We start from the raw sequence: 46,500 nt of genomic DNA, 5'->3' as shown, positions 1-46,500 counted from the left end.
CTCGTCCGCCGACAGGATGCCGGCCGGCTTGCCGCAGGCGCGGATGCGGGCGATGGCGTCCTCGATCGCCGCCTGCACCTCCGGGTGCTTCGGGTTGCCGACATGGCCCAGCGCCGCCGCGAGGTCGCCGGGGCCGATGAACACGCCCGTCACGCCGTCGACCGCCGCGATCGCCTCGATGTTGTCCAGGCCCTTGCGGCTTTCCACCTGAACCAGCACCGCAAGCTCCGCCTCGCACAGCTGCGGATAGTCCTTGATCCGGCCGAAGCCGCTCGCCCGCGGCGCCGCCGAATAGCCGCGCACCCCATGCGGCGGATAGCGGGTGTAGGACACCGCGTTGGCCGCCTCCTCCGCGCTCTCCACATAAGGGATCAGGAAGGACTGCACCCCGATGTCCAGGTAGCGCTTCAGCGTCACCATGTCGTTCCACGGCACCCGCACCACCGGATGCGCCCGCCCGCCGGCGGCCGCCGCCTGCAGCTGGCTGTAGACCATCGGCAGCTCGTTGGGCGAATGCTCGGTGTCGAGCACCAGCCAGTCGAAGCCGGAGCCGGCGATGATCTCCACCGTCACATGGCTCGACAGGATCGACCACAGGCCGATCTGCAGGCGGCCGGCGTCCAGCGCGCGCTTGAAGGAATTCTGGGGAATGGTCATGGCTTTACCTCGTGGCTCTACATGCGTCGATCGGGCGCGCCGATCAGGATCGCGCGGAAATCGTTGACGTTGGTCAGGGTCGGGCCGGTCACCACGCCGTCGCCCAACGCCTCGAAGAAGCCGTGGCCGTCGTTGTCGGCCAGGCTGTCGCGCGGCTTCAGCCCCAGGCTCCAGGCCCGCGCCAGCGTGTCGGGGGTGATGATGGCGCCGGCGATCTCCTCCTGCCCGTCCACCCCGTCGGTGTCGCCGGCGATGGCGTGGATGGCGGGATGGCCGTCCAGCGCGATGGCGAGCGACAGCAGGAACTCGACATTGCGGCCGCCGCGGCCCGAGCCGCGCACCGTCACCGTGGTCTCGCCGCCCGACAGCAGGATGCACGGGGCGGTGAAGGGCTGGGCGCGGTCGGCCACCTGCAGGGCGAGCCCGCCCAGCACCCTGCCGACGTCGCGCGCCTCGCCTTCGATGCGGTCGCTCAGGATGTGGACCGGGTAGCCGGCCTCGCGCCCTACCGCCGCGGCGGCTTCCAGCGCCATCTGCGGGGTGGCGATCAGGCGGGTTTCGCAGCCCGCCAGCCGCGGGTCGTCCGGCTTGACGCTTTCGCCGCGCCCGCTTTCCAGCACGTCGCGCACCGCGGGCGGCACCGTGATGCCGTAGCGGCGGAGGATGGCAAGCGCGTCGGCGCAGCCGGTGGGATCGCCGACGGTGGGGCCCGACGCGATGTCCATCGGGTTGTCGCCGGGCACGTCGGACAGCAGCAGGGTCAGCACCCGGGCCGGGGCGCAGGCGGCGGCGAGCCGTCCGCCCTTCACCGCGGAGAGGTGGCGGCGCACGCAGTTCATCTCGGCGATCGTGGCGCCGGAGGCGAGCAGGGCGCGGTTGACCGCCTGCTTGTCCGCCAGCGTCACGCCGTCCAGCGGCAGTGCCAGCAGCGCCGAGCCGCCGCCGGAGATCAGGCACAGCACCAGATCGTCCGCCCCGAGGCCGGAGACCAGCGCCCGGATGCGCTCGGCGGCGGCCAGCCCGGCGGCGTCGGGCACCGGGTGGGCGGCCTCGACGATCTCGATGCGCCGGCACGGCACGGCGTAGGCGTAGCGGGTGACCACCAGCCCGGAGAGCTCTCCCGGCCAATGCTCCTCGACCGCCCGCGCCATCGCCGCCGAGGCCTTGCCGGCGCCGATCACCACCAGCCGGCCTTTCGGCGGGTCCGGCAGGTTGGCCGGCACGCACAGCGCCGGCTGGGCGGCGGCGATTGCGGCATCGAACATCTGGCGCAGCAGGTCGCGCGGAGCGGTCGACATGGGCGGAGCCTCCCTTTACGCTTTTTGGCCGATCTCGAAGTTCGCGAGCATCTCCAGGGCGCGGACCATGCCGGAATGGTCCCAGGCCTTGCCGCCGTTGGCGGCGCAGGCGTTGAACAGCTCCTGAGCGGTGGCGGTGTTGGGCAGGCTGACGCCGAGCGAGCGGGCGGTGGCGAGCGCGAGGTTGAGGTCCTTCTGGTGCAGTTCGATGCGGAAGCCGGGATCGAAGGTCCGCTTGACCATGCGGTCGCCATGGACCTCCAGGATGCGGGAGTTGGCGAAGCCGCCCATCAGGGCCTGGCGGACCTTGGCGGGATCGGCGCCGGCCTTGGCGGCGAGCAGCAGGGCCTCGCCGACCGCCTCGATGGTGAGCGCGACGATGATCTGGTTGGCGACCTTGGTGGTCTGGCCGTCGCCGTTGCCGCCGACCAGGGTGATGTTCTTGCCCATCAGCTCGAACAGCGGGCGGACGGTGCCGAAGGCCTTTTCCGGGCCGCCGACCATGATGGTGAGCGAGGCGGCCTTGGCGCCGACCTCGCCGCCCGACACCGGCGCGTCTAGATAGTCGCAGCCGAGTTCGTTGACGCGGCGGGCGAAGTCCTTGGTGGCGACCGGGGAGATGGAGGACATGTCCACCACGATCTTGCCGGCGCTGAGCCCCTCGGCGACGCCGCCGGCGCCGAACAGGACCTTTTCGACGTCGGGGGTGTCGGGGACCATGATGAAGACGATCTCGGCCTGTTCCGCCACCTCCTTGCCGGAGCCGCAGGTCACGGCACCGCCGGCGGTCAGGGCGTCGGGCACCGGGCCGACGGTGTGGACGAACAGCGCGTGGCCCGCCGCCTGAAGGTGGCCCGCCATCGGCGCGCCCATGATTCCCAAACCGATAAAGCCGATCTTGCTCATCTCTTTTCCTTCCAAAGCAATCTTGTCGTCGCGGGGCGGGAGTCAGCGCACGAGGCAGGGGCGCTTGTTGTCGAAGGTCCAGCCGGAGATCAGGTATTGCATGGCGATGGCGTCGTCGCGGGCACCCAGGCCGTGTTCCTTGTAGAGCTCATGCGCCTTGGCCAGTTGGTCCATGTCGATCTCGACGCCCAGGCCCGGCTTCTGCGGGACGGCGACCAGACCGCCCTTGATCTGGAACGGCTCCTTGGTCAGGCGCTGGCCGTCCTGCCAGATCCAGTGGGTGTCGATCGCGGTGATCTTGCCCGGCGCCGCGGCGGCGACGTGGGTGAACATCGCCAGCGAGATGTCGAAGTGGTTGTTGGAGTGCGAACCCCAGGTCAGGCCCCAGTCATGGCACATCTGGGCGACGCGGACGGAGCCCTGCATGGTCCAGAAATGCGGGTCGGCCAGCGGGATGTCGACCGACTGCAGCTGGATGGCATGGCCCATCTGGCGCCAGTCGGTGGCGATCATGTTGGTCGCCGTCGGCAGCCCGGTGGCGCGGCGGAACTCCGCCATCACCTCGCGGCCCGAATAGCCCTTCTCGGCGCCGCAGGGATCCTCGGCATAGGCCAGCACGTCGCCCTTGCCCTTGCACAGGCGGATCGCCTCCTCCAGCGACCAAGCGCCGTTGGGGTCGAGCGTGATGCGCGCCTGGGGGAAGCGCCTGGCGAGCGCGGTCACCGCCTCGATCTCCTGCTCGCCGGGCAGCACGCCGCCCTTCAGCTTGAAGTCGTTGAAACCGTAGCGGTCGTGGGCGGCTTCTGCCAAGCGGACCACCGCATCGGCCGTCAGGGCCTCCTCGTGGCGCAGGCGGAACCAGTCGTTCCTGGCATCGGGTTCGCAGCGATAGGGCAGGTCGGTCTTGTTGCGGTCGCCGACATAGAACAGGTAGCCCAGCATCTCCACCGCGTCGCGCTGCTGGCCCTCGCCGAGCAGGGCCGCGACCGGAACCTCCAGGAACTGGCCGAGCAGGTCGAGCAGGGCCGCTTCCAGGGCGGTGACGGCATGGATGGCGATGCGCAGGTCGAAGGTCTGCAGACCGCGGCCACCGGAGTCACGGTCGGCGAAGGCCTTGCGGGCGGCATTCAGGATGTTGTTGAAGGCGCCGATGGGCTGGCCGACCACCAGGGCGCGGGCATCCTCCAGGGTCTGGCGGATCTTCTCGCCGCCGGGGACCTCGCCGACGCCGGTGTGACCGGCGCTGTCCTTCAGGATGACCACGTTGCGGGTGAAGAAGGGGGCGTGGGCGCCCGACAGGTTCAGCAGCATCGAGTCATGGCCGGCGACCGGCACGACCAGCATTTCGGTGACTTTGGGGGAGGATTGGGTGGCCATGGCGGGAACTCCAGGGAAGGGGCGCGGGATTGGAGCCGCGCTCCGCTTTCGGATGATCGTGTGACGAGGGGGGCGGATCGGGGTGCGGCGCGGACGGGTCAGAGCGTCTTCAGTTCCACGCGCTTGATCTCGCCGACGATGAACAGGTAGCTGAGGATTGCGACTGCGGCATTGGCGGCGACGAAGATCAGCGCGCCGTCGAAGGACCCGGAACCGGCGACCAGATAGCCGATGACGATCGGGGTGGTGATGCCGGCGGTGTTGCCGAAGGTGTTGAACAGGCCGCCCGACAGGCCGCCGATCTCCTTCGGCGAGGTGTCGGCCACGACGGCCCAGCCCAGCGCCCCGACGCCCTTGCCGAAGAAGGCGAGCGCCATGATGGCGACGACCAGCCATTCGGCATCGACGTAGTTGCAGGCGATCATGCTCATCGACATCAGCATGCCGAGCACGATCGGCGTCTTGCGGGCAACGGACAGCGAGTAGCCCTTCTTGATCAGCCAGTCGGAGATCACGCCGCCCAGCACGCCGCCGATGAAGCCGGCGATGGCTGGAACCGAGGCGATCAGGCCGGCCTTCAGGATGGTCATGCCGCGGCCCTGGACGAGGTAGACCGGGAACCAGGTCAGGAAGAAGTAGGTCAGCGTGGTGATGGCGTATTGGCCGATGTAGATGCCCAGCAGCATGCGGTTGGACAGCAGCTGCTTCAGGTAGCCGAGCTTCGGACCGCCGCCGGTCTTGGCCTTCTTGGCATTGTCCATGTCGACCAGACCGCCGCCCTGCTCGATGTGGTCGAGCTCGGCCTTGTTGATGAGCGGGTGTTCCTTCGGGCTGTACAGCACCTTCATCCAGACGAAGCCGAGCACGATGCCCAGCCCGCCCATGACGTAGAAGACGTACTGCCAGCCGTAGGTCGCAGTGATCCACGCCATCAGCGGGGCGAAGATCACGGTGGCGAAATACTGCGCCGAATTGAAGACGGCCGAGGCGGTGCCGCGTTCCGCCGTCGGGAACCAGGCGGAAACGATGCGCGAGTTGGCTGGGAAGGACGGCGCTTCCGTCAGGCCGACCATGAAGCGCAGGGCGAACAGCGTGAGGATCGCCGTGCCGGCGCCGAGAAATCCGACGAAGCCCTGCATCAGGGTGAAGAACGACCAGGTGATCAGGCTGAAGAAATAGATGGTCTTGGAGCCGAACCGGTCGAGCAGCCAGCCGCCGGGAAGCTGGGCCATCACATAGGCCCAGCCGAAAGCGGAGAAGACGTACCCCATCGCCACGGCGTCGAGACCGAGCTGCTTGGCGGCGGCGGGACCGGCAATCGACAGCGTGGCGCGGTCGGCATAGTTCACGGCGGTCAGGATGAACAGCATGAGCACGATCAGGTAGCGCACATGCGTCGGTTTCGCCTGGGCGGCTGCTGCCTGTGTTGCTGTTGGCGGCGTGGCCATTCCGTCAACCACCGCGTCGGTTGGTATGGAGGCTTCAGCGGACATGGACATTGCTCCCTATGATACCGCCCGGCTCCAGCCCGATTCTTGCTTTTTGGGGGGGCTTTGGCGTGTGCCTTGCGGAAGGTCACGGTTTGGCGCTTCTGCGGGTCCCGCCACTGGGCGGCCCTTGGTTTCGCAGCGCTATCAGTGACAAATTGATAGCGCTGCCATTCCGGAGATCCAAGGAGAAATTTCGCCTCTCGCGCGGCCTCTATGACAACGCTGTCAGAGGAAAAAGGATGTGATCCGCCTAACGCACTGAAAACAAAAAGCTCTTCTCACGACCTGCGGCAGGGCGCCGCATCGTTTGCCTAGGTCAGGCTATACTTCAGGGGAGAGGGCATATTCATGATCATGGTCCGGGTTCTTCTATGAAGTCCGCAAGTCATGGCTAAATAATAGCGCTGCGACCGGCAAGGAGCGGAGGGGCCGGGACTCATAATAGCGCTGCGCTGCGCTGCGGCATCGTAAAGCCAGTCATGCGGCGCAGGCGATTGTGTCAAGTGACAGCGCTGTCAATAATGTCGGGCATCGGCGGGGAAGGCCCTGCCACTCTTTCACCCGATGCCTGCGCATCGTGATCAGGAGATTAGAATGTCAGAACAGTCGGCGGAATTTCAACGTTTCGCCTTGAAGTTCATGGTCATGGCGATACTCGCGGCGGCGGTGGAGCTCGCCGTGCTGCACGGGTTCGATTCAGGCGAGGCCGAAGCCGGTCATGCGGAGTGGGTCCGGAATGTTCCGGTGCTCGGCATTGACCTTCCCTTCACCTGATCGGGGGGGCAGACCGGGCTCAGGTGCTTTCCCGCTCCACGATCTCGAAGCCGATGTCGACGATCTTCTCGACGGGCTTGTCTTCGAACCGCGCGAGCATCGCTTCGGCCGACAGCCGGCCGATCGCCTGCCGGTCGATCCGCACGGTGGAGAGGGCGGGATAGGTATAGGGGGCGAATTCCAGGTCGCCGAAGCCCATGATCGCGAGATCGCCCGGCACCGACAGGCCACGGGCCTGGGCTTCCGTCAGGACGCCTTGCGCAAGCGCATCGGAGCTGCAGAAGACGGCATCCGGACGCTGCGGCCCCTCCAGCAGCTTCGCCAGCCCTTCACGCCCGAGCTTCAGGTTGCCGGGCGCCGGCAGGATCGCGACCTGGATGTCGGTGACGCCGCGTTCGGCCGCGGCTTCCTCGAAGCCCCGGCGGCGGACGGCGGCGCGTTCGTCGCTTGCCCAGACCAGCCCGAGGCGGCGGTATCCCTTGCCGATCAGATAGGCGGCCACCGCGCGCCCGAGCTTCTCATGCGAGAAGCCGACGAGCATGTCGATGGGAGTCGGCGTGAGATCCCAGGTCTCCACGACCGGAATCTTCGCGGCCAGAAGCCGCTGCCGGCTCTGGGGCGAATGGGTGATGCCGGTGAGGAACACCGCGTCGGGGCGGCGGCTCAGCACCGTGGCGAGCAGTTCGTCCTCCCGCGAGGCCGGATAGCCCGACAGGCCCAGCAGCACCTTGTAGCCGGCCTCGCCCAGCCGATCGGTCAGGCATTCGACCGCTTCGGCGAAGATCGAGTTGCCGATGGTCGGGACGATCGCCGCCACCAGCCGGCTGCGCTTGGAGGCGAGGCCGCCGGCCAGCAGGTTCGGAACATAGCCGCTGCGGGCGATCACCTCCCGCACATGGTCCAGCGTGTCCTTGGTCACCAGTTCCGGCCGGTTGATCGCCCGTGAAACGGTGATCGGCGCCACCCCGGCCATCCGCGCCACTTCTTCGAGCGTGACGCTGCCGGAAGACCGGCTTGAAGTACGGGGTGCCGCTTTTTTTTGATCCGGCTGGGGCGCCTTCTTGCCCGGCTTCCGTTTGCTATGGGTGGGCAGGGGATCAGACACGAGTGTCCCTTCGGTAAGCCGGTTCAAGAGTTCAGGACAACATAGGGCTGTCGAACGCCGTTTGCCAAGTTCCGGAGGTTCCGTTCCAGGCCCCTTCGGCAAGATGAACGAGAGGATGGGCGACTTGTCGCAGGAAACGACGAAGAAAATCCTTCTCAAGCTATGGGCGCAGCGATACGGTGCCCGATGACAGCGCTGTCATAAACCGGCGTGGCCGGGATCGGATGCGATCCGCCGCCGGCCGGGAGCGCGGTCCCCAATCCTCTGCCCGCTGCGCCAGCCCCGGTTCCGGGCGGCGCCGGTGCTCCGCCGTCCCGGCAATGCCGCAGCCCACACGCCGTGCCGCATTCCGCCGCGCCTCATCTTCAGGAGTAACCAGCCCATGGCCCTTCTCCGCAGCAGTCCGTCAGGTCTTCCGCCGCGCCAGCGCAAGACCAAGATCGTGGCGACCATCGGACCATCCAGTTCGACGCCGGAGCGGATCCGCGAGCTGTTCGTCGCCGGGGTCGACGTCTTTCGCCTGAATTTCAGCCACGGCAGCCACGCCGACCATGGCGAGCGGCTGCGGGCGATCCGCGAGATGGAGCAGGAATTCGGCCGCCCCATCGCGATCATGGCCGATTTGCAGGGACCGAAGCTGCGGCTCGCCACCTTCCGCGACGGGTCGATCTCCCTCAGCCAGGGGCAGATGCTGCGGCTGGACCTGTCGTCCGAACCGGGTGACGGGACGCGCGTCGGCATGCCGCATCCGGAAATCTTCGCGGCCCTTCAGCCGGGGGCCGAGCTTCTGCTCGACGACGGACGGGTCCGGCTCAGCGTCACCGCCTGCGGGTCGGACCATGCCGATACGGTCGTGGTCAGCGGCACCCGCCTGTCGGACCGCAAGGGCGTGAACGTGCCGGGCGTCGTGCTGCCGCTGTCGCCGCTGACCGCCAAGGACCGCCTGGATCTGAATTTCGCGCTGGAGCAGCGCGTGGATTGGGTCGCGCTCAGCTTCGTGCAGCGGCCCGAGGACGTGGCGGAGGCGCGCCGGCTGATCGGCGGGCGTGCCGCGCTGCTGTCGAAGATGGAGAAGCCGCAGGCGATCGAGCATCTCGAACTGATCGTCGAACTGTCGGACGGCGTGATGGTCGCGCGCGGCGATCTCGGTGTCGAGCTGCCGCCGGAGGATGTCCCGGCGCTTCAGAAGCGGATCGTGCGCGAGGCCCGTCTGGCCGGCAAGCCGGTGATCGTCGCCACCCAGATGCTGGAATCGATGGTGACCGCCCCGGCGCCGACGCGTGCCGAAGCGTCGGACGTCGCGACGGCCGTCTATGACGGAGCCGACGCCGTCATGCTGTCGGCCGAAACGGCGTCGGGCGAGTATCCGGTGGAAGCGGTGTCCATCATGGACCGCATCGCGCAGCGCGTCGAAGCCGACCCGCTTTACCGCAAGATCGTCGAATCCCAGCACCCGAGCCTGCAGGAAACCTCCGCCGACGCCATCACCGCGGCAGCCGGGCAGGTTGCCAGGACGATCCATGCGGCGGCGATCGTGACCTACACCACCTCCGGCTCGACGACCTTGCGCGCCAGCCGGGAACGGCCGGACGTGCCGGTCCTTTGCCTGACGTCGAGCATGGCCACGGCGCGCCGCCTGCAGCTTGCCTATGGCGTGCACAGCCTCCACACGCGCGACATCGGCAGCTTCTCCGAGATGGTGCAGAAGGCCGTCCGCTATGCCCATGCCAGCGGGCTTGCCCAGGAAGGCCAGCGCGTCGTCATCACCGCCGGCGTGCCCTTCGGCGTTCCGGGCAACACCAACATCCTGCGGATCGCGTGGGTCGATCGGCCGTCACAGGGCTCCACGATGCAGCGCGAGACCGCGGCGTGCTTTCCGTGAGCGGCGCCTGTTGTGACGATCGGCCGCATGGTTCAAGCTGATCCCCGGACATGAGGCCTGTCGATAGAGGCCCGATGGGAAGGGGAGGACGCAGCATGGCCCTGCCGGATCGCGACGACACCGAACCCGCCGAAGGGAAAGGCCCGCTGGCCGGGGTGGACCGCCGGCTGCTGGTGGCGGCGCTGGCCCTGGCGCTGCTGACCGTGCTGGCGGTGCTGGACCGGTATCGGCCGACGCCGGGATCGGCACCGCCGGTCGATTGGCGGCTGCCCACGGTGGAGCTGCCGCTGACGGTGCCGATGGCGAAGGCGCCCGGCCCGCGCCGGGATGAGCTGCTGGGGGCGGATTGATCGGGGCGGATTGAGCCGGGTCAGCCGACCGGCAGCCCGTCGCTCCCCTCGCCCAGCGGGCGTTCCATCAGAACGCTGTCCAGCCAGCGGCCGAACTTGAAGCCGACCGCCGGCAGCACTCCGACGGGACGGAAGCCGCAGGCGGCATGCAGGCCGATGGAACCGTGGTTGGCGCTGTCGCCGATCACCGCGATCATCCGGCGGTATCCCGCCGCCTCGCAGATCTCGATCAGCGGCTCCATCAGCGCCCGGCCGATGCCGCGCCGGCCCATGCCGTCGGCGACGTAGACGGAGTTCTCCAGCGTGAAGCGGTAGGCGCTGCGCGTGCGGTAGAGCCCGGCATAGGCGTAGCCGGCAAGCCGCCCCTCGCACTCCGCCACCAGATAGGGCAGGCCGCGGGCCAGGATGTCGGCGCGGCGCCGCGCCATTTCCGCCTCGTCCGGCGGAACCTCCTCGAACGACGCGGTGCCGTGCAGGACATGACGGGCATAGATCGCGGCGATGGCGGGGATGTCGGCGTCGGTGGACGCCCGCACGGTGATGGCAGGCATAAGGATCAACTCCGGTGAGGACGGTCGGCGGGAAGAAGAAGGGCGCAGACGGTCGCCAACCCGCCGCCGACGCCGAGAAGCGCGAAACCCCAGCCCCAGGGGGAGCCCCCCATCGTGCCAGCCATTCCGCCAGTCTGGTCCAGCACCAGCCCTACCGCCAGCGGTGCGGCGCCGCCGGCGCCGAAGCCGAGGATGGAGCGCACGGCCAGCGCCGCCCCCAGGCTGCCGGGCTCGACCGATTCCGTCATCGCCGTGGACAGGACGGGAGAGTCGCCCAGCGCCGAGAAGCCGTAGAGGGCGGCCACCGCCAGCACCAGGACCAGCGGCATCCCGTCCATCCAGCCGATGGTGAAGGAACAGGCCGCACCCAGCAGCCCCATCGCCACCAGAACGGCCCGCCGGCCCAGCCGGTCCGACGCCCGGCCCATCAGCAGCGACGACAGGAAGCCCGAGAGATGGATGGCTGCGGCGATCCACAGGCCGCGAACGCCGGCCCCGCCCGAGTTGGCGAGGCTGGCCGTCAGGAAGGCCGGAAGCCAAGCCCACATGCCCAGCAGTTCCCAGCAATGGGTGGTGTAGCCGGCGGTCAGCAGGAAGGACCGGCGGTCGGCCAGGAAGCGGAAGGCGCCGCGCAGCCGCCGTGACGCGCCGCCGGCAACCAGATTGGCGCGCCCGCGCAGTCCCGGCGTGGCGAGCAGCGCCGCCAGCAGCGGTCCCAACCCGCAGGCGATGAAGGCGGCCTCGTAGCCGAACCGCTCCGCCAGCCATGCTGCGAGAGCGATGGAGGCGAAATAGCCGAGCGACCCCGCCCCCAGCAGCCAGCCGACCGCCGCACCCCGCCGCGCCGTCGGCACCCCCTGCGCCACCAGCATGATGGAGGGGGCGTAGGTTCCGCCCTGCGTCAGCCCCATCAGCGAGAACAGCAGCAGGCCGCTTTCCGCCGAGCGGGCGAAGAAGGCGAAGGCAAGGCCGGTCAGGGCCGTCGCCCAACTCGCCCACAGGAAGACGCGCTTGGCGCCCAGGCTGTCGGCGAACCAGGAGGAGCCCACCAGCGACAGGGCGTAGCCGATGTTGAAGGCGGTCTGGATCGACCCGGCTTCCCCCGCCGACATGCCCCAGGCCTGCATCGCGGGCACGAGCGCGCCGGCATAGACCATGAAGGACAACGACGTGGCGAAGCGGCTGGCGCACAGCAGCACGAGCCATGTGGAGGAGGGGGCGGAGGAGGGAATGGCTGCGGTCGTCATGGCCCCACCGTCGCGGACCGCCGTTGAAAAGGCAAATTTATTGATTTGATCGGAATCATAAGGAAGGCTGTGGGTATGCGCGGCCTGAATCTCGACCAACTCATCACCTTCGCCACCGTCGTCGAACATGGCGGCTTCACCGAGGCGGCAAGCCGGCTCGGCCTGACCCAGCCGGCGGTCAGCATGCAGATCCGCAATCTGGAGGAACGCTTCGGCGTGCGTCTGGTTGAGCGGGTCGGCAAGCGCGCCCTGCCGACGGCGGCCGGCCGCGATTTGCTGCCCTTCATCCGCCGCATGCGCGACGAGGTGGAGGCGGCATCCGCCGCCATGGGACGTCACCGCGCCGGACAGGCGGGGCGCGTGCGCATCGGCACCGGCGCCACCGCCTGCATCTACCGCCTGCCGCCGATCCTGACCGCACTGCGTGCCGCCCATCCGGGGCTGGAGATCATCGTCGTCACCGGCAATACGCCCGACATCCTGGACGCGGTGGAAGCCGGGGCGCTTGACCTCGCGCTGGTCACGCTGCCGGCCGTCCGCGCCGGCCTGTCCATCGAACCGGTGTGCAGCGAGGAGCTGGTCTGCGTCGGGCCGCGGATCGGGGATGGGCCGGGGCCGGACGGCATCGCCCCGGCGGCGCTGGCGGACGGGGCGCTGATCCTCTACGAGCGCGGCGGCACCATGCGGGCGGTGATCGACGGCTGGTTTATGGCCGGCGGCGTGCAGCCGCGTCCGTCGATGGAACTGGGCAATGTCGAGGCGATCAAGAACCTCGTCGCCGCCGGGCTCGGCCGGTCGATCCTGCCGTCGGTCACCGTCCAGGGACCAAGCGATTGCGACCGCTTCGCAGTCCAATCTCTGTCTCCACCGCTGGTTCGCACGCTAGGGTTGGTTTTGCGGCGTGACAAAGTGCCTGAACCCGGAGTGCGGGCAATGGTGAGGGCGATCAAAGATATGCGGTATTGATAAACATAAATCCTCTGTTTCTGTAATCATCAGTCCTATTTCCTTTGGAGGGTTTACAGGGGCTTTCGGTCTTGCGCACTCTCGTCTACTGAGACTTTCGTTTTTCTTGAGCGCCTATGACCAAGCCGCAGTCTCTCCCGGATGAGCCCGCGACCAGCCGGATGGGGGGCGGGGCGGGTCCGGATGCCCAACCGAACGCTTCCCCGAACACTCGGCCGACCGCCCAACCGGGTACCGCTCCCGATGCGCAGCTGGCGGCGCGGGTGGAAGAGCTGGAGCGGGAAAACGCGCGGCTGAGCGCCGCCCTCGCCACCGCCTGCACCGGCTGCGACGACCTGCTGACGGTCAATGCGCTCAACGAGGATCTGCGCACCGCCTTCGATGCCCTGGAGCACAGCCGCGCCGCCCATGCCGACAGCGAAAGGCGGCTGCGCGCCATCCTGGACAGCGCCGTCGGCCACGCCATCCTGACCTTATCGCCGGACGGCCGGGTGACCAGCTGGAATCCCGGATCCGTCCGCATCCTGGGCTGGACGGAGGAAGAGGCGCAGGGCCGCCCGGTCGCCTTTCTCTTTCCGCCGGAGGATGTCGTGGCCGGCGTGCCCGATGCGCTGAGGCTGCGGGCGCTGGCCGAAGGTCGCATGCAGGAGGAACGGGCCTTCCGCCGGCGCGACGGCTCCGTGGTCTGGGGGGCGCTGACCATCCTGCCGCTGCAGGGCGACGAGGAGGGGTTCCTGTGGATCCTGCACGACCGCACCGACGAGCGGCGGATGGAAGAGGCCATCGCCGACGCGCGCAAGCGTGCCAGCGACATCCTGGATAGCATCGACGAGGCGCTGGTGGCGCTCGACCGCGATTACCGGGTGATCTACCAGAACCGGCGGGCCGAGCAGCTCGACCATCAGCCCCTGTCGGCGATCCGTGGGCGCCGCCTGTGGGAGATCTGGCCGCAGCTCGCCGGCTCCGATCTGGAGGTGCTGTGCCGCAAGACCATGACGGAGCGGGTGCCGACCAGCATGGAGAAACGCCTGGACGGCGAGGACACCACGTTGTGGCTGGAGATCCGCATCCTGCCGACGGCGGAGGGGGTCGGCTGCTTCTCCCGCGACATCACCATGCGCAAGCGGGCGGAGGAGGAGGCGCGCGCCTCGCACGAGCGGGCGGTCTTGATCCTGGAGAGCATCAGCGACGCCTTCTATGCCGTCGATCACGACTGGCGCTTCACCTACATCAACCGCAAGGCGGAACAGCTGTGGGGCCGGTCACGCGATACCCTGCTTGGCCGGCACTTTTGGGACGCCTTCCCCAATGTGCTGGGCAGCGAAGCGTTCGAGGCGCAGAAGCAGGCGGTGCGCGAAGGGCGGGAGATGACCGTCGAGGTGAAGTCGCCCATCCTCGGCGACTGGATCGAGATCAGCATGTATCCCAGCCCGGACGGGCTGTCGGTCTATTTCCGCGACATCACCGCCCGGCGGCAGGCGCAGCAGGCGCTGATGCAGGCGAAGGAGACGGCGGAGGCGGCCGACCAGGCCAAGGGCAAGTTCCTGGCCGCCGCCAGCCACGACCTGCGCCAGCCGCTGCAGGCGCTGCTGCTGTTCGTCGACGTGCTGAAGCCCCATGTGCAGGGCAGCCAGGGCGCCAACGCGCTGATGCATCTCGGCCGCGGGCTGGACGCGCTGAAGGAGCTGCTCGACAGCCTTTTGGACATGTCGCGGCTGGATGCCGGGGTGGTGCAGCCGAACATCGAGATCGTGCCCATGGTCCCGCTGTTCGACCACATCGCCGCCTCCTACCGGCCGGTCGCGGCGGCCAAGGGGCTGGAGCTGCATGTCCTGTCCTGCAACGCCGCCGCCTGCACCGACCGCACGCTGCTGACCCGCATGGTGCGCAATCTGGTGGAGAACGCGCTGCGTTACACAGAGAACGGCCGGATCGACATCGAATGCCGGCAGACCGGCGGCCGCCTGCTGATCGAGGTGCGCGACACCGGCATCGGCATCCCGCCCGACCATCTGGAACGCATCTGGGAGGAATTCCATCAGGTCGGCAATTCGGAACGCGACCGCAACCGCGGCCTCGGCCTCGGACTTGCCATCGTGCGGCGGCTGTCGCAGCTGCTGAACCATCCCGTGGACGTCCAGTCGAAGCCGGGGGAGGGGACCAGCTTCGTCATCGCCCTGCCGCTCGGCCGGACCATCGAGCGTCCGCTCGGTCCGGCGGAAGCGGCGACGACCGGCCACGGCCGCTTCGCCGTGGTGGTGGATGACGACGCCATCGTGCTTCTGGGGCTGGAGACGATCTTCCGCGAATGGGGCTATGAGGTGCTGGTCGCCGGTTCCGCCGAAAAGGCGGTGGAGGCGCTGCGCCGCAGCGGCCGCCGTCCCGATCTGATCGTCGCCGACTACCGCCTGCGCGAAGGCCGCTTCGGGACGGACGCCGTCGCCAGCATCCGCGCGCTGTTCGAAGAGGCGGGCGGACCACCGGTTCCGGGCCTGATCCTGACCGGCGAGACCGGCCCCGAGTGCGAACGCGACGCCTCCGCCCATGGGCTGGGCATCATCCACAAGCCGGTGACCCCGCGCCAGCTCAGCCATGCGCTCGGCGAACTGCTGGGGTTGCAGTGACCGGGCCTGCGCCCTGCCTCGCCATCCGGAAGAAAGGCGCAAATGTCGCGGCTCGGGCTCCGGCCCGGACTTTGTTCGACCGCGGCGCGGCCCTAAGCTGGACCGCCGGCCGGCATGGGCGGGATCGCGGGAGGGATCGTGAATATTCTCGGATGGCTCGCCATGCTCTGCGGAGGAGCCTGGGCATTGCTGGCGGTGGTGTTCATGGGCCTGGACGCGCCGGAGAGCACCCTGACGCTGCTGATCGCTACGCCCGGTGCACTGCTGGCGCTGCTTGGGCTGGGGCTGGTCGTTCTTGGAAGTGCTTTGGGAGCGTCGCGGCGGTCGCGTTAGGTGCGGGCGCCCCGACGGCCGGGGGCGGCCTGCCGTTCGGCGGGGCGATGCGTGTTGTGCACCGGTGAAGCCCCGCCGGAACGCAAGGGCGTCAGCCCTGCTCGATCAGGTCGGCGCAGGCGTTCACCGCGGCGGCGGCGTAGGGGCGGATGCGTGGCGGGATCTGAGACGGGTTGATGCCCGGCCCGAGGATGCCGACGCCGACCGGCTTCATGAACTGAAGCTGCAGGTCGATCAGGCTGCGGATCACCGCATGGCCCATGACGTTGCCATGTTCGGTCTCGCCCCGCTCGATGATGCCCAGCGCCACCGCGCCGGCCACGTCGTCGCGCATCAGCAGGCGCTTGATCGCCAAGGGCTTTTCCATCGAGCCGGGAACCCAAACCTCCGCGACGATGCCGAGGCCGCGGCGGGCGGCGACCGCGCGCGCCTCGTCCAGCATCTCTTCCCCCTCCTTGCGGTGGAACCGTCCGAGCACGATGCCGATGTTGCTCACCCTCTGTCTCTCCCCTGATTGGCGGCCCGAAGTCCGGCGGTCTGAAGTGTCACGGTCTGAACCTGCGCCCAAACTGTCGCGTCGCCGCGCAAAGCGCAAGGGCCGTCACTTGTTCGAAAATTTCTGCCGACCCTTCAAAGGTTTCGCGCCCCATTTTCATGGGCGGCCCGCCTTCCGCCGCACTGCATCAAGGCTTCGGCGAAGGATAACCGTTCGCGGTCAAGGTCTGGCTTAGCATACGGTTCGCTCCCAACTGCGGCAGGCCGTCGCAGCGTGCTACAAATCGGTACAAATTGCTCGCCGCCGCTTGTGTTGCGACCATGTAGTAATGGGTGGGTATGGCGCGCGCCGGTCCTGGCCTGAAGGGCGGCGCGGCCGTAACAGATCGGTCAGGCGAATCCGGAACGGCAATCATGTTGAAGGGTGCGATCGAATACGCGCCGTCGACCTTCGAGGAACGGGGGGCCGCGGTGGCCTTCACCACGCCGCTGCTGTCGCAGACCCGCGTGCGCCGCGGCGAACGGTCCAAGCTGGAGGTGCTGATCCCCAGCCTGTCGCAGGGGATGGGCATCTATGTGGTCGCCTGGAAATCGGTTCCCGACATGGTGTCGATGACCATGCACGACCGCTATCTCCATGACCTGATCGTGAAGGAGGACGCCTGTTCCCCCCATGAGATCCGCCGGGCGACGCTGAAGGCGGCGCGGCGCGGGCTGGCCGGGCCGAAGGCGGCGCAGGCCGCCCGCCACGCGCTGGAGGAGGACGAGGAGCAGAGCACCCTCACCCATTACCTGCTGATCCTGGCGATCCTGAAGGCGGTCGGGCTGGAATCGCCGGAGATGCTGAAGGCCGGCATCGACACCGACGAAGGCCAGCGGCTGACCCGCCAACTGATGACCCGCGCGGCGGAAAGCCTGCGGATGGACGCGACGCTGCTCTATTCCCGGCTGGCCGACGTCGCCGCGGTCGCCGCCCCGGTCGGGCTGGCGCGCTCGCCCAAGCCCGGCCGGCTGGTGCGCGGACTGATGGATTTGAAGGGCTTCCGCGACAGCCTGACCGACTGGGCGCGCGAGGTGCCGAGCGAGGCCGCCCCGGTCGCCGCCTTCTGCGCGGAGGTGGCGCAGCACACCATCGCCATCGGCGACAAGGTTCTGGGCGACTTTCATCGCCGCATCGAAGCGATCGGCCCGCTGATGCGCGACTGGGACGTCGAGATCGTCCGCGTGCGCGCCCAGGCGGCGCGGATGGCGTGGCTGCTCGACGGCTGGAGCCACATCACCGGGGCCTGGGAGGTGGTGCAGACCGAGGACCACCACCAGCAGGCCGCGACCGTCAACGATCTGTTCCGCATCCTGCCCCTGCTGCCGAGGAAGGAGTCCAGCCGTGACTTCGTGGAGGATGCCAAGCAGGTGAGGCAGGCCCAGCGCCGTTCCGTCCGCATGCTGGAGGATTGGCGCACGGGCCAGATGGACATGGACGCCATCCGCCGGATCGAGGCGGTGAAAGCGCGCGCGCCATGACTGAAGCGGCGGACGGATCGGGACGGGGCAAGATCGACCACCTGCCGGGGCTGGAAAGCCGGCTGTTCGACATCCCCGAGGACAAGTTCATCGAGGTCGTCCGCCTGCTGGAGCGGGTGCGCGACCATCCCGACGTGCGCCAGACCTTCGCCGCCATCCGCCCGCGGCTGGTCCAGGTGCGGCCCGATCGCCGGCCGACGATGAAGCGCGTCCTGTGCATGCCATTCGAGGATGTGCTGGAGAGCCTCAGCGGCGTCGACGTGCCGCTGGGCCGCATCGAGCGGCGGGTGATCGAACCGGTCTGGCGGCTGGTGACGGAGTGCGGCGACACCGCCCTGATCGACCAGCTCGACCGGCAGGTGCAGGAGACGGCGCCCGGCAATCTCAACGCGCTGCGCAACATCGGGCGCCGGCTGTGGCCGATGGCGGCGCAAGCCATTCGGGGGGCGGTGGAGCAGGACGGATCGCGCCAGATGGTGTGGCGGCTGCTTCACGGCGACGAGGAGCTGCGGCGGCAGGTTCTGGACGTCGCCGCCTTCCTGGACATCGGGCTGACGGTGGAGGCGCTGAAGGACGCGCTGGCGCCCAAGCCGCTGCCGGCGCTGGACGACCACCATGTCGAGGCCATCGAGCAGGCGGCCCAGGCGGCGGCGCGCCAATCACCGACGCTGGTCTATTACCTGCTGCTGGTCGCCGCCTCCCGCATGGCGAACCCGGCCGACCTGCTGGCCGTGCTGAACGACATCGACCTCGGCAAGGCGCGGCGGGAGCAGCCGGTGATCTTCGCCCAACTGAGCGGGCTGGTCGTCACCAACCTGGAGGAGCGGAGCGCCCGCCTGGACGGGAAGCGGGACGGGGCCGGCGGGGCTGCCGTCGCCATCGCTCCGGAGGAGGCCATCGCCATCGCCGAACGGCTGGTCGCCAGCGTCAACACCACCTCTGCCGTCATGGATTTCCTGGCCGAGCCGGTCTATCGCGAGCGGCTGGACGCGGTGAAGGCGGCGGTGCGGACCATGGTGACCGGCAGCGTTCTCGACACCGCGCCCCAGGGCATCCTGACCGTGGTGGCGGCCCCCGCTGCCAGTGGCCGGCCGGTTGCCGTGGACGACGACGCCCAGACCGCGGCGGAGGATCATGCCCGCGCCTTGCGCCGGTGCGAGGGGCTGGCCGACGCGCTCGGCCTGCACCAGCCGCTGAAAGACGCCATGGCGTCGATGGAAAAGGGCCTGCTGGAGCGGGCTCAGGCCCTGCTGGCGCAGTATCCCAAGGCCGCCGGCGACCCCGACGATGCGGAGACGGCGGAGATGAACCTGTTCTATGCCCTGCGCCTGCTGGAAATGGTTGCCGGCCCCGCCAAGGCTGACCGGCTCCGCACCGCCATCATGGCGGCTACGGGAGAGTTCGGAGAGGAGTAGGGGTGCCTGCTTCCTCCTCTCCCCGGGGGGAGAGGGGACTCTGTCCGGGAGAGGACACACCCTCACGACGTCGCCGGCAGGGCGTCGCGTGCTTCCTCTTCCTCGGCGTAGCGGCGGGCCAGCACGGCGCCGACCATCAGCTGGATCTGGTGGAACACCATCACCGGCAGCAGCACCAGACCGGCGGTGGCCGGGGCGAACAGCACGCCGGCCATCGGCACGCCGCTGACCAGCGACTTCTTCGATCCGCAGAAGACGATCACCGCCTCGTCGGCGCGGGAGAAGCCCAGGCGGCGGCTGAGCAGAGTCGTGCCGACCAGGAAAAGCGCCAGGATCGCGCAGTCGATCAGCACCACCATGCCCAGCGCCGCCGGGGGCACCTGATGCCACAGCCCGTTCACCACCGCCTCGCTGAAGGCGATGTAGACGACCAGCAGGATCGATCCGCGGTCGGTGAACTTCAGCATCTCCTTGTGCCGGGCCGCCCAGGCGCCGACCCAGCGCCGCAGCAGCTGTCCGGCGACGAAGGGCAGCAGAAGCTGTGCCGCGATGGTCTGCAGCGTGTCCAGCGACAGCGCACCCCCCTGCACCTTCAGGAACAGCGCCACCAGCAGCGGCGTCATCAGGATGCCGGAGATGTTGGACAGGGTGGAACTGCACACCGCCGCCGCGACGTTGCCCCGCGCCATTGACGTGAAGGCGATGGAGGACTGGACGGTGGACGGCAGCAGGCAGAGGAACTGCACCCCTACCGCCAGGGCCGGCGGCAGCAGGCTGTGCGGCAGCGTCGCCACCACCGCCCAGCCGATCAGCGGGAAGGCGACGAAGGTCAGGCTGAAGATCAGCAGGTGCAGGCGCCAGTGCGACATGCCCGCCACCACCTCTTCCCGCGGCAGACGGGCGCCGTGCAGGAAGAACAGCAGCGCGATGGCCGCCTCCGCCAGATAATGCACCCCCTGGGCGATCTGGCCCTGCACCGGCAACACGGTCGCCAGACCGACGGTCGCCACCAGGGCGATGGTGAAGCCGTCCATGTTCGGGCGCGGTACGCGGATCATCGTTGCAGGCTCCCCCTAATGCAGCGTCCCAGGTATACGGTATCCAAACTACCCCCGCACCGCAGCAATATGAAAGCGCGACCACGCCGCACCCAGTCCGGAGGCGCGCATGGCAGCCTTGAAACGATTGCCTTTTTCGCCGTGTTTCCACGATGCGGCAGTGTATACGCAGCGGCGGATGGGCCTTAATCCCTTGAGGAAATGCTGGTTTTCACAGCCTTCAGCTACCCCTTGCCACCCGCCGCGCCATACGGTAACGTATGGTCAAAGAACGGATGATTTCCCAGGGGAGCGATACGCCATGCTGTCCAACCAGTACCCCAGCCTGAATTTCGACCTCGGTGAATCGGCCGACATGCTGCGCGATTCGGTGCGCAGCTTCGCCGCCAACGAGATCGCCCCCCGCGCTGCCGAGATCGACCATACCAACGAGTTCCCGAACGAGCTGTGGCGCAAGATGGGCGACCTCGGCATCCTCGGCGTGACGGTCGAGGAGGAATATGGCGGCGCCGGCATGGGCTATCTGGAGCATGTCGTGGCGATGGAGGAGGTGTCCCGCGCCTCGGCCTCGGTGGGGCTCAGCTACGGCGCCCATTCGAACCTCTGCGTCAACCAGATCCGCAAGAACGGCACCGAGGAGCAGAAGCGCCGCTACCTACCCAAGCTGATCTCCGGCGAGCATATCGGCGCGCTGGCGATGTCGGAACCGAACGCCGGGTCCGACGTGGTGTCGATGAAGCTGCGGGCCGAGAAGAAGGGCGACCGTTACGTCCTGAACGGCACCAAGATGTGGATCACCAACGGCCCCGACGCCGACGCGCTGGTGATCTACGCCAAGACCGACATCAACGCCGGCCCGCGCGGCATCACCGCCTTCCTGGTGGAAAAGGGCTTCAAGGGCTTCTCGGTGGCGCAGAAGCTGGACAAGCTGGGCATGCGCGGCTCCAACACCGGCGAGCTGGTGTTCGAGGACTGCGAGGTGCCGGAGGAGAACATCCTGGGCGGCGTCGGCCGCGGCGTGAACGTGCTGATGTCCGGCCTGGACTACGAGCGCGCGGTGCTGTCCGGTGGTCCGCTCGGCATCATGCAGGCCTGCATGGACGTGGTGATCCCCTATGTCCACGACCGCAAGCAGTTCGGCCAGTCCATCGGCGAGTTCCAGCTGATGCAGGGCAAGCTGGCCGACATGTACACGATCATGAACGCCGCCAAGGCCTATGTGTACGCCGTGTGCAAGGCGTGCGACCGCGGCGAGACCACCCGCAAGGACGCCGCCGCCGCCATCCTGTTCTCCGCCGAAAAGGCGACCTGGATGGCGTTGGAGGCCATTCAAACCCTGGGGGGCAACGGCTACATCAATGAATACCCGACCGGCCGCCTGCTGCGCGACGCCAAGCTCTACGAGATCGGCGCCGGGACCAGCGAGATCCGCCGCATGCTGATCGGGCGCGAACTGTTCAAGGAAACCGCGTAAAGCGGATCGGCTACAAGGCACAGAGGGAAAGGGACCGACCACCATGACCGACAGCATCGTCATCGCCGCCGCCGTCCGCACGCCGATGGGCGGCTTCCAGGGCGACCTCATGGGCCTGACCGGGCCGCAGCTTGGTGCCGTCGCCATCCAGGCGGCGCTCGAACGCTCGGGCCTTGCCGCGGACGCGGTGGACGAGGTGTTCATGGGCAACGTGCTGTCGGCCGGTCTGGGCCAGGCCCCGGCACGTCAGGCGGCGCTGGGCGCCGGGCTGCCGAAGGGCGTCGGCTGCACCACCATCTCCAAGGTCTGCGGGTCGGGCATGCGGGCGGTGATGTTCGCCCATGACGTCATCAAGGCCGGCTCGGCCAAGGTGGTGGTCGCCGGCGGCATGGAGAGCATGTCGAACGCCCCCTACCTGCTGGACCGCGCCCGCGCCGGCTACCGCATGGGTCACGGCAAGGTGCTGGACCACATGTTCTTCGACGGTCTGGAGGACGCCTACGAGAAGGGCCGCCTGATGGGCACCTTCGCCGAGGAATGCGCCAGCAGTTACAACTTCACCCGCGAGGCGCAGGACAACTACGCCATCGAAAGCCTGACCCGCGCCCGCAAGGCGGTGGAGGACGGCTCCTTCAAGGCGGAGATCGCGCCGGTGCTGGTCAAGGGCCGCAAGGGCGATACGCTGGTCGACACCGACGAGCAGCCGGGCAAGGGCGATCCGAAGAAGATCCCGACGCTGAAGCCCGCCTTCGCCAAGGACGGCACGGTGACGGCGGCGAACGCGTCGTCGATTTCCGACGGTGGTGCTGCGCTGGTCGTCACCACCCGCAGCGAGGCGGACCGCCGCGGCCTGCGCGTGATCGCCGAGATCAAGGGCCATTCCAACCACGCCCAGCAGCCGGCGCTGTTCACCACCGCTCCGGTTGGTGCGATGCAGAAGCTGTTCGAGAAAGTGGGTTGGTCGGCCCGCGATGTCGACCTGTTCGAGATCAACGAGGCGTTCGCCGTGGTGACCATGGCGGCGATGCGGGATCTGGACCTGCCGCACGACAAGGTGAACGTCCATGGCGGCGCCTGCGCGCTGGGGCATCCCATCGGGGCGTCGGGGGCGCGGATCATCGTGACGCTGCTGGCGGCGCTGGAGAAGTACGACCTGAAGCGGGGCGTGGCGTCGCTGTGTATCGGTGGCGGTGAGGCTACGGCGATTGCGGTGGAGCGGGTGTAAGGGGCAGTTAGACCCCCACCCTAACCCTCCCCCGCTGGGCGGGGGAGGGACTGCCACCCCTCTCCCGCATCAGCACCAGTCCCCTCCCCCGCCCAGCGGGGGAGGGTTAGGGTGGGGGTAAACGCCACCAACAAAGAACCATCGCCCGAGGAAACGCCCGATGCACCTGACCGAAGAACAGACCATGGTCCGCGACATGGCCCGCGCCTTCGCGCAGGACCGGCTCGCCCCGACCGCCGCCGAGCGCGACCGCAGCGGCGCCTTTCCCAAGGCGGAACTCGCCGAGATGGGCGAACTCGGCCTGATGGGCATGCTGGTGCCGGAGGAATATGGCGGGGCCGCCACCGACCATGTCGCCTACGCGCTCGCCATCGAGGAGATCGCCGCCGGCGACGGGGCGGTGTCCACCATCATGAGCGTGCACAACTCGGTCGGCTGCATGCCGATCCTGAAATTCGGAACGGACGCTCAGAAGGACCGTTTCCTGAAGCCGATGGCGCGCGGCGAGATGCTGGGCGCCTTCTGCCTGACCGAACCCCAGGCGGGGTCCGACGCCTCGGCGATCAAGACCCGCGCCCGGCGCGACGGCGAGCATTGGGTGCTGAACGGCACCAAGCAGTTCATCACCTCCGGCTCGCAGGCGGATGTCGCCATCGTCTTCGCCGTGACCGATCCGGCGGCAGGGAAGAAGGGGCTCAGCGCCTTCATCGTGCCGACCGACACGCCGGGCTATCAGGTCGCGCGGACGGAGGAGAAGCTGGGCCAGCACTGCTCCGACACCTGCCAGATCGTCTTCGAGGAGTGCCGGGTTCCCGCCGACCTGATGCTCGGGGCCGAAGGCGCCGGCTACAAGGTGGCGCTGGCGAACCTGGAGGGCGGGCGCATCGGCATCGCCTCGCAGTCGGTCGGCATGGCCCGTTCGGCGCTGGACCATGCCATCCGTTACGCCCAGGAGCGCCAGAGCATGGGCGTGCCGATCATCCAGCATCAGGCTGTCGCCTTCCGCCTCGCCGACATGGCGACCCGCGTGGAAGCCGCGCGCCAGATGGTGCTGCATGCGGCATCCTTGCGCGATGCCGGGGTGCCCTGCATGAAGGAAGCGGCGATGGCCAAGCTGTTCGCCTCCGAGATCGCCGAGAAGGTCTGTTCCGACGCCATCCAGATCCATGGCGGCTATGGCTATCTCAACGATTTCCCGGTCGAGCGCATCTACCGCGACGTCCGGGTCTGCCAGATCTATGAGGGCACCAGCGACATTCAGCGGTTGGTCATCAGCCGCGCTCTCACCCAATAACCAAGACCGCCAAACCGGGAGGAAGACGGCATGACCGTCCTGAAGAGCGCCCTGAACGCGCGCTCCGCCGAGTTCCAGGCCAACGCCGACGCCATGCAGGCGCTGGTCGACGATCTGCGCCGGAAGGTCGCCGCCATCCAGCAGGGCGGCGGCGCCAAGGCGCGTGAAAAGCACCTCGCCCGCGGCAAGCTGCTGCCGCGCGAGCGCATCCGCCAGTTGCTCGACGTCGGCTCGCCGTTTCTGGAGCTGTCGCAGCTGGCTGCCGACGGCGTCTATGCCGAGGACATCCCGTCCGCCGGCATCATCGCCGGCATCGGCAGCGTCGCCGGGCAGGAGTGCATGATCGTCGCCAATGACGCGACGGTGAAGGGCGGCACCTATTACCCGCTGACGGTCAAGAAGCACCTGCGCGCGCAGGAGATCGCCCAGCAGAACAACCTGCCCTGCATCTATCTGGTCGACAGCGGCGGCGCCAACCTGCCGAACCAGGACGAGGTCTTCCCCGACCGCGACCATTTCGGCCGCATCTTCTACAACCAGGCCAACATGTCGGCCGAGGGCATCCCGCAGATCGCCGTGGTGATGGGCAGCTGCACCGCCGGCGGCGCCTATGTCCCGGCAATGTCGGACGAGGCGATCATCGTCCGCAACCAGGGCACCATCTTCCTGGGCGGCCCGCCGCTGGTGAAGGCCGCGACCGGCGAGGTGGTGTCGGCCGAGGATCTCGGCGGCGCCGACGTCCATTCCCGCACGTCCGGCGTCACCGACCATTACGCGATGAACGACGCCCACGCTCTGGCGATGGCGCGCCGCGTGGTGTCGAACCTGAACCGCGCCAAGCACATCGACCTGGATCTCCGCGAGCCGGAGGAACCGGCTTTCGACCCGCGCGAGCTCTACGGCGTCATCCCCAGCGACGCCCGCAAGCCCTTCGACGTGCGCGAGGTGATCGCGAGGGTGGTCGACGGGTCGCGCTTCGACGAGTTCAAGCCGCTCTACGGCACGACGCTGGTGACCGGCTTCGCCCACATCTTCGGCTATCCGGTCGGCATCATCGCCAACAACGGAATCCTGTTCAGCGAATCCGCCCTGAAGGGCGCCCATTTCGTCGAGCTGTGCTGCCAGCGCCGCATCCCACTGGTGTTCCTGCAGAACATCACCGGCTTCATGGTGGGCCGCAAGTACGAGGCCGGCGGCATCGCCAAGGACGGCGCCAAGCTGGTCACCGCGGTCGCCTGCGCCAAGGTGCCGAAATTCACTGTCATCATCGGCGGCAGCTATGGCGCCGGCAATTACGGCATGTGCGGCCGCGCCTACAGCCCGCGCTTCATGTGGATGTGGCCGAACGCCCGCATCTCCGTCATGGGCGGCGAGCAGGCGGCCGGCGTGCTAGCCCAGGTCAAGCGCGACGCCATGGAAGCCCAGGGCAAGCCGTGGTCGGCCGAGGACGAGGAGGCGCTGAAGGCGCCGATCCGCGCCCAGTTCGAGCGCGAGAGCCATGCCTATTACGCCAGTGCCCGGCTGTGGGACGACGGCATCATCGACCCGGCCGACACCCGCATGGTGCTGGGCCTCGGCCTGTCGGCCTCGCTGAACGCCCCGGTGCCGAAGACGCCCTTCGGCGTCTTCCGGATGTGATGGAGACGGGCATGAGCGACATTCTGATCGACATCGCCGACACCGGCGTCGCCACCGTCACCATGAACCGCGGCGACGTCCACAACGCCTTCAACGAACAGGTCATCGCCGACCTCACATCGGCCTTCCGGCAGGTGGGCGAGGATCCGGCGGTGCGCGTCGTCCTGTTGCGCGGGGTGGGCAAGAGCTTCTCGGCCGGGGCCGATCTGTCCTGGATGAAGAAGATGGCCGGCTACTCCCATCAGGAGAATCTGGCCGACGCCATGGGCCTCGCCACCATGCTGCGCACGCTGGACGAATGCCCGAAGTCGACGGTCGCCGTGGTGCAGGGTCCGGCCTTCGGCGGCGGCGTGGGCCTCGTCTCGGCCTGCGACATCGCCATCGGCGTCGAGACGGCGACCTTCGCCCTGTCGGAGGTGCGGCTGGGCATCATCCCCGCCGCCATCAGCCCCTATGTCATCGCCGCCATCGGCGAGCGCGCCTGCCGCCGCTATTTCCTGACCGGCGAGCGCTTCAGCGCGGCGGAGGCCCACCGCATCGGCCTGCTGCATGAGCTGACCAGCGCCGACGCGCTGGAGGAGACGGTGGCGAAGACGGTCAGAAACCTGATGGACAGCGCGCCGACGGCGGTCACCGCCGCCAAGGAGCTGATCCGCGCCGTCGCCCGCCGGCCGCTGACCGAAGAGGTGATGCGCGACACGGCGGAGCGCATTGCCCGCCAGCGCGCCAGCGCCGAAGGCAAGGAGGGCGTCGGCGCCTTCCTCGACAAACGCACCCCGTCCTGGCGGAGCTGATCCACATGTTCGACAAGATCCTCATCGCCAACCGTGGCGAAATCGCCTGCCGGGTCATCCGCACCGCCCGCCGCCTCGGCATCAAGACCGTCGCCGTCCATTCGGAGGCGGACGCCAAGGCCATGCATGTCCAGATGGCCGACGAGGCCGTCTGCATCGGCCCGGCCCCGGTCGGCGAAAGCTATCTGCGCGGCGACGTCATCCTCGACGTGGCGAAGCGCACGGGCGCCCAGGCCATCCATCCCGGTTACGGCTTCCTGTCGGAGAATGCCGGCTTCGCGGCGGCCTGTGCGGAGGCCGGCGTCGTCTTCATCGGCCCGCCGATCGAGGCGATCCGCGTCATGGGCTCCAAGGCGGAATCCAAGCGGCTGATGGCGAATGCCGACGTGCCGCTGGTGCCGGGCTATCACGGCACCGACCAGGACTTCGCCACCCTGTCGGCAGAGGCCGAGCGCATCGGCTATCCGGTGCTGGTCAAGGCGTCGGCCGGCGGCGGCGGCAAGGGCATGCGCGTGGTGCGCGCCGCTGGGGAGCTGGCCGATGCGGTGGCCGGCGCCCAGCGTGAAGCCAAGGCGGCCTTCGGCGACGACAGCCTGCTGCTGGAGAAGTATCTCGGCCGGCCGCGCCATGTCGAAATCCAGGTCTTCTGCGACACCCACGGCAACGGCGTCTATCTGTTCGAGCGCGACTGCTCGGTCCAGCGCCGCCACCAGAAGGTGATCGAGGAGGCGCCGGCCCCCAACCTTCCCGACGACATCCGCCGCCGCATGGGCGAGGCCGCGGTCGCCGCCGCCAAGGCGGTGAACTATGTCGGTGCCGGCACCGTCGAGTTCCTCTATGAGGATGGCGGCTTCTACTTCATCGAGATGAACACCCGCCTGCAGGTGGAACATCCGGTGACGGAGAAGATCACCGGCCTGGATCTGGTCGAGTGGCAACTGCGCGTGGCGGCCGGGGCGGAGCTGCCGCTGCGCCAGGAGCAGTTGACCCGCCGCGGCCACGCCTTCGAGGCGCGGCTCTATGCCGAGGATCCGCAACGCGACTTCCTGCCGGCCATCGGCAAGCTGGTGCGGTTGCGCCCGCCGGCCGAGAACGATCACGTCCGCGTCGACACCGGTGTGCGCGAAGGCGATTCGGTGACGATGTATTACGACCCGATGATCGCCAAGCTGATCGTCTGGGACGAGGACCGCGATTCTGCGCTGCGCCGCCTGCGGGTGGCTCTGGCCGAGTATGAGGTGGTCGGCGTCACCACCAATGTCGGCTTCCTCGGCGCCATCGCCGGCCATCCGGCCTTCAAGGCGGTGGAGATCGACACCGGCTTCATCGAGCGCCACCGCGCCGACCTGCTGCCGCCGCCGGCCCCGGTGCCGGACAGGGCGCTGGCCGCGGCATCCCTGTCGGTGCTGCTGAAGCGCCGGGAGGAGGCCCAGGCGGCATTGCGCGCCCGGTCGGACCGCTACTCGCCCTGGCTGCTCGCCAATGGCTGGCGGCTGAACGAGGAGAACCATTACGACCTGCGCCTGATGGACGGCGACACGGCGCGCGAGGTGACGCTGCACTTCCGCGCCGATGGCTATGAGGTTGCGGTGGATGGCGGCAAGCCGATGCCGGTGACCGGCGTCAGCCTGACAGACGGCCTGCTGACCGCGACACTGGGCGGCATGCGAACCCGCGCCACCGTGGTGCAGCAAGGGCTCGACATCACCGTGCTGATCGACGGCGCGGTGTCCCGCCTGACGCTGGACGATCCCAGCGCCCGCGCGGCGGAGCAGGAGGGCGGCTCCGGCCGTCTGACCGCGCCGATGCCGGGCACCGTGGTCCGCGTGCTGGTCGAAGCGGGCCAGAGCGTCGAGGCCGGCGCGCCGCTGATGCTGCTGGAGGCCATGAAGATGGAGCACACCATCAAGGCCCCGGCGGCGGGCACCGTCAGCGCCGTGAATTTCGCGGCGGGCGATCAGGTGTCGGAAGGCGTCGACCTGCTGGTTCTCGACATCGCGGAGGCCTGACGATGCAACTGCCGAAATTCGTCCGCATGGTGGAGGTCGGCCCGCGCGACGGCCTCCAGAACGAAAAGTCCATGGTGCCGACGGCGGTCAAGGTGGATCTGGTCGACCGCCTGTCCGACGCCGGGTTGAGCGTGGTGGAGGCGGCCAGCTTCGTCTCGCCCAAATGGGTGCCGCAGATGGGCGACAGCGCCGAGGTGCTGGCCGGCATCGCCCGCAAGCCCGGCGTGCGCTACGCCGCCCTCACCCCCAACCTGAAGGGGCTGGAGGGCGCGCTGGCGGCCAAGGCCGACGAGGTAGCGGTGTTTGGTGCCGCCTCGGAAAGCTTCAGCCGGAAGAACATCAACTGCTCCATCGCCGAAAGTCTGGACCGCTTCGCCCCCGTGATGGAGCAGGCCAAGGCGGCGGGCGTGCCGGTGCGGGGCTATGTCTCCTGCGTGCTCGGTTGCCCTTATGAGGGGGAGATCGCGCCACGGGCGGTGGCGGAGGTGGCGGAACGGCTGTTCGCCATGGGCTGCTACGAGATCTCGCTGGGCGACACCATCGGCACCGGCACGCCGACCAAGGCGCAGCTGATGATCGCCGCGGTGGCGGAGCGGGTGCCGGTGGAGAAGATCGCCGTCCATTTCCACGACACCTATGGGCAGGCGCTCGCCAACATTCTGGCGGCGTTGCAGATGGGGGTGGCGGTGGTGGACAGCTCGGTCGCGGGCCTCGGCGGCTGCCCCTATGCCAAGGGGGCCAGCGGAAACGTGGCGAGCGAGGACGTGCTGTACATGCTGAACGGCCTCGGCATCGAGACCGGGGTGGATCTGGACAAGCTGATCGCGGCGGGGGCGTTCATCAGCGACGCCATCGGCCGCCCGACCGCATCGAAGGTGGCCCGCGCTCGTGGTTGTGCGTGAGGGACTCTTCGGCAACGAAGGGCCGCGCCTCCGGAAGGGGGTGCGGCCCTTTCGTATCCGGGGGAATGGCCCCTTCGCATCTTGCGCGGTCCACCCCATATAGGGGCGGTCATCGGCCAGACGTGAACGACCGCCCGTGCGTATCCCTCACCTGAACGACCTGTACGATGCCGGCAGCCGGCTTCTTTTGGAATCGACGGTGCGCGTCGGCGTCACCGGGCTGCGGCGGGCGGGCAAGACCGTCTTCGTCACCGCGCTCGTCGACAATCTGCTGAAGGCCGGGCGGCTTCCCTTCCTCGACGTCATGTCGTCGGGCCGCTTCCAGGCGGCACGGCTGCGGCCGCAGCCCGATCCGGACGTGCCGCGCTTCGATTTCGAAGGCCATCTCGCTGCCTTGACCGGTCCCGATCCCCATTGGCCGGAGCCGACGCGCGGCATCGGCCAGATGCGCGTCTCCCTGCGCTACCGCCCGGAGTCTGCGCTGAAGCGGGCGGTGCAGCCGGTGGCGACGCTGAACCTCGACCTCGTCGATTATCCCGGCGAATGGCTGCTCGACCTGCCGCTGCTGCGCCAGAGCTTCGCGGAATGGAGCGCGCTGACGCTGGAGCTTGCCGCCCGGCCGCCGCGCGACGAGCTGTCCGCCTCCTGGCGCGGCTGGCTCGCCACCATCGACCCGATGGCAGCGGCGGAGGAGGAGACGGCGCGGCGGGGTGCGGCGCTCTACACCGACTATCTCCACGCCTGCCGGCGGGCCGACACGCTGCTCAGCCTGATCCAGCCGGGCCGCTTCGTGGAGCCGGGCGACATGAAGGACGCGCCGCTGCTGACCTTCTGTCCGCTGCCCCCGCCCCAGGCCGGCGGGGCGCGGGGGCGCGGCAGCTTGTGGGCGCTGATGGAGGAGCGCTACGAGGCCTACAAGACCAACGTCGTCCGCCGCTTCTTCTCCGAGCATTTCGCCAAGCTCGACCGCCAGATCGTGCTGATCGACGTGCTGGGGGCGCTGAACGCCGGGCCGGCCGGGATGGCCGACATGAAGCGGGCGCTGGAGTTGAGCCTGGAGCCCTTCCGCCACGGCTCGTCGGGCTGGCTCGACTGGTTGCTGGGCACGAAGATCGACCGGGTGCTGTTCGCCGCGACCAAGGCCGATCACATCGCCGCACACCAGCATGCCCAGCTGCGCGCGCTGCTCGACCGGCTGGTCGGCGATGCCCGCAACGCCATCCGGTTCGAGGGCGCCCAGGTCGATACGATGGCCATCGCCGCGCTGAAATGCACCGACAGCGTGGTGACGGAGCATGAGGGGCGGCAGCTGCGCTGTGTGCGCGGCGTGCCCGTGGGGCGCGACCGTCCGACCGTGCTGTTCCCCGGCGAGATCCCGGAGGATGCCGAAGCCTTTCCGCCCGGCCGCGACCGCCCCTACAATTTCCTGGCCTTCCGTCCGCCCGACGATCTCGGCCGCGACCCGCGCGGCCTGCCGCACATCCGCGTTGATCAGGCCCTGCAATTCCTGCTGGGGGATTACCTGCTGTGACGGAGCGCGACAGCGACACCCGCAAGGCCGCGAAGGGCTGGGTACCGCCGATGGAGCTGGAGCTTGACCGCGCCGCTCCGGTCTCGGCGGAGGAGGAGACGGCGCTGCTGACCGGATCGGGCGACCCGGCGGAACTATTGCCCGCCCCGGCTGCCCCGGTGCGGACGACCCGCCGGCTGGGACGCTGGCTGTTCGGGGCGCTGGCGGCGCTGGTGGTGGTGGCGCTGGGGTTCGACACTGCCGACCTGCTGAACCGCGCCTTCGCCACCAGCCTTGTGCTGGGCGTGCTGGTGGCGCTGCTGGCGGCGACGGCGGGCATCGCCGCCGTGGCGATGCTGGTGAACGAACTGCTGTCGCTGCGCCGCCTGCGGCGGATCGAGGAATTGCGGGCGGAGGCCGGGCGACTGGAAATCGAGGCGCCGGGCGGCCGGGCCGACCGCTTCGCCGGGTCGCTGGTGGCGCTCTATGCCGACCGGCGGGAATTGGCCCCGGCGCTGGCCCGTGTGCGCGACCATGTCACCGATGCCCATGACGAGCATGAGGTGGTGCGGCTGCTGGACCGCGAGGTACTGGCCCCGCTGGACCGCGCCGCCTATCAGCGGGTCCTGCTGGCGTCGCGCGACACCGCCGTCGCCACCGCGCTGAGCCCGGCGGCGCTCTTGGATTTCGCGGTGGTGCTTTGGCGGAACCTGAAGCTGGTGCGGGAGATCGCATCGCTCTACGGCGCCCGGCCCGGCTATGTCGGCTCGCTGCGGCTGCTGCGCCGGATGCTCGCCAACATCGCCGTTGCCGGGGTGACCGAAAGCGCCCATCACGTGGCGGTGGAGGCTTTGGGCGGTTCGCTCGCCGCCGCGATCTCCACCCGGATGGGGCAGGGGGTGATCAACGGCCTGCTGACCGCGCGGGTCGGGCTGACCGCCATGCATCTGTGCCGCCCCATCGCCTTCGGCACCGACAACCGCCCCAGCCTGAACCGCATCAGGAAGGAACTGCTGTCGGTGCCCAAGCAGGTGCTGTGACGCGTCAGGCGAGGTCGAAGACCAGCACTTCGGCGTCGTCGGCGCGGTCGAGCGTCACCGCCTCCTCATCCGTCAGCGCGGCGCCGTCGCCGGCCTTCAGCAGGGTGCCGTTCAGATGGACCCGGCCGCGGGCGACCTGGACCCAGGCATGGCGGCCGGGGCGCAGGGGCAGGGTGGCGCTCTCCTCCCCGTCCAGCAGGGCGGCGTACAGATCCACATCCTGGTGGATGGTGACGCTGCCGTCGCGCCCGTCACGCGAACCGACCAGCTTCAGCTTGCCCTGCTTCTCCGCAGCCGGGAAATCCGCCTGCTGGTAGCCGGGGGCCAGGTTGTTGGCTTCCGGCAGGATCCAGATCTGGAGGAAATGCACCGGCTCGGTGTCGGACGCATTGTACTCGCTGTGGCGGATGCCGCGGCCGGCGCTCATCACCTGGACCTCGCCCGGACGGATCACCGACCCGGTGCCGATGGAGTCCTTGTGCTCCAGCGCGCCGTTCAGCACGTAGGAGACGATCTCCATGTTGGCGTGCCCATGGGTGGGAAAGCCGGCGCCGGGGATCACGCGGTCCTCGTTGATGACCCGCAGGGCGCGGAAGCCCATATGGCCGGGGTCGAAGTAATGGCCGAACGAAAAGCTGTGGTTGCTGTTCAGCCAACCCATGTTGGCAACCCCGCGCTCGTCGCGATGGCGAATGGTGATCATGGAACCCTCCGTGCTCGTTGGGGTGTGTGCCGTTGTCTGGAGGGGAATTTGGCACCGGACGGCTTGGGGAACAATCTGGCGGGTTCGCACCAGATCGTTGCGACTGAAGCTACAATCTCACCCCGCCAACGGCACTCCGACCGCGAACACCGTGCCGCGCCCTTCCACCGAGCGCACCGTCACCGGATGTTCCAGCAGCCGCGCCAGCCGTTCGACGATGGCGAGCCCCAGGCCGATGCCCTCGCTGCGGTCGCGGTCGGGGCGGTCGAGCTGGACGAATTCCTCGAAGATGCGTTGCCGGTCGGGTTCGGCGATGCCACGTCCGGTGTCGTAGACCTCGATCCACAGCCTGTCGCCGCGGGTGCGGCAGCCGATCAGCACGCCGCCGGTCTCGGTGTAACGGATTGCATTGGCGATCAGGTTGCGGACGATGCGCTCCAGCAGCGCCGGGTCGCTGCACACCACGGCATTGGTCGGGACGGCGCGCAGCCGCAGGCCCTTGGCCTCCGCCAGCCCGGCGAACTCCGCCTCCAGCTGGTCGAGCAGCGGAGAGAGCGGCAGGTCGGCCGGCTTCGGCGTCACCGCGCCGGATTCCAGCTTCGAGATGTCGAGGATCGCGTTCAGCAGGTCGCGCATCGACCGCTGCGCCGCCTTCAGGTCGGTCAACAGGGCCGCCGCCTTGGCGCTTTGCGGCTGGCGTTCCAGCATGCCGGTGAACATGCCGATGGCCTGGAGCGGCTGCTGCAGGTCGTGGCTGGCATGGGCCAGGAAGCGGGATTTGGCGCGGTGGGCCTGCTCCGCCGCGGATTTGGCGGCATGCAGTTCGGCCGTGCGTTCGCGAACCTGCTGTTCCAAAGTGGCGTTGGCCCGCTCGATCGTCTCGGCCATGCGCAGGATTTCGGTGAACTGGCGGCGCACCTGCCGGGTCATCGGCCGGAAGATCGCCAGCGCCTCCACCGCCAGGATCAGTAGGGTGACCAGCAGAGCGGCCAACCCCAGTTGATGCAGGGTGTGGAATCCGGCCTCGCCCTCCTCCTGGTAGAGGGCGACCATCTCCTCCAGCCGATCCAGCAGCGGGCCGAGCGCCTGTGAGGTGATGCGGTCGGCTTCGGCCGGATCGGGGGGCTGGCCGGCGGCTGCGGCGGCGATCACCCGGCGCAGGGCGGCGATGTGCCCGGTCACCAGCGGGTCCAGCGGGTCGGCGCCGCCATGGAAAAGGTCGTTGGGGGGCGGCCCCAGCGGCGGGCCTTCCTCCGGCCCGGCCCGGCCGCTCAGCCGGCGGTGGGCGGCTTCGAACATGTCGGTGGTCTCGGCCAGCTGGCGGGCGAGGTCGGTGCGCACCGCCGGATCAGTGGCGGTCTTCAACCGCTCGACCAGAAGGGCTGTCCGCTGCGACAGCATGCGCTGGCGGCCGGAGACGTTGACGACCTCCAGCATGCGTTCATGCTGGCCGATCACCCCTTCGGTCATCACGAAGCCGGCCAGCGTGCCGAGCGCGATCAGCGTCAGCGCCAGGGCATAGCGCACGGTCATCCAGCGGGCCGTGGTGGTGCCGGTCGGTATCATGCGATTTTCCCTTCGGCCGTGACGCCCATCGCCATTTTCAGGCAGCAACATTGGGTCATCTGCCGCATTGCGGCAATGGCCGAGGGTAGCGTCGAGGCTATGAAGCCTCGGTAAATCCGCAAGCCTCCAGCGCCTCCCGCATGTGCGGTGGGACCGGCGCCACCGCACCCACCGGGTCGCGCTTCGGATAGAGCGGCAGCGAGATGGCGCGGGAGTGCAGGTGCAGGGGCTTGCCCTCCGGCCCGCCATATTGCGGGTCGCCGACCAACGGGCAGCCGATGGAGGCGCAATGGACGCGGATCTGGTGGGTGCGGCCGGTGTGCGGCGTCAGCTCCAGCCAGGTCAGCCCGTCTGCCTGCCCGCGCACGACATAGTCGGTCACCGCGGTCTGCCCATCGGGCGAGCCGACGATGCGCCAGCCGCCGGTCTTGTTGGAAACCTTGGCGAGCGGCAGCTCGATCCGCCCGGACTCCTGCGGCGGCGTCCCGGCGACCACCGCCCAATAGGTTTTGTCGACCTTGCCGTTCTGGAACAGGATGCCGATCTTGCGCAGCGCCTTGGCATGGCGGCCGAGGATCAGGCAACCCGACGTGTCGCGGTCCAGCCGGTGGGCGAGGGACGGCGGCTTGGGAAAGCCGAAGCGCAGCGCGTCGAAATGCCGCTCCAGGTTCGGCCCGCCGGCGGGGCCGGCATGGACCGGCAGCCCGGCGGGCTTGTCGAGGATCAGCATCAGCCCGTCGCGGTACAGGATGCGGTCTTGGATTTGGGCGGGTGTCACGGGCTACTCATCCCCAGGCACGGGAAATCAGGAGGTCGATGGCGGCGATGATGCGGTCGCTGTCGTCGGCGAGGGAGCAGACTTTTTCGCCGATTTGGTCCGTCGGAACAGAGGCGAGCTGAAGTGGATTCAGAATGACGTTACGGCCTTCAACCACGAATCTCGGGGTCAAGGAAGGTTCCGTGCTCGGGAGCTTGTCAGCGGGCAGCAGCGGTGCGATCACCCTGCGCGCCGATGCGTCGAAACGTTGTGATTGCACGATCACCAGATACGGAATGCCCGAGCGTGCCGCCGTTCGGTTCCGATGGACATCGAATTGAGCCATCACAGGTGATCGAGATGTTCGTCGGCGAAAGAGCCATACTTGGCGTCGAAGTCGTTCAGCGCCGCAATCGTGGCATCCAGGCGACGTTCGCGGTCCGCTTTCGCCACCTCGTCGGCCAGCAGCTTCTCGACCCGCTCGGACAGGTCGCCGGGGAGGGACTGCGCGCGCTGAAGGATGTCCTCGTCCAGCGACAGGGTGACGTCCCGCTTCGGTGCGCGCCGGTCATAGACACCGTCCATTGGAAAGCCCTCCCCCCGATACTGATGCATTGAAGATAGGCGCCCCCGGTGCCGTCCGGCAAGCAGGCAGCAAAAAAAGGCGCGGCCACCGCAAGGCACCGCGCCCCCTCTCACAGGCCCGAATCAGGCGAGCTTCAACTCCTTGAAGAAGTCGTTGCCCTTGTCATCGACGATGATGAAGGCCGGGAAGTCCTCGACCTCGATGCGCCAGATGGCTTCCATGCCGAGTTCGGGATACTCGACGCACTCCACCTTCTTGATGCAGTCCTGGGCCAGACGGGCGGCGGCGCCGCCGATCGAGCCGAGATAGAAGCCGCCATGCTGCTTGCAGGCCGCCGTCACCTCGGGGCTGCGGTTGCCCTTGGCCAGCATGACCATGGAGCCGCCGGCCGCCTGGAACTGGTCGACGAAGCTGTCCATGCGGCCCGCCGTGGTCGGCCCGAAGGAGCCCGAGGCGTAGCCTTCCGGCGTCTTGGCCGGGCCGGCATAGTAGATCGGGTGGTTCTTGAAATAGTCCGGCAGCGGCTCGCCGGCGTCCAGGCGGGCGCGCAGCTTGGCGTGGGCCAGATCGCGGGCGACGATCAGCGGGCCGGTCAGCGACAGGCGGGTGCGGATCGGGTACTGGGAGAGCGTGGCGCGGATCTGCTCCATCGGCTGGTTCAGATCGATCTTCACGACCTCGTCCGACAGATGCTCGCCGCCGATCTCCGGCAGATACTGGGCCGGATCGGTCTCCAGCTGCTCCAGGAAGATGCCGTCCTTGGTGATCTTGCCCACCGCCTGACGGTCGGCCGAGCAGGACACGCCGATGCCGATCGGCATGGAGGCGCCGTGGCGCGGCAGGCGGATGACGCGGACGTCGTGGCAGAAATACTTGCCGCCGAACTGGGCGCCGATGCCCATGTTCTGGGTCAGCTTGTGGACCTCGGCCTCCATCGCCAGATCGCGGAAGGCGTGCGCGTCCTCGCCGCCCTCGGTCGGCAGGTTGTCGAGATAACGGGCGGAGGCCAGCTTGACCGTCTTCAGGTTCTGCTCGGCCGACAGGCCGCCGATGACGATGGCGAGGTGGTAGGGCGGGCAAGCCGAGGTGCCGAGATAGCGGATCTTGTCTTCCAGGAACTTCAGCAGCCGGTCGGGCGCCAGCACCGACGGCGTGGCCTGATGCAGGAAGGTCTTGTTGGCCGACCCGCCGCCCTTGGCCATGAACAGGAACTTGTAGTAGTCCTCGCCCTCGGAATAGATGTCGATCTGCGCCGGCAGGTTGTTGCGGGTGTTCTTCTCCTCATACATGGAGATCGGCGCCAGCTGGCTGTAGCGCAGGTTGCGCTTCAGATAGGCGTCGCGCGCACCTTCGGACAGGGCGGTCTCGTCGCCGCCCTTGGTCCAGACGCGGCGGCCCTTCTTGCCCATGATGATGGCGGTGCCGGTGTCCTGGCACATCGGCAGGGTGCCGGCGGCGGCGATGTTGGCGTTCTTCAGCAGGTCGAGCGCCACGAAGCGGTCGTTGGCCGACGCCTCCGCATCGTCCAGGATCTTGGCGAGTTGGGCGAGATGGCCCGGACGCAGCAGATGGTTGATGTCGGAGAAGGCAGCCTCGGCCAGCAGGCGCAGACCCTCCGGCTCGATCTTCAGGATCTGCTCGCCGTCGAACTCGACGACCGAGACATGATCCGAGGTCAGCTTGCGGTAGGTCGTGTCGTCCTTGGCGAGCGGAAACAGGCCGCGGGCTGAGGCGATGTCGTCGGGCATTGGGGCGTTCCTTCGTGACGATCCAACGGCCTCCGCGAAACCGCGCCCGGCCGGGCGCGCGAAGGGGGCAGGCCGCGCTCGGCCCCCCTTATACACCGCTGCGGGGCGGAGACAACCATCGGCAGGACGGAAGGCGGCGCGGCGGTTTGTCGTGGGGGAGATGGTGGGGAAGTGGTCGTACCGGTGCAGGGTTAGACCCCCACCTATCCTCCCCCGCTGGGCGGGGGAGGGACTGCCGCCGCTCTCCCACACAAGCACTTGTCCCCTCCCCCGCCCAGCGGGGGAGGGTCAGGGTGGGGGCAAAACTGTACTTACGCCGCCGCCTTCACATGCCCGTCCACCGCCTCATGGCCGTGGACGGCCGGCTCGGCCGGGGCGCCGACCCATTCGCCGTGGGCGGGGATTTCCTCGCCCTTCATCACCAGGGTCAGCGGACCCAGGCGGGCGAAGTCGCCGACATGGGTGTCGTACAGCACGGTGGCGCCGGCGCCGATGGTGACGCCGGTGCCCACGCTCACCCGGCCGACCTTCATCACGCGGTCCTCGTACAGGTGGGTCTGCAGGGCCGACAGGGCGTTGATGGCGCAATGGTCGCCGACCGACACGCAGTCGAACTCGGTGATGTCGGTGGTGTCCATATAGACGCCCTTGCCGAACTTCGTGCCGAAGATGCGCAGCACCCAGGGCAGCATCGGCGTGCCGCGCAGATGGTCGAGCAGGACCTTGCCGGCCAGACCCCAGTAGAGCACGGCCACCGCCTCCGTCCGCATGGCCCACCAGGACCACATCGGCTTCATAGTGGGGGCGTAACGGCCCATCAGCAGCCACTTCACCAGCGCCACCACCAGCACCATCGCCGAGGGAATGGCGACGCTGACCGCCAGGAACTGCCAAAGGAAGGTGCCCCAGCGCCCGTCGAGGATGGCGGGGGCGAAGAACTCCACCGCGAAGGTGCCGAAGGTGATGAACAGCATCGTCGGCATCGACAGGCTGAACGCCTCGAACACGGCGCGTCCCAGACGGCGGGCGCGCGACGGCTCGAAGGTCCAGTTGGCCGACACGGTGTCGAACTTCTGCCGGACCGGCAGCCTGATCGGCGGGCTGCCGAACCAGGTGTCGCCGGCCTGCATCTCGGCATTGGCAGGCGGCTTGGACTTGATGCCGATCAGCGTGCCGGTGGGGATCGAGGCGCCCGGCGGCACCACGGCGTCGTTGCCGACGAACACGCGGGCCTCGGTCTTCACCGGCTGCAGATGCATCCAGCCGCGGCGGATGTCCTCGTCGCCCAGCACCACCTCGTCGGCGATGAAGCACTTCTCGCCGATCTCCACCAGATCGTAGCGGCCGGCGAGGTTGGTCGAGATCTCGGCGTCGCGGCCGATCTTGGCGCCCATCAGGCGGTACCAGGCCCGCATGTAGACGGTGGCGTAGAGCGAGCTGAGGGTCTCCAGCATCACCTCGGTCGCCAGCGCCACGATCCATTTGCGGACGTAGAACCAGCTGTGGACCGAATAGGATCCCGCTTCCACCTTCGGCAGCACGATCCAGCGCGCGGCGGCGATCAGCAGGACGGTGACCGCCACCAGGAACATGGCGGTCGGCCAGGCGATGGCGGGGACATAGATCAGATAGTTGACCTTGAACAGCCCGCCCATCCAGGCGTCGAGCCGGTCGAACAGGTAGAAGGCCGGGAAGATCGGGATCAGCGCCACTGGCGGCAGGCCGACCACCGCAACCAGATAGACAAGAGCCTGGGTCGCCCGCCTGAGGGCGCCGGCACGCGGAGCCTGGGGCAGGGCGGCGCGGTCGACCATGCCCACCTTGCGGGCGGGCGAGCCGTCCCAGGATTCGTAGGCGCCAGTGCGGGTGCCGGCGGCGAGCGCGGTCAGGTCGGCCAGCTCGGTGCCAGGGGCGACGACGGCGTCATGCCCGATGACGCAGGAGGTGCCGATATAAGCGTCGTCGCCGATCTCGATGGTGCCGATCACCAGCTCGTTGCCGATCACCTCGGCATTCGCCAGCTTGACCTTGCCGCCGGTACAGGCGCCGCGGCCGATGCTGACCAGATCGATGGCGCCGGATTCGAACTCGCCGATCATCGCGTCGGCGCCGATCCGGGCGCCGAGCGCGCGCAGGAGCAGCCGCATCAGCGGCGATCCCTGGAACCATTTCAGGTGGACCAGCGCGATGAAGCGCTGGGCCAGCCACCAGCGATAGTAATAGACGCCCCACAGCGGATAGCGGCCCGGCTTGGTCCTACCGATGATCAGCCATTTCGCCGCGATGGCGATGGCGACGGTGGCGATGTTGATGACGACATAGACGCCGAACAGCGTCGTGACCTCGCCCAGCAGGCCGGCATCCTCGCCCGACAGCAGCATGTAGCTGACGAACACGCCCAGCCACTGCACCGTCATCAGCGCCAGGATGACCGGCAGCGCCGCAGCCTGGGCCAGACCGCACAGCAGGCGGCGGCGCAGCGGCGGCGGCTCGAAGGACAGGTCGGCCGGCTCGGCGCCGTGACCGGCCGGCGCCTTGGCATCCTGCCGTTCGGCCATGGCTCGTAGCGTGCGGGCGCCGTAGACGTCCTGCAGGGTCAGGCTGGCCAGCCCGGCGCTCTCGCGCACCGCCGACACGAAGCGTGCCGCCAGCAGCGAATGGCCGCCGAGGTCGAGGAAGAAGTCGGCCTCAAGCGGGATCGACTGGCCGGGGAAGACGCGGCGGGCAGCCTCCAGCAGCGCGGCCTCGGTCGGGCTGCGCGGCTCCTCCTGCTCGCCCGAGCCGGCATCCTCGGTCAGGGCCATCGCCTGCAGGGTCTTGCGGTCGGCCTTGCCGGAAGTCAGGCGCGGCAGCTCCGCCACCTGTTCGTAATGCGCGGGCACCATGTAGGCGGGCAGCTGGGCGCGCAACGCGTCGCGGAGCGCGGTCTTGTCGAGGGAGGCGCCGGGCTGGGCGACCAGGAAGGCGACCAGACGGTCCAGCCCGTTGTCGGTGCGCAGCACCACCGTGGCCTGGGCGATGCCCGGCAGGTCGGTCAGCTTCGCCTCGATCTCGCCCAGCTCCAGCCGGAAGCCGCGGATCTTCACCTGATCGTCGATGCGGCCGTGGAAGCGCAGGTTGCCGTCGGCATCCAGGCTGACCGCATCGCCGGAGCGGTAGAGCAGCGGATCGTTTCCGCCGGAGCGGAACGGATTGGCGATGAACTTCTCCGCCGTCAGCTCCGGCCGGCCGAGATAGCCCTGCGCCACGCCAGGGCCGCCGATCAGCAGCTCGCCCTGGCTGCCGGCGGCGACCGGCTGCAGCGCCTCGTCCACCACATAGCAGGTGTAGTTGGGGATCGGGCGGCCGATGGTGACGGGGGTGTCGGGCAGCACCTCGGCCACCGTGGCGACGACGGTCGCCTCGGTCGGGCCGTAGCTGTTGAACAGGCGCCGGCCCGGACGGCACCAGCGCGCGGCGATGGCCGGCGGACAGGCCTCGCCGCCCAGGATCACCACGCGCAGCGACGGCACGTCCTTCGGCAGCATCGCCAGCAGGGTCGGCACGGTGTCCAGAACGGTGACGCCGGCCTCGTTCAGCACGTCGGCCAGCCGGTCGGCCTCGTCCAGCACCTGGCGGCTGGCGACCCACAGGGTGGCACCGGCCAGATAGGGGACGAAGATCTCCTCCAGCGACAGGTCGAAGGCGACCGAGGCGCCCTGGAACGCCACGTCGTCGGCGGTGATGCCGTAGACGCTGTTGGCGGCGCGCAGGTAATGGCAGATGTTGCGGTGGCTGATGACGATGCCCTTGGGCTTGCCGGTCGAGCCCGAGGTGTAGATGGCGTAGGCCGGGCTGTCCGGCGTCACCCCGTCGGCGCGCAGGTCGAGCGGACGGTCGTCGTCGCCCAGAACGTCGCCGATGCGCAGGACCTGGACGTCTGCGCCGGCGTCGGCCAGCGTCGCCGCCTTGGTGCCGGTGACGAGATCGATCAGGATCGCAGGGGCGGCGCAGTCGGTCAGGCTGACGGCCACACGCTCGGCCGGGGCATCGGCATCGAAGGGCAGATAGGCGGCGCCCGCCTTCAGGATGCCCAGCAGCGCCACATGAAGGTCCAGCGACCGGGCCATCCACAGCCCGACGAAGCAGCCGGGGCCGATCCCACGCGCCCGCAGGCCGCGGGCGACTCGGTTGGCGCGCGCCTCCAGCTCGGCATAGCTGATGCGCCGGCCTTCATAAATGATGGCCGTGCGGTCCGGATGCGCCGTTGCGGTCGCTTGCGGAATGTCGGGCAGCAGCTCGTCCCGCAGCAGGGACGGGTCGATGGTTCCGCTCAGCGTCGGCGCCACTGGAATGGCGGTCTGGGAAGGGAACGTCGTCGATCGACCGGCCGGGGAAACGTCGGTCGGGCCGTCGGCCCGCGCAGTCAGCAGAGTCACGCTGTGTCAGCCTTCCAAAGGGAATCAGCGCGGTGGCGCCGGAGGGACCCGTTCATCGGCTGGTCCCGGCGGTCGGCTGAACGCGGCGATGGGCCGCTCGCATGTTGTGGCGCTTTATGGTTAACGAATGCTTGCCGTCCGGCATGGCGGCACCCGTACCGATGGGAGATGGCAAGTCTTGGGCTTTCCAAGCGCTGCGCAAGCAACATTCGCCCCAACCAAAAGAAAGAATAAGACCTGCCGACACCGGATACATGCGTATACATGAACGTGCGGACGGCGCTTTCATGATCCGTTGCGGCGCCATGGTCAAGGGTGTCCTTATGTATGCCTGCCGATGCGTCAGGGCATGCGTCGGCGCCACCACATGCCGGCCCTTCGCTGATGTGGGTTCGCCGGCAGTGTCCGCATCATCCGGCATTTGCATGGCTGCCGCTTGCCTGGAACGGCCTTCTCCGCTCGTTTTTCATGATGCAGTCATGGGGAATTCAGCTCTTGGCTCTGGTTGCCGGTCCTTCGGGAAGGCCCTATTCCCCCAGATGTTCCAGCGGCAGGGCGGTGCGGTAGCGCACCTGTTTCAGCGCGAAGCTGGAGCGGATGCTGGCGACGCCGGGGATGCGGGTCAGGTGTTCCTTCAGGAAGCGCTCGTAGCTGGCGAGGTCCGGCACCACGACCCGCAGCAGGTAGTCTGCGTCGCCGGTCATCAGATAGCATTCCAGCACCTCCGGCCGCGCCATCACCGCCGCCTCGAATCCGTCGAGCCGGTCTTCCACCTGCCGTTCCAGGCTGACGCTGACGAAGATGTTGACCGGCAGATCGACCGAGGCCGGGTCGACCAGCGCCACATAGCGGGCGATCACCCCGGCGTCCTCCAGCACCTTGACCCGCCTGAGGCAGGGGGAGGGCGACAGGCCGACCCGCTCCGCAAGTTCGTTGTTGGGCAGGCGGCCATCCTCCTGAAGGGCGGCCAGGATCTTCCGGTCTATGCGGTCGAGAGTTTGTTTTGGCATCGAATGCTGCGCCCCGCGCTGGATTGGCATTCAATGCTAAAGCGGAGCCGCGGCTGGCGCCACTTTGCAAGCATCTGCCCGATCACAAATGATAGGCTTGTCCAACCATAACCTCCATCCGGGAGCCTCCCCATGACCGCGATCCAGCCGTCCTCCGCCGATCTCGCCTGCCTGGCCGAGCTGGAGCGCAAGGTCCTCTGGCTCGCCTCCTGGACCATCCACAACGCCAACCATGTCCGCCCCAACCTGGACGGGCTGAAGATCGGCGGCCATCAGGCTTCCAGCGCCTCGATGTCGACCATCCTGACGGCGCTCTATTTCTCGGCCCTCCGGCCGGAGGACCGGGTGGCGGTGAAGCCCCATGCCAGCCCGATCTTCCACGCCATCCAATATCTGCTGGGCAACCAGACGCGGGAGAAGCTGGAGAATTTCCGCGGCTACAAGGGCGCCCAGTCCTACCCGTCCCGCACCAAGGACGTGGACGACGTCGATTTCTCCACCGGCTCGGTCGGGCTGGGGGTGGCGCAGACCCTCTTCGCCTCGCTGGTTCAGGATTACCTGAAGGCCAAGGGCTGGGCGCCCGGCCTGCCGGAGGGGCGCATGGTCTCGCTGGTCGGCGATGCCGAGATGGACGAGGGCAACATCTTCGAAGCCCTGCAGGAGGGGTGGAAGCACGGCCTGCGCAACACCTGGTGGATCGTCGACTACAACCGCCAGAGCCTGGACGCGGTGATCCGCGAAGGGCTGTGGGAGCGGCTGGAGAACATCTTCCGCGCCTTCGGCTGGGACGTGGTGATCCTGAAATACGGCACCTTGATGCAGGAGGCGTTCAAGGAGCCGGGCGGCGAGCGCCTGCGCCACTGGATCGACAGCTGTCCCAACCAGCTCTATTCGGCCCTGACCTACCAGGGCGGTGCCGCGTGGCGCCGCCGCCTGATGGACGATTTGGGCGACCAGGGCGACGTCACCCGCCTGATCGAGCGCCGCAGCGACGAGGAACTGGCCCGTCTGATGGGCAATCTCGGCGGCCATGACCTGCCGTCGCTGCTGGAGGCCTTCGCCGAGGCTCGCACCCATGACCGGCCGGTCTGCTTCATCGCCTACACGGTGAAGGGCTTCGGCCTGCCGCTGGCCGGTCACAAGGATAATCATTCCGGCCTGCTGACGCGCGAGCAGATGGACGGCTTCCGCGCCGCCAACAAGGTCCGTCCGGGCCATGAATGGGACCGGTTCGAGGGCCTCTCCCTGCCGGAAGCCGCACTGGACGACCTCCTGCGTCGCGTCCCCTTCGCCCGGAAGGGCCGCCGCCGCTACGAGGCGCCGGCGGTGACCGTGCCGGCCGTCCTGCAGACCCCGACGCAGAAGAGCCTGTCGACCCAGGCCGCCTTCGGTCTGATCCTGAACGAGATCGGGCGCGAACGCTCGGCGCTGGCCGAACGCATCGTCACCACCGCGCCGGACGTCACCGTCTCCACCAACCTGGGCGCCTGGGTGAACCGGCGCGGCCTGTTCGCCAAGAGCGAAATGGCCGACCTGTTCAAGAAGGAACGCATCCCCTCCACCTACAGCTGGGATTTCTCGCCGAAGGGCCAGCATCTGGAGCTGGGCATCGCCGAGTCCAACCTGTTCATCCTGCTGTCGGCGCTGGGCCTGTCGCACAGCCTGTTCGGGGAGCGGCTGCTGCCGATCGGCACGGTCTACGATCCCTTCATCATGCGCGGCGCCGACCAGCTGAACTACGCCTGCTACCAGGATGCCCGCTTCATGCTGGTGGCGACGCCGTCCGGCGTCACGCTGGCGCCGGAGGGCGGGGCGCACCAGTCCATCGCCACCCCGCTGGTCGGCATGGCGCAGGATGGCTTGGCCTATTTCGAGCCCGCCTTCGCCGACGAACTTGCGGTGGTGATGCGCTGGACCTTCGACTACATGCAGCGGGACGGGGAGGGGACACCGGACGAGCGCAACTGGCTGCGCGACGAGACCGGCGGCTCGGTTTATCTGCGCCTGTCCTCCCGCGCGCTGGAGCAGCCGACCCGGACGATGGACGAGGATCTCGCCCGCGACATCGTCGACGGTGCCTATTGGCTGCGCAAGCCGGGGCCGAACGCCCAGGTGGTGATCGCCTACACCGGCGCCGTCGCTCCCGAGGCCATCGCGGCGGTCGGCATGCTGGGCGAGGACCGGCGCGATGTGGGCCTGCTGGCGGTGACTTCCGCCGACCGGCTGACTGCCGGCTGGAGCGCCGCTCAGCGGGCGCGCGAGCGCGGCCTGACCCATGCCCGCGGCCATATCGAGCGGCTGCTGGAGGGGGTGCCGCCCCATTGCGCCCTGGTCACCGTGGTGGACGGCCATCCGACGACGCTGGGCTGGCTCGGCTCCGTCGCCGGTCACCGCACGCGGGCGCTGGGGGTGGAGCATTTCGGCCAGACCGGCACCATCGCCGATCTCTACCGCCACCACGGCATCGACGCCCACGGCATCGTCGCGGCGGCGGAAGCGGCCTCTCCCGGCCGGCCGGTCCGCCACTTGCGCGCAATCGGTTGAATGCGTCGGCTGATCGATTTTCAGCCGGCGCGCTCGGCCCGCTTTTCGAGCGCCTCGCGGTAGCGGTCGCGGGTGTAGTCGACCAGCGTGCCGAGCGCCGCCATCGCGGCCTCGGCATCCCGCCTTTCCAGCGCCTCCAGCAGGCGGGCGTGGAAGCCGACGATGGCCTCGCGTTCCCGCACCCGATAGATGATCATGTTGCTGACCGGCTGCAGCGCCTCGACCACGGCATGCATCAGGTAGGACAGCAGGGCATTGCCGGCGGCATCCACCAAGGCGCGGTGGAAGCGCACGTCCGAGGCGCAGAATTCCTCGTCGGTCAGTGCAGCGTCGCCCTGCCGCGCCAATTCATTCCGCATCGTCGCCAGCGGAACGGCCAATTCCGCATCGTCCCGCGCGGCCGCCAGCCGGCAGCAGACACCTTCCAGCTCCAGGCGCGCCGTCGCCATGTCGTCCAGCCCGATGTCGCCCACCGCGACCATCAGGGTGGTGGCGTTGGCCAGAGACCGCGCCGCGTCCTCCGGTGCCGGGCTGGCGACGAAATTTCCGCCGGTCGGGCCGCGGCGGGAGCGGATCAGGTGCTGGGCCGCCAGACGTTTCAGGGCTTCCCGCACGGTCGGGCGCGAGACCTTGAAGCGCAGCGCCAGTTCCTCTTCCGTCGGCAGCCGCTCGTCCACCTTCAGCCGCCCGTCCATGATGGCGGCACGCAGGCTATCGGCGATCTGCTTGGCTGCGCTGACGGTGACGACGCTCTCGAACTCGACCGGCATGTGCGCTCGCTGCTGGTTTCGAACAACTCTATGGTCAGAAGGTCAGACGTTTCAACATTTGCAACGGACCGGGCGAATGGCGCCGCTGACGCCGTATGGTCAGAAAATCGTCATGGTGGTGAAAAAAGTGCTTGCGCGGTTCGGTGTGTCCCGCATATAAGACGCCTCCCGACGCGAACGACGCCGGCGCCGCCGACACGGCAGCGACCGACACGCGACGGGGAAGCCCGACAAACCGGCGCTTACGATCCGAACCCCAGAGGTTCGGTGGAGCTCTCGGTTTCTGCATCGGGCGGGTTCTTTGACAAGTTTATACCGTGTTGTGAGAAGGGATGCGCAGGCGGCGGCAGTTGGTAGCCGTTGCGGCCTTGGGGTGTTGGTTCCTGCGGGGATCGGCACAATGAGGATCGTCTGTGCATCTTTTGAGCAGAGAAACTGTATCAGTATCGACGTTTCAGGAGAT

37 protein-coding genes are annotated in these 46,500 nt (G+C 68.5%); 18 read left to right on the top strand and 19 right to left on the bottom strand.

Annotation, left to right across the window (positions count from 1 at the left end):
* From FZ983_RS32085 to FZ983_RS32065, 5 genes are all read right to left on the bottom strand, one after another.
* Positions 1 to 657 (bottom strand): HpcH/HpaI aldolase/citrate lyase family protein (locus FZ983_RS32085; RefSeq protein WP_149228818.1); only part of this gene is annotated, 657 nt, incomplete at its 3' end.
* A gap of 17 nt (positions 658 to 674) precedes the next feature.
* A complete protein-coding gene (locus FZ983_RS32080; RefSeq protein ID WP_149228816.1) occupies positions 675 to 1,955 on the bottom strand; it encodes a glycerate kinase in 1,281 nt (426 codons plus the stop codon).
* A gap of 15 nt (positions 1,956 to 1,970) precedes the next feature.
* Positions 1,971 to 2,861 (bottom strand): 2-hydroxy-3-oxopropionate reductase, encoded by an 891-nt coding sequence (gene glxR / locus FZ983_RS32075; protein ID WP_149228814.1) that lies wholly within the window; start codon positions 2,859 to 2,861, stop codon positions 1,971 to 1,973.
* Between the two features lie 42 nt (positions 2,862 to 2,903).
* Positions 2,904 to 4,238 carry a glucarate dehydratase gene (gudD, locus tag FZ983_RS32070; protein ID WP_149228812.1) on the bottom strand — a complete coding sequence of 445 codons (1,335 nt, stop codon included), beginning with the start codon at positions 4,236 to 4,238 and terminating at the stop codon, positions 2,904 to 2,906.
* 98 nt (positions 4,239 to 4,336) lie between these two features.
* A complete protein-coding gene (locus FZ983_RS32065) occupies positions 4,337 to 5,686 on the bottom strand; it encodes an MFS transporter (RefSeq protein ID WP_149228824.1) in 1,350 nt (449 codons plus the stop codon).
* Positions 5,687 to 6,322: 636 nt separating this feature from the next.
* Here FZ983_RS32065 and FZ983_RS32060 point away from each other — a divergent pair.
* A complete protein-coding gene (locus FZ983_RS32060; RefSeq protein ID WP_149228810.1) occupies positions 6,323 to 6,502 on the top strand; it encodes a hypothetical protein in 180 nt (59 codons plus the stop codon).
* A 19-nt stretch (positions 6,503 to 6,521) separates the two neighbouring features.
* On the opposite strand, the gene FZ983_RS32055 is transcribed toward FZ983_RS32060, so the two are convergent.
* Positions 6,522 to 7,484 carry a LacI family DNA-binding transcriptional regulator gene (locus FZ983_RS32055; RefSeq protein WP_282187074.1) on the bottom strand — a complete coding sequence of 321 codons (963 nt, stop codon included), beginning with the start codon at positions 7,482 to 7,484 and terminating at the stop codon, positions 6,522 to 6,524.
* Positions 7,485 to 7,989: 505 nt separating this feature from the next.
* Between FZ983_RS32055 and pyk the strand changes: the two genes are divergently transcribed.
* Positions 7,990 to 9,489 carry a pyruvate kinase gene (gene pyk / locus FZ983_RS32050; RefSeq protein ID WP_149228805.1) on the top strand — a complete coding sequence of 500 codons (1,500 nt, stop codon included), beginning with the start codon at positions 7,990 to 7,992 and terminating at the stop codon, positions 9,487 to 9,489.
* Between the two features lie 95 nt (positions 9,490 to 9,584).
* Positions 9,585 to 9,839, top strand: coding sequence for a hypothetical protein (locus tag FZ983_RS32045; protein WP_188092597.1), 255 nt, complete (start codon positions 9,585 to 9,587; stop codon positions 9,837 to 9,839).
* A 20-nt stretch (positions 9,840 to 9,859) separates the two neighbouring features.
* On the opposite strand, the gene FZ983_RS32040 is transcribed toward FZ983_RS32045, so the two are convergent.
* Both FZ983_RS32040 and FZ983_RS32035 read right to left on the bottom strand, forming a co-directional pair.
* Positions 9,860 to 10,390 (bottom strand): GNAT family N-acetyltransferase, encoded by a 531-nt coding sequence (locus tag FZ983_RS32040; RefSeq protein WP_211103025.1) that lies wholly within the window; start codon positions 10,388 to 10,390, stop codon positions 9,860 to 9,862.
* Between the two features lie 5 nt (positions 10,391 to 10,395).
* Positions 10,396 to 11,637, bottom strand: coding sequence for an MFS transporter (locus tag FZ983_RS32035; protein ID WP_247884068.1), 1,242 nt, complete (start codon positions 11,635 to 11,637; stop codon positions 10,396 to 10,398).
* A 75-nt stretch (positions 11,638 to 11,712) separates the two neighbouring features.
* On the opposite strand from FZ983_RS32035, the gene FZ983_RS32030 reads away from it, so the two are divergent.
* From FZ983_RS32030 to FZ983_RS32020, 3 genes are all read left to right on the top strand, one after another.
* Positions 11,713 to 12,603 carry a LysR family transcriptional regulator gene (locus FZ983_RS32030; RefSeq protein WP_149228801.1) on the top strand — a complete coding sequence of 297 codons (891 nt, stop codon included), beginning with the start codon at positions 11,713 to 11,715 and terminating at the stop codon, positions 12,601 to 12,603.
* A gap of 116 nt (positions 12,604 to 12,719) precedes the next feature.
* Positions 12,720 to 15,227: a PAS domain-containing protein gene (locus tag FZ983_RS32025; RefSeq protein ID WP_247884067.1), complete on the top strand. Its 2,508-nt coding sequence runs from the start codon at positions 12,720 to 12,722 to the stop codon at positions 15,225 to 15,227.
* 138 nt (positions 15,228 to 15,365) lie between these two features.
* Complete coding sequence (locus FZ983_RS32020; protein WP_149228798.1) at positions 15,366 to 15,560, top strand: hypothetical protein; 195 nt, start codon at positions 15,366 to 15,368, stop codon at positions 15,558 to 15,560.
* 91 nt (positions 15,561 to 15,651) lie between these two features.
* Here FZ983_RS32020 and FZ983_RS32015 read toward each other — a convergent pair whose 3' ends face one another.
* The gene (locus FZ983_RS32015; protein ID WP_149228796.1) at positions 15,652 to 16,056 is read right to left on the bottom strand and encodes a 6,7-dimethyl-8-ribityllumazine synthase; all 405 of its coding nucleotides are present in this window, start codon (positions 16,054 to 16,056) and stop codon (positions 15,652 to 15,654) included.
* 413 nt (positions 16,057 to 16,469) lie between these two features.
* On the opposite strand from FZ983_RS32015, the gene FZ983_RS32010 reads away from it, so the two are divergent.
* Together FZ983_RS32010 and FZ983_RS32005 are read left to right on the top strand one after the other, a co-directional pair.
* The gene (locus FZ983_RS32010) at positions 16,470 to 17,576 is read left to right on the top strand and encodes a hypothetical protein (RefSeq protein ID WP_149228794.1); all 1,107 of its coding nucleotides are present in this window, start codon (positions 16,470 to 16,472) and stop codon (positions 17,574 to 17,576) included.
* Positions 17,573 to 18,991 carry a hypothetical protein gene (locus FZ983_RS32005; protein WP_149228792.1) on the top strand — a complete coding sequence of 473 codons (1,419 nt, stop codon included), beginning with the start codon at positions 17,573 to 17,575 and terminating at the stop codon, positions 18,989 to 18,991. Before FZ983_RS32010 ends, FZ983_RS32005 begins: the two co-directional genes overlap by 4 nt.
* Positions 18,992 to 19,053: 62 nt before the next feature.
* Here the strand turns inward: FZ983_RS32005 and FZ983_RS32000 are convergent, their stop codons facing one another.
* Positions 19,054 to 20,049, bottom strand: a complete 996-nt coding sequence (locus FZ983_RS32000; protein ID WP_149228790.1) for a bile acid:sodium symporter family protein — start codon at positions 20,047 to 20,049, stop codon at positions 19,054 to 19,056.
* A gap of 301 nt (positions 20,050 to 20,350) precedes the next feature.
* On the opposite strand from FZ983_RS32000, the gene FZ983_RS31995 reads away from it, so the two are divergent.
* From FZ983_RS31995 to FZ983_RS31955, 9 genes are all read left to right on the top strand, one after another.
* Positions 20,351 to 21,523, top strand: a complete 1,173-nt coding sequence (locus FZ983_RS31995) for an isovaleryl-CoA dehydrogenase (protein ID WP_149228788.1) — start codon at positions 20,351 to 20,353, stop codon at positions 21,521 to 21,523.
* A 43-nt stretch (positions 21,524 to 21,566) separates the two neighbouring features.
* The gene (locus FZ983_RS31990; RefSeq protein WP_149228786.1) at positions 21,567 to 22,748 is read left to right on the top strand and encodes an acetyl-CoA C-acyltransferase; all 1,182 of its coding nucleotides are present in this window, start codon (positions 21,567 to 21,569) and stop codon (positions 22,746 to 22,748) included.
* A 160-nt stretch (positions 22,749 to 22,908) separates the two neighbouring features.
* Positions 22,909 to 24,042 carry an acyl-CoA dehydrogenase gene (locus tag FZ983_RS31985; RefSeq protein ID WP_149228784.1) on the top strand — a complete coding sequence of 378 codons (1,134 nt, stop codon included), beginning with the start codon at positions 22,909 to 22,911 and terminating at the stop codon, positions 24,040 to 24,042.
* Positions 24,043 to 24,072: 30 nt separating this feature from the next.
* Positions 24,073 to 25,680 (top strand): carboxyl transferase domain-containing protein, encoded by a 1,608-nt coding sequence (locus FZ983_RS31980; protein ID WP_014187821.1) that lies wholly within the window; start codon positions 24,073 to 24,075, stop codon positions 25,678 to 25,680.
* Between the two features lie 11 nt (positions 25,681 to 25,691).
* Positions 25,692 to 26,474, top strand: coding sequence for an enoyl-CoA hydratase/isomerase family protein (locus FZ983_RS31975; RefSeq protein ID WP_149228782.1), 783 nt, complete (start codon positions 25,692 to 25,694; stop codon positions 26,472 to 26,474).
* 5 nt (positions 26,475 to 26,479) lie between these two features.
* Entirely contained in the window at positions 26,480 to 28,483 is a 2,004-nt protein-coding gene (locus FZ983_RS31970; protein ID WP_149228780.1) for an acetyl/propionyl/methylcrotonyl-CoA carboxylase subunit alpha, read from the top strand.
* 2 nt (positions 28,484 to 28,485) lie between these two features.
* Complete coding sequence (locus tag FZ983_RS31965) at positions 28,486 to 29,385, top strand: hydroxymethylglutaryl-CoA lyase (protein WP_149228778.1); 900 nt, start codon at positions 28,486 to 28,488, stop codon at positions 29,383 to 29,385.
* 136 nt (positions 29,386 to 29,521) lie between these two features.
* Entirely contained in the window at positions 29,522 to 30,916 is a 1,395-nt protein-coding gene (locus FZ983_RS31960; RefSeq protein ID WP_149228776.1) for a YcjX family protein, read from the top strand.
* The gene (locus tag FZ983_RS31955; protein ID WP_149228774.1) at positions 30,913 to 31,935 is read left to right on the top strand and encodes a TIGR01620 family protein; all 1,023 of its coding nucleotides are present in this window, start codon (positions 30,913 to 30,915) and stop codon (positions 31,933 to 31,935) included. The genes FZ983_RS31960 and FZ983_RS31955 overlap by 4 nt, the downstream gene beginning before the upstream one ends.
* A 4-nt stretch (positions 31,936 to 31,939) precedes the next feature.
* Here the strand turns inward: FZ983_RS31955 and FZ983_RS31950 are convergent, their stop codons facing one another.
* From FZ983_RS31950 to FZ983_RS31910, 8 genes are all read right to left on the bottom strand, one after another.
* Positions 31,940 to 32,638, bottom strand: coding sequence for a pirin family protein (locus tag FZ983_RS31950; protein WP_149228772.1), 699 nt, complete (start codon positions 32,636 to 32,638; stop codon positions 31,940 to 31,942).
* Between the two features lie 117 nt (positions 32,639 to 32,755).
* Positions 32,756 to 34,204, bottom strand: a complete 1,449-nt coding sequence (locus FZ983_RS31945; RefSeq protein WP_149228770.1) for an ATP-binding protein — start codon at positions 34,202 to 34,204, stop codon at positions 32,756 to 32,758.
* Between the two features lie 97 nt (positions 34,205 to 34,301).
* Positions 34,302 to 34,982, bottom strand: a complete 681-nt coding sequence (locus tag FZ983_RS31940) for an RNA pseudouridine synthase (RefSeq protein ID WP_149228768.1) — start codon at positions 34,980 to 34,982, stop codon at positions 34,302 to 34,304.
* Between the two features lie 7 nt (positions 34,983 to 34,989).
* Entirely contained in the window at positions 34,990 to 35,307 is a 318-nt protein-coding gene (locus FZ983_RS31935; RefSeq protein ID WP_149228766.1) for a CcdB family protein, read from the bottom strand.
* Positions 35,307 to 35,546, bottom strand: a complete 240-nt coding sequence (locus FZ983_RS31930; protein ID WP_149228764.1) for a type II toxin-antitoxin system CcdA family antitoxin — start codon at positions 35,544 to 35,546, stop codon at positions 35,307 to 35,309. Before FZ983_RS31930 ends, FZ983_RS31935 begins: the two co-directional genes overlap by 1 nt.
* A 123-nt stretch (positions 35,547 to 35,669) precedes the next feature.
* Complete coding sequence (locus FZ983_RS31925) at positions 35,670 to 37,295, bottom strand: fumarate hydratase (protein WP_149228762.1); 1,626 nt, start codon at positions 37,293 to 37,295, stop codon at positions 35,670 to 35,672.
* 311 nt (positions 37,296 to 37,606) lie between these two features.
* Positions 37,607 to 41,713 (bottom strand): Pls/PosA family non-ribosomal peptide synthetase, encoded by a 4,107-nt coding sequence (locus tag FZ983_RS31915; RefSeq protein ID WP_149228760.1) that lies wholly within the window; start codon positions 41,711 to 41,713, stop codon positions 37,607 to 37,609.
* A 527-nt stretch (positions 41,714 to 42,240) separates the two neighbouring features.
* Complete coding sequence (locus tag FZ983_RS31910; RefSeq protein WP_149228757.1) at positions 42,241 to 42,723, bottom strand: Lrp/AsnC family transcriptional regulator; 483 nt, start codon at positions 42,721 to 42,723, stop codon at positions 42,241 to 42,243.
* Positions 42,724 to 42,855: 132 nt separating this feature from the next.
* Between FZ983_RS31910 and FZ983_RS31905 the strand changes: the two genes are divergently transcribed.
* The gene (locus FZ983_RS31905; protein WP_149228755.1) at positions 42,856 to 45,267 is read left to right on the top strand and encodes a transketolase; all 2,412 of its coding nucleotides are present in this window, start codon (positions 42,856 to 42,858) and stop codon (positions 45,265 to 45,267) included.
* 20 nt (positions 45,268 to 45,287) lie between these two features.
* Here FZ983_RS31905 and FZ983_RS31900 read toward each other — a convergent pair whose 3' ends face one another.
* Positions 45,288 to 46,037: a GntR family transcriptional regulator gene (locus FZ983_RS31900; protein ID WP_149228753.1), complete on the bottom strand. Its 750-nt coding sequence runs from the start codon at positions 46,035 to 46,037 to the stop codon at positions 45,288 to 45,290.
* Positions 46,038 to 46,500: the final 463 nt, after the last annotated feature.

The organism is Azospirillum sp. B21, from assembly GCF_008364825.1.
In the GTDB taxonomy this organism is placed as follows: domain Bacteria; phylum Pseudomonadota; class Alphaproteobacteria; order Azospirillales; family Azospirillaceae; genus Azospirillum.
The sequence above is the reverse complement of the archived record's forward strand: the minus strand, read 5'-3'. Positions and strand labels throughout refer to the sequence as shown.

Coding starts and splice junctions, on each gene's coding strand:
- FZ983_RS32080 (WP_149228816.1), bottom strand. CDS start 1,955: ATGTCGACCGCTCCGCGCGACCTGCTGCGCCAGATGTTCGATGCCGCA.
- glxR (WP_149228814.1), bottom strand. CDS start 2,861: ATGAGCAAGATCGGCTTTATCGGTTTGGGAATCATGGGCGCGCCGATG.
- gudD (WP_149228812.1), bottom strand. CDS start 4,238: ATGGCCACCCAATCCTCCCCCAAAGTCACCGAAATGCTGGTCGTGCCG.
- FZ983_RS32065 (WP_149228824.1), bottom strand. CDS start 5,686: ATGGCCACGCCGCCAACAGCAACACAGGCAGCAGCCGCCCAGGCGAAA.
- FZ983_RS32060 (WP_149228810.1), top strand. CDS start 6,323: ATGTCAGAACAGTCGGCGGAATTTCAACGTTTCGCCTTGAAGTTCATG.
- pyk (WP_149228805.1), top strand. CDS start 7,990: ATGGCCCTTCTCCGCAGCAGTCCGTCAGGTCTTCCGCCGCGCCAGCGC.
- FZ983_RS32045 (WP_188092597.1), top strand. CDS start 9,585: ATGGCCCTGCCGGATCGCGACGACACCGAACCCGCCGAAGGGAAAGGC.
- FZ983_RS32040 (WP_211103025.1), bottom strand. CDS start 10,390: ATGCCTGCCATCACCGTGCGGGCGTCCACCGACGCCGACATCCCCGCC.
- FZ983_RS32035 (WP_247884068.1), bottom strand. CDS start 11,637: ATGACGACCGCAGCCATTCCCTCCTCCGCCCCCTCCTCCACATGGCTC.
- FZ983_RS32030 (WP_149228801.1), top strand. CDS start 11,713: ATGCGCGGCCTGAATCTCGACCAACTCATCACCTTCGCCACCGTCGTC.
- FZ983_RS32025 (WP_247884067.1), top strand. CDS start 12,720: ATGACCAAGCCGCAGTCTCTCCCGGATGAGCCCGCGACCAGCCGGATG.
- FZ983_RS32010 (WP_149228794.1), top strand. CDS start 16,470: ATGTTGAAGGGTGCGATCGAATACGCGCCGTCGACCTTCGAGGAACGG.
- FZ983_RS32005 (WP_149228792.1), top strand. CDS start 17,573: ATGACTGAAGCGGCGGACGGATCGGGACGGGGCAAGATCGACCACCTG.
- FZ983_RS32000 (WP_149228790.1), bottom strand. CDS start 20,049: ATGATCCGCGTACCGCGCCCGAACATGGACGGCTTCACCATCGCCCTG.
- FZ983_RS31995 (WP_149228788.1), top strand. CDS start 20,351: ATGCTGTCCAACCAGTACCCCAGCCTGAATTTCGACCTCGGTGAATCG.
- FZ983_RS31990 (WP_149228786.1), top strand. CDS start 21,567: ATGACCGACAGCATCGTCATCGCCGCCGCCGTCCGCACGCCGATGGGC.
- FZ983_RS31985 (WP_149228784.1), top strand. CDS start 22,909: ATGCACCTGACCGAAGAACAGACCATGGTCCGCGACATGGCCCGCGCC.
- FZ983_RS31980 (WP_014187821.1), top strand. CDS start 24,073: ATGACCGTCCTGAAGAGCGCCCTGAACGCGCGCTCCGCCGAGTTCCAG.
- FZ983_RS31975 (WP_149228782.1), top strand. CDS start 25,692: ATGAGCGACATTCTGATCGACATCGCCGACACCGGCGTCGCCACCGTC.
- FZ983_RS31970 (WP_149228780.1), top strand. CDS start 26,480: ATGTTCGACAAGATCCTCATCGCCAACCGTGGCGAAATCGCCTGCCGG.
- FZ983_RS31965 (WP_149228778.1), top strand. CDS start 28,486: ATGCAACTGCCGAAATTCGTCCGCATGGTGGAGGTCGGCCCGCGCGAC.
- FZ983_RS31950 (WP_149228772.1), bottom strand. CDS start 32,638: ATGATCACCATTCGCCATCGCGACGAGCGCGGGGTTGCCAACATGGGT.
- FZ983_RS31945 (WP_149228770.1), bottom strand. CDS start 34,204: ATGATACCGACCGGCACCACCACGGCCCGCTGGATGACCGTGCGCTAT.
- FZ983_RS31935 (WP_149228766.1), bottom strand. CDS start 35,307: ATGGCTCAATTCGATGTCCATCGGAACCGAACGGCGGCACGCTCGGGC.
- FZ983_RS31930 (WP_149228764.1), bottom strand. CDS start 35,546: ATGGACGGTGTCTATGACCGGCGCGCACCGAAGCGGGACGTCACCCTG.
- FZ983_RS31925 (WP_149228762.1), bottom strand. CDS start 37,295: ATGCCCGACGACATCGCCTCAGCCCGCGGCCTGTTTCCGCTCGCCAAG.
- FZ983_RS31910 (WP_149228757.1), bottom strand. CDS start 42,723: ATGCCAAAACAAACTCTCGACCGCATAGACCGGAAGATCCTGGCCGCC.
- FZ983_RS31905 (WP_149228755.1), top strand. CDS start 42,856: ATGACCGCGATCCAGCCGTCCTCCGCCGATCTCGCCTGCCTGGCCGAG.
- FZ983_RS31900 (WP_149228753.1), bottom strand. CDS start 46,037: ATGCCGGTCGAGTTCGAGAGCGTCGTCACCGTCAGCGCAGCCAAGCAG.